The sequence below is a fragment of the Paenibacillus kyungheensis genome (genome assembly GCF_028606985.1).
Lineage (GTDB): Bacteria > Bacillota > Bacilli > Paenibacillales > Paenibacillaceae > Saccharibacillus > Saccharibacillus kyungheensis.
The window spans coordinates 1,931,100-1,988,770 of sequence record NZ_CP117416.1; the positions used below are offsets into that span (position 1 = coordinate 1,931,100).

Annotated in this window: 58 protein-coding genes (1 of these 58 only partly in view); 54 read left to right on the plus strand and 4 right to left on the minus strand. The window is 38.7% G+C overall.

Features of this window, described 5'->3' with window-relative positions:
• The first annotated feature begins 37 nt into the window (after positions 1 to 37).
• The 18 genes from smc (at position 38) to PQ456_RS08640 (ending at position 18,236) form a co-directional block, all read left to right on the plus strand.
• A complete protein-coding gene (gene smc, locus PQ456_RS08555) occupies positions 38 to 3,607 on the plus strand; it encodes a chromosome segregation protein SMC (RefSeq protein ID WP_273615742.1) in 3,570 nt (1,189 codons plus the stop codon).
• A 150-nt stretch (positions 3,608 to 3,757) separates the two neighbouring features.
• Positions 3,758 to 4,765, plus strand: coding sequence for a signal recognition particle-docking protein FtsY (ftsY, locus tag PQ456_RS08560; protein ID WP_273615743.1), 1,008 nt, complete (start codon positions 3,758 to 3,760; stop codon positions 4,763 to 4,765).
• A 225-nt stretch (positions 4,766 to 4,990) separates the two neighbouring features.
• The gene (gene trhA, locus PQ456_RS08565; RefSeq protein ID WP_273615744.1) at positions 4,991 to 5,641 is read left to right on the plus strand and encodes a PAQR family membrane homeostasis protein TrhA; all 651 of its coding nucleotides are present in this window, start codon (positions 4,991 to 4,993) and stop codon (positions 5,639 to 5,641) included.
• Between the two features lie 178 nt (positions 5,642 to 5,819).
• A complete protein-coding gene (locus PQ456_RS08570; RefSeq protein ID WP_273615745.1) occupies positions 5,820 to 6,176 on the plus strand; it encodes a putative DNA-binding protein in 357 nt (118 codons plus the stop codon).
• A gap of 84 nt (positions 6,177 to 6,260) precedes the next feature.
• Positions 6,261 to 7,643 (plus strand): signal recognition particle protein, encoded by a 1,383-nt coding sequence (ffh, locus tag PQ456_RS08575; RefSeq protein WP_273615746.1) that lies wholly within the window; start codon positions 6,261 to 6,263, stop codon positions 7,641 to 7,643.
• Positions 7,644 to 7,698: 55 nt separating this feature from the next.
• Entirely contained in the window at positions 7,699 to 7,971 is a 273-nt protein-coding gene (rpsP, locus tag PQ456_RS08580; RefSeq protein WP_273615747.1) for a 30S ribosomal protein S16, read from the plus strand.
• 22 nt (positions 7,972 to 7,993) lie between these two features.
• Positions 7,994 to 8,224 (plus strand): KH domain-containing protein, encoded by a 231-nt coding sequence (locus PQ456_RS08585; protein WP_069327413.1) that lies wholly within the window; start codon positions 7,994 to 7,996, stop codon positions 8,222 to 8,224.
• 110 nt (positions 8,225 to 8,334) lie between these two features.
• On the plus strand, positions 8,335 to 8,856 hold the full coding sequence (gene rimM, locus PQ456_RS08590; RefSeq protein ID WP_204824604.1) for a ribosome maturation factor RimM: 522 nt from the start codon (positions 8,335 to 8,337) through the stop codon (positions 8,854 to 8,856).
• Entirely contained in the window at positions 8,856 to 9,587 is a 732-nt protein-coding gene (gene trmD / locus PQ456_RS08595; RefSeq protein ID WP_273616282.1) for a tRNA (guanosine(37)-N1)-methyltransferase TrmD, read from the plus strand. The genes rimM and trmD overlap by 1 nt, the downstream gene beginning before the upstream one ends.
• Before the next feature lie 184 nt (positions 9,588 to 9,771).
• The gene (locus tag PQ456_RS08600) at positions 9,772 to 10,143 is read left to right on the plus strand and encodes a hypothetical protein (protein ID WP_273615748.1); all 372 of its coding nucleotides are present in this window, start codon (positions 9,772 to 9,774) and stop codon (positions 10,141 to 10,143) included.
• A 197-nt stretch (positions 10,144 to 10,340) separates the two neighbouring features.
• Positions 10,341 to 10,685: a 50S ribosomal protein L19 gene (gene rplS / locus PQ456_RS08605; protein ID WP_069327410.1), complete on the plus strand. Its 345-nt coding sequence runs from the start codon at positions 10,341 to 10,343 to the stop codon at positions 10,683 to 10,685.
• A 306-nt stretch (positions 10,686 to 10,991) separates the two neighbouring features.
• Positions 10,992 to 11,663: a signal peptidase I gene (lepB, locus tag PQ456_RS08610; protein WP_204824601.1), complete on the plus strand. Its 672-nt coding sequence runs from the start codon at positions 10,992 to 10,994 to the stop codon at positions 11,661 to 11,663.
• A 52-nt stretch (positions 11,664 to 11,715) separates the two neighbouring features.
• Positions 11,716 to 12,576 carry a ribosome biogenesis GTPase YlqF gene (ylqF, locus tag PQ456_RS08615; RefSeq protein WP_204824600.1) on the plus strand — a complete coding sequence of 287 codons (861 nt, stop codon included), beginning with the start codon at positions 11,716 to 11,718 and terminating at the stop codon, positions 12,574 to 12,576.
• A 17-nt stretch (positions 12,577 to 12,593) separates the two neighbouring features.
• Positions 12,594 to 13,214, plus strand: a complete 621-nt coding sequence (locus PQ456_RS08620; protein WP_273615749.1) for a ribonuclease HII — start codon at positions 12,594 to 12,596, stop codon at positions 13,212 to 13,214.
• Positions 13,215 to 13,536: 322 nt separating this feature from the next.
• Positions 13,537 to 15,681 (plus strand): hypothetical protein, encoded by a 2,145-nt coding sequence (locus PQ456_RS08625; protein WP_273615750.1) that lies wholly within the window; start codon positions 13,537 to 13,539, stop codon positions 15,679 to 15,681.
• Positions 15,678 to 15,983, plus strand: a complete 306-nt coding sequence (locus PQ456_RS08630) for an EscU/YscU/HrcU family type III secretion system export apparatus switch protein (protein WP_273615751.1) — start codon at positions 15,678 to 15,680, stop codon at positions 15,981 to 15,983. Before PQ456_RS08625 ends, PQ456_RS08630 begins: the two co-directional genes overlap by 4 nt.
• Positions 15,980 to 16,348, plus strand: a complete 369-nt coding sequence (locus tag PQ456_RS08635) for a YraN family protein (RefSeq protein WP_273615753.1) — start codon at positions 15,980 to 15,982, stop codon at positions 16,346 to 16,348. The genes PQ456_RS08630 and PQ456_RS08635 overlap by 4 nt, the downstream gene beginning before the upstream one ends.
• A 124-nt stretch (positions 16,349 to 16,472) precedes the next feature.
• The gene (locus tag PQ456_RS08640; protein ID WP_273615754.1) at positions 16,473 to 18,236 is read left to right on the plus strand and encodes a YifB family Mg chelatase-like AAA ATPase; all 1,764 of its coding nucleotides are present in this window, start codon (positions 16,473 to 16,475) and stop codon (positions 18,234 to 18,236) included.
• Positions 18,237 to 18,335: 99 nt separating this feature from the next.
• Here PQ456_RS08640 and PQ456_RS08645 read toward each other — a convergent pair whose 3' ends face one another.
• Entirely contained in the window at positions 18,336 to 19,916 is a 1,581-nt protein-coding gene (locus PQ456_RS08645) for an FAD-dependent monooxygenase (RefSeq protein WP_273615755.1), read from the minus strand.
• 119 nt (positions 19,917 to 20,035) lie between these two features.
• On the opposite strand from PQ456_RS08645, the gene PQ456_RS08650 reads away from it, so the two are divergent.
• Positions 20,036 to 20,665, plus strand: coding sequence for a TetR/AcrR family transcriptional regulator (locus PQ456_RS08650; protein WP_273615756.1), 630 nt, complete (start codon positions 20,036 to 20,038; stop codon positions 20,663 to 20,665).
• 421 nt (positions 20,666 to 21,086) lie between these two features.
• Positions 21,087 to 22,160, plus strand: a complete 1,074-nt coding sequence (locus PQ456_RS08655; RefSeq protein ID WP_273615757.1) for a glycosyl hydrolase family 18 protein — start codon at positions 21,087 to 21,089, stop codon at positions 22,158 to 22,160.
• Between the two features lie 85 nt (positions 22,161 to 22,245).
• On the opposite strand, the gene PQ456_RS08660 is transcribed toward PQ456_RS08655, so the two are convergent.
• Entirely contained in the window at positions 22,246 to 23,493 is a 1,248-nt protein-coding gene (locus PQ456_RS08660; RefSeq protein WP_273615758.1) for a replication initiation protein, read from the minus strand.
• A gap of 736 nt (positions 23,494 to 24,229) precedes the next feature.
• On the opposite strand from PQ456_RS08660, the gene PQ456_RS08665 reads away from it, so the two are divergent.
• Positions 24,230 to 24,904 carry a sulfite oxidase-like oxidoreductase gene (locus PQ456_RS08665; protein ID WP_273615759.1) on the plus strand — a complete coding sequence of 225 codons (675 nt, stop codon included), beginning with the start codon at positions 24,230 to 24,232 and terminating at the stop codon, positions 24,902 to 24,904.
• A 19-nt stretch (positions 24,905 to 24,923) separates the two neighbouring features.
• Positions 24,924 to 25,079: a hypothetical protein gene (locus PQ456_RS08670; RefSeq protein ID WP_273615760.1), complete on the plus strand. Its 156-nt coding sequence runs from the start codon at positions 24,924 to 24,926 to the stop codon at positions 25,077 to 25,079.
• A gap of 174 nt (positions 25,080 to 25,253) precedes the next feature.
• Here the strand turns inward: PQ456_RS08670 and PQ456_RS08675 are convergent, their stop codons facing one another.
• Both PQ456_RS08675 and PQ456_RS08680 read right to left on the minus strand, forming a co-directional pair.
• Positions 25,254 to 25,892, minus strand: coding sequence for a hypothetical protein (locus PQ456_RS08675; protein WP_273615761.1), 639 nt, complete (start codon positions 25,890 to 25,892; stop codon positions 25,254 to 25,256).
• Positions 25,893 to 26,278: 386 nt separating this feature from the next.
• On the minus strand, positions 26,279 to 26,707 hold the full coding sequence (locus PQ456_RS08680; protein WP_204824589.1) for an organic hydroperoxide resistance protein: 429 nt from the start codon (positions 26,705 to 26,707) through the stop codon (positions 26,279 to 26,281).
• A 231-nt stretch (positions 26,708 to 26,938) separates the two neighbouring features.
• Between PQ456_RS08680 and PQ456_RS08685 the strand changes: the two genes are divergently transcribed.
• From PQ456_RS08685 to flhA, 32 genes are all read left to right on the plus strand, one after another.
• The gene (locus PQ456_RS08685) at positions 26,939 to 27,421 is read left to right on the plus strand and encodes a MarR family winged helix-turn-helix transcriptional regulator (RefSeq protein WP_273615762.1); all 483 of its coding nucleotides are present in this window, start codon (positions 26,939 to 26,941) and stop codon (positions 27,419 to 27,421) included.
• A gap of 277 nt (positions 27,422 to 27,698) precedes the next feature.
• Positions 27,699 to 28,856 carry an ADP-forming succinate--CoA ligase subunit beta gene (sucC, locus tag PQ456_RS08690; RefSeq protein ID WP_273615763.1) on the plus strand — a complete coding sequence of 386 codons (1,158 nt, stop codon included), beginning with the start codon at positions 27,699 to 27,701 and terminating at the stop codon, positions 28,854 to 28,856.
• A 42-nt stretch (positions 28,857 to 28,898) separates the two neighbouring features.
• Positions 28,899 to 29,828, plus strand: coding sequence for a succinate--CoA ligase subunit alpha (gene sucD / locus PQ456_RS08695; protein WP_273615764.1), 930 nt, complete (start codon positions 28,899 to 28,901; stop codon positions 29,826 to 29,828).
• A 275-nt stretch (positions 29,829 to 30,103) separates the two neighbouring features.
• Entirely contained in the window at positions 30,104 to 31,243 is a 1,140-nt protein-coding gene (gene dprA, locus PQ456_RS08700; RefSeq protein WP_273615765.1) for a DNA-processing protein DprA, read from the plus strand.
• A 37-nt stretch (positions 31,244 to 31,280) separates the two neighbouring features.
• Positions 31,281 to 33,386, plus strand: coding sequence for a type I DNA topoisomerase (topA, locus tag PQ456_RS08705; protein WP_273615766.1), 2,106 nt, complete (start codon positions 31,281 to 31,283; stop codon positions 33,384 to 33,386).
• A gap of 176 nt (positions 33,387 to 33,562) precedes the next feature.
• The gene (gene trmFO, locus PQ456_RS08710) at positions 33,563 to 34,894 is read left to right on the plus strand and encodes an FADH(2)-oxidizing methylenetetrahydrofolate--tRNA-(uracil(54)-C(5))-methyltransferase TrmFO (protein ID WP_204824584.1); all 1,332 of its coding nucleotides are present in this window, start codon (positions 33,563 to 33,565) and stop codon (positions 34,892 to 34,894) included.
• A gap of 35 nt (positions 34,895 to 34,929) precedes the next feature.
• Positions 34,930 to 35,472 (plus strand): ATP-dependent protease subunit HslV, encoded by a 543-nt coding sequence (gene hslV, locus PQ456_RS08715; RefSeq protein WP_204824583.1) that lies wholly within the window; start codon positions 34,930 to 34,932, stop codon positions 35,470 to 35,472.
• Between the two features lie 128 nt (positions 35,473 to 35,600).
• The gene (gene hslU, locus PQ456_RS08720; RefSeq protein ID WP_273615767.1) at positions 35,601 to 37,001 is read left to right on the plus strand and encodes an ATP-dependent protease ATPase subunit HslU; all 1,401 of its coding nucleotides are present in this window, start codon (positions 35,601 to 35,603) and stop codon (positions 36,999 to 37,001) included.
• A gap of 838 nt (positions 37,002 to 37,839) precedes the next feature.
• Positions 37,840 to 38,250 (plus strand): flagellar basal body rod protein FlgB, encoded by a 411-nt coding sequence (flgB, locus tag PQ456_RS08725; RefSeq protein WP_273615768.1) that lies wholly within the window; start codon positions 37,840 to 37,842, stop codon positions 38,248 to 38,250.
• A gap of 3 nt (positions 38,251 to 38,253) precedes the next feature.
• Positions 38,254 to 38,706: a flagellar basal body rod protein FlgC gene (gene flgC / locus PQ456_RS08730; RefSeq protein ID WP_069327388.1), complete on the plus strand. Its 453-nt coding sequence runs from the start codon at positions 38,254 to 38,256 to the stop codon at positions 38,704 to 38,706.
• Positions 38,707 to 38,736: 30 nt separating this feature from the next.
• Positions 38,737 to 39,045, plus strand: a complete 309-nt coding sequence (gene fliE, locus PQ456_RS08735; protein ID WP_069327387.1) for a flagellar hook-basal body complex protein FliE — start codon at positions 38,737 to 38,739, stop codon at positions 39,043 to 39,045.
• Between the two features lie 45 nt (positions 39,046 to 39,090).
• Entirely contained in the window at positions 39,091 to 40,686 is a 1,596-nt protein-coding gene (gene fliF / locus PQ456_RS08740; RefSeq protein ID WP_273615769.1) for a flagellar basal-body MS-ring/collar protein FliF, read from the plus strand.
• Positions 40,687 to 40,697: 11 nt separating this feature from the next.
• Positions 40,698 to 41,714, plus strand: a complete 1,017-nt coding sequence (fliG, locus tag PQ456_RS08745; RefSeq protein ID WP_069327385.1) for a flagellar motor switch protein FliG — start codon at positions 40,698 to 40,700, stop codon at positions 41,712 to 41,714.
• Complete coding sequence (locus tag PQ456_RS08750; RefSeq protein ID WP_273615770.1) at positions 41,707 to 42,564, plus strand: FliH/SctL family protein; 858 nt, start codon at positions 41,707 to 41,709, stop codon at positions 42,562 to 42,564. Before fliG ends, PQ456_RS08750 begins: the two co-directional genes overlap by 8 nt.
• Entirely contained in the window at positions 42,551 to 43,870 is a 1,320-nt protein-coding gene (fliI, locus tag PQ456_RS08755) for a flagellar protein export ATPase FliI (protein WP_273615771.1), read from the plus strand. Before PQ456_RS08750 ends, fliI begins: the two co-directional genes overlap by 14 nt.
• A 6-nt stretch (positions 43,871 to 43,876) precedes the next feature.
• Complete coding sequence (fliJ, locus tag PQ456_RS08760; protein WP_273615772.1) at positions 43,877 to 44,320, plus strand: flagellar export protein FliJ; 444 nt, start codon at positions 43,877 to 43,879, stop codon at positions 44,318 to 44,320.
• A 69-nt stretch (positions 44,321 to 44,389) separates the two neighbouring features.
• Positions 44,390 to 45,319: a magnesium transporter MgtE N-terminal domain-containing protein gene (locus PQ456_RS08765; RefSeq protein ID WP_273615773.1), complete on the plus strand. Its 930-nt coding sequence runs from the start codon at positions 44,390 to 44,392 to the stop codon at positions 45,317 to 45,319.
• Positions 45,320 to 45,419: 100 nt separating this feature from the next.
• Positions 45,420 to 46,877: a flagellar hook-length control protein FliK gene (locus PQ456_RS08770; RefSeq protein WP_273615774.1), complete on the plus strand. Its 1,458-nt coding sequence runs from the start codon at positions 45,420 to 45,422 to the stop codon at positions 46,875 to 46,877.
• A 20-nt stretch (positions 46,878 to 46,897) separates the two neighbouring features.
• Positions 46,898 to 47,629 (plus strand): flagellar hook capping FlgD N-terminal domain-containing protein, encoded by a 732-nt coding sequence (locus PQ456_RS08775; protein WP_069327379.1) that lies wholly within the window; start codon positions 46,898 to 46,900, stop codon positions 47,627 to 47,629.
• Complete coding sequence (locus PQ456_RS08780) at positions 47,626 to 48,006, plus strand: TIGR02530 family flagellar biosynthesis protein (RefSeq protein WP_069327378.1); 381 nt, start codon at positions 47,626 to 47,628, stop codon at positions 48,004 to 48,006. Before PQ456_RS08775 ends, PQ456_RS08780 begins: the two co-directional genes overlap by 4 nt.
• A 93-nt stretch (positions 48,007 to 48,099) precedes the next feature.
• The gene (gene flgG / locus PQ456_RS08785) at positions 48,100 to 48,915 is read left to right on the plus strand and encodes a flagellar basal body rod protein FlgG (RefSeq protein WP_273615775.1); all 816 of its coding nucleotides are present in this window, start codon (positions 48,100 to 48,102) and stop codon (positions 48,913 to 48,915) included.
• A gap of 79 nt (positions 48,916 to 48,994) precedes the next feature.
• Positions 48,995 to 49,219 carry a flagellar FlbD family protein gene (locus PQ456_RS08790; RefSeq protein WP_273615776.1) on the plus strand — a complete coding sequence of 75 codons (225 nt, stop codon included), beginning with the start codon at positions 48,995 to 48,997 and terminating at the stop codon, positions 49,217 to 49,219.
• Positions 49,216 to 49,698, plus strand: coding sequence for a flagellar basal body-associated FliL family protein (locus PQ456_RS08795; RefSeq protein ID WP_204824569.1), 483 nt, complete (start codon positions 49,216 to 49,218; stop codon positions 49,696 to 49,698). The genes PQ456_RS08790 and PQ456_RS08795 overlap by 4 nt, the downstream gene beginning before the upstream one ends.
• Before the next feature lie 53 nt (positions 49,699 to 49,751).
• Positions 49,752 to 50,750 (plus strand): flagellar motor switch protein FliM, encoded by a 999-nt coding sequence (gene fliM, locus PQ456_RS08800; protein WP_273615777.1) that lies wholly within the window; start codon positions 49,752 to 49,754, stop codon positions 50,748 to 50,750.
• Positions 50,740 to 52,029 carry a flagellar motor switch phosphatase FliY gene (gene fliY, locus PQ456_RS08805; protein ID WP_273615778.1) on the plus strand — a complete coding sequence of 430 codons (1,290 nt, stop codon included), beginning with the start codon at positions 50,740 to 50,742 and terminating at the stop codon, positions 52,027 to 52,029. The genes fliM and fliY overlap by 11 nt, the downstream gene beginning before the upstream one ends.
• 27 nt (positions 52,030 to 52,056) lie before the next feature.
• Positions 52,057 to 52,422 carry a response regulator gene (locus PQ456_RS08810; protein ID WP_069327372.1) on the plus strand — a complete coding sequence of 122 codons (366 nt, stop codon included), beginning with the start codon at positions 52,057 to 52,059 and terminating at the stop codon, positions 52,420 to 52,422.
• Positions 52,423 to 52,434: 12 nt separating this feature from the next.
• Complete coding sequence (locus tag PQ456_RS08815; RefSeq protein ID WP_273615779.1) at positions 52,435 to 52,965, plus strand: flagellar biosynthetic protein FliO; 531 nt, start codon at positions 52,435 to 52,437, stop codon at positions 52,963 to 52,965.
• Positions 52,962 to 53,729, plus strand: a complete 768-nt coding sequence (gene fliP, locus PQ456_RS08820; RefSeq protein WP_204824565.1) for a flagellar type III secretion system pore protein FliP — start codon at positions 52,962 to 52,964, stop codon at positions 53,727 to 53,729. The genes PQ456_RS08815 and fliP overlap by 4 nt, the downstream gene beginning before the upstream one ends.
• Before the next feature lie 37 nt (positions 53,730 to 53,766).
• The gene (gene fliQ / locus PQ456_RS08825; protein ID WP_069327369.1) at positions 53,767 to 54,036 is read left to right on the plus strand and encodes a flagellar biosynthesis protein FliQ; all 270 of its coding nucleotides are present in this window, start codon (positions 53,767 to 53,769) and stop codon (positions 54,034 to 54,036) included.
• Positions 54,037 to 54,047: 11 nt separating this feature from the next.
• A complete protein-coding gene (gene fliR / locus PQ456_RS08830; RefSeq protein ID WP_273615780.1) occupies positions 54,048 to 54,839 on the plus strand; it encodes a flagellar biosynthetic protein FliR in 792 nt (263 codons plus the stop codon).
• A gap of 25 nt (positions 54,840 to 54,864) precedes the next feature.
• Positions 54,865 to 55,953, plus strand: a complete 1,089-nt coding sequence (gene flhB / locus PQ456_RS08835) for a flagellar biosynthesis protein FlhB (RefSeq protein ID WP_273615781.1) — start codon at positions 54,865 to 54,867, stop codon at positions 55,951 to 55,953.
• A 27-nt stretch (positions 55,954 to 55,980) separates the two neighbouring features.
• Positions 55,981 to 57,671: the 5' portion of a flagellar biosynthesis protein FlhA gene (gene flhA / locus PQ456_RS08840; protein WP_273615782.1), read on the plus strand. It continues 343 nt past the right edge of the window; the window shows 1,691 of its 2,034 coding nt (coding positions 1-1,691); its start codon is at positions 55,981 to 55,983; its stop codon lies off the right edge, out of view.

A 57,671-nucleotide genomic window follows, 5' to 3' on the forward strand; every position in this document is an offset into this window, starting at 1 on the left:
ATTATGCTACAATAGCAGTAGAGGTGAACAACGAACTATGTTCCTGAAAAGAATAGAATTAGCAGGATTTAAATCTTTTGCTGATAAGACAGAAATGGAATTTGTAAAAGGCATTACCGCCGTTGTCGGACCAAACGGTAGCGGTAAAAGTAACATATCTGACGGAATCCGCTGGGTGCTTGGTGAGCAAAGTGCCAAGTCTCTTCGTGGTGGCAAAATGGAAGATATCATTTTTGCAGGTAGCGATAGTCGAAAAGCAGTCAGCTATTCAGAAGTATCGCTGACACTCGACAATGAAGATCAGACATTACCACTTGATTTCGGTGAAGTCACGATTACGCGTCGTGTACATCGTAGTGGAGATAGCGAATATTTGATTAACAAACAATCGTGTCGTCTCAAAGACATCACCGAGTTATTTATGGATACAGGAATCGGAAAAGAAGCGTATTCGATTATCGGGCAAGGACGGATCGAAGAAATACTAAGTACTCGTTCTGAAGATCGACGGGGTATTTTTGAAGAAGCATCTGGTATTGTAAAATACAAATCTCGTAAAAAAGACGCTGTTCGCAAATTAGATGATACCGAGCAAAATTTATTACGTATTTATGATCTTGTGCATGAGCTTGAAGATCAAATAGAACCGCTCAAAGAACAATCGACCAAAGCGATTCATTTTAAAGAACTGAAAGAAGAACTTAAACATAAAGAAATCTCTCTCTATGTTCATGGGATTGAACGGATTCATACAGCTTGGAGTACAGCAAGTGCCAAAATGGCTGAACTGGAAAAAGTACAACAACGACTAGCTAGTGTCGTATCCGGTCATGATGAGAAGCTTGAAAATGAACGTGGTGCTCTACGTGAAGCGGAAGAAGCCGTAGAAACATTACAAGGACTGTTGTTGCAATATAGCGAGCAGACAGAGAAGTCTGAAGGTCTGGGCGAATTACTCAAAGAACGCCGCCTTAATTTAGAGCAAAATCAAAAGCAATTAGGTGTAGCGTTAGAGCGTAGTGAAGAACGTACCAGTCAGCGCACAGATGAAAGTCAACAGCTACAGACCAAATTTGCCACATTGACCAAGCAGTTACATGAACTACAACAAATGATTGCTCAAGAAGAAAATAGTTTGTTGCAGATTAATGGTGGTATTGGACAGCATCAAGAAGAAAGTTTAAAAGGTGAACTTTTAGAATTGATGAATACAATGGCACAAGCTCGTAATGAAATTCGGTATGCTGATCAACAGACAGAGAATACTCAGCGGCGGATGGTACGAGCTGAAAGTGAATCGGGTAAATGGCAGACCGAGAAAAAACGGCTTGAAGATAGCAAAGCCGCTTCTGCGGTACAAACCGATAAGTTGGCTAAAGAAATCGCTAAAGTACGTGTTGATTATATTCAACATAGTGAGCAATTGCATAAATTGCAAAAGTCTGGCGAAGAAATGCAGACAGCTATTCGCAAATGGGAACAGCGCCGTGAAGCGTTGATATCTCGCCGTGATACGATGCAGGAAATGCAAGAAGATTTTGAAGGCTTTATGCTAGGAGTCAAAGAAGTACTCAAAGCTTCACGCAATTCTCAGCTTCAAGGTGTACACGGAGCTGTTGCTGAACTTATTACAGTTCCTGAAAAATTAGAACTGGCTATGGAGACAGCACTAGGCGCTTCCGTACAGCATGTCGTTATGGAAAATGAAGAAGTATCGCGTAAAGCGATCGCTTTTTTGAAGCAACGTCAATTAGGCCGAGCTACATTTTTGCCACTAGATGTTATTCGTCCACGTAAAATGCAAGACAATGACAAACGACTTGCTGAAAATGCAGAAGGTTTTGTCGGTATTGGTGCTGAGCTTGTAGGTTATGATGAGCGTTATGCAGCGATCGTAGGCAGTCTGATCGGTAGTGTAGTTATAGCAGAGACGTTAGAACAAGCCAACCGTATAGCAGGGAAATTAGGTTACCGTTACCGGATCGTTACACTTGAAGGTGATGTGGTGAACGCGGGTGGATCGATGACCGGTGGTAGTCAACACAAAAAGAACAACAATCTACTAGGACGCAAGCGTCAACTTGATCAACTAGAGCATGAGATTGTTGAAAGTGAATCTCAAGTCAAACGTCTACAAAAAGAAATTATCGATGTGCAAAAACGATTGCAAGATCATGAAAATCGTCTGGATCAATTGCGAGCAGATGGTGATCGCAAACGTACAGAAGAACAGCAAGTTGCAGGTGAACTCAAACAAATCGAACATGAGTTACGTCATGTGAATGAACAATATGAATTATACGGGCAAGAGAAAAGCAGTTATACCGAAGAGTTAGCCACTATTGCCAAAGCTCGTAAAGAAGCAGAACAGAAACTGATTGAATTGCAAAAGCAAGAGCAGGCGATTCAAGACGGTATTCAAAATGCAGAAAAAATGCGTAAATCAAATGAGTCTGCTAAAGAGCAACTGCAAGAAAAAGTGACTGATCTCAAAATTCGTGAAGGTAAGCTCAGTCAGGAAATATTTTCGCTGGAAGAGCAGTTGTCTCGTTCACAGGAAGAATCGCAAGATTATGGTCAGGAGTTACAGAGCAATCGTGACCAACTGGCTGTGATTGTCAAAGATTTGGAAAAAAATGAACGAGAACAAAAGCGTCAGCGTGAAGAATTGGAACGTCTACGCCGTAAACGTACAGAGACCAGCGAACAACTAGAGTTAAAACGTGCAGAACGTGCGCGATTACAACAAAAGTTAGAGTTGGAAGAAAACGAAACGCGGGAACAACGAAATGAACTCAAAGTCGTTGAAGATGAACTTCGCAAAATAGAGATTCAAGTCAATCGTCTAGATGTAGAGTTGGAAAATATTCTAGCTAAATTACGCGAAGATTATGAACTCACTTACGAAATGGCAAAAAGAGATTATGAATTACCCGAAGATATCGAGTTCGCTGAAAAAGAGGTACGTCATCTCAAATCTAGAATTACCAACTTGGGTGAAGTCAATCTAGGAGCGATCGAAGAATATCAACGCGTCAATGAACGCTATGAATTTTTAACACTTCAACAAAATGATCTGGTTGAAGCCAAAACAACGCTGTATCAAGTTATTCGCGAAATGGATGAAGAAATGTCCAAACGTTTCAAAGTTACATTCGATGCGATTCGTGGTCAGTTTGGAACGGTCTTCAGTAAATTGTTCGGAGGCGGTCGTGCTGATCTTGTATTGATTGATCCTGATCGTATGCTAGAAACAGGGATTGATATTGTGGCACAACCACCGGGTAAAAAATTGCAAAATCTACAATTACTTTCTGGTGGCGAACGGGCTTTAACTGCGATGGCATTATTATTTGCAATTTTACAAGTCAAACCTGTACCGTTCTGCGTACTGGATGAAGTAGAAGCAGCACTTGATGAAGCGAATGTCGTGCGGTTTGCACAGTATTTAAGAGAGTTTTCAGGACTTACCCAGTTTATCGTAGTCACTCATCGTAAAGGCACGATGGAAGAAGCTGACGTGCTCTATGGAGTCACCATGGAAGAAGGCGGCGTATCGAAGTTAGTCTCGGTCAAATTAGATGATGAAGAAGCAGATATTGCGTAATAATCATTCTTTTTGAACGACAGCATATTCGTATACAGCGATAACGATTGAAGTAACATCAATACCGTTAAGATATCTAACGGGATGTATAGGATCGTTAGATATCTTGATATTAAGCACTTTACACTATAGATCATCTGGAGGAATCTCATGAGCTTTTTTAAAAAGTTAAAAGACAGTATTTCTACAAAAACAGAAACAGTAACCAAACAGTTCCGTGATGGTCTGGAAAAAACGCGTAAAGGGTTTGTCGAAAAAGTATCTGACCTTGTGATTCGTCGCAAAAAAATCGATGAAGAATTTTATGAAGAATTAGAAGAGATCCTAATTGGAGCAGATGTGGGCGTCAACACAGTGATGGAACTGATTGATGATCTTCGTGATGAAGTGCGTATTCGTAGAATCGAAAATGCTGCTGAACTACAACCTGTATTATCTGAGAAATTAACAGGTTTACTTCGTGGAAACGAAAATACAGGCTTAAACATGCAACCAAGTGGAATTACAGTCATTCTATTTGTTGGTGTGAATGGTGTTGGTAAAACAACAACAATTGGTAAAATGGCACACCGTTTCAAACAAGAAGGCAAAAAAGTACTACTGGCAGCAGGAGATACATTCCGTGCCGGTGCTATCGAGCAATTAGAAGTATGGGGTCAACGTGCAGGGGTAGAAGTCATTAAGCAACAATCAGGTTCTGATCCGGCAGCCGTAATGTACGATGCTGTACGTGCAGCTAAGCAACGTGGAGCAGATGTATTGTTATGTGATACCGCAGGACGTTTACAAAATAAAAGTAATCTAATGGATGAGTTGAATAAAATTTTCCGAGTTATTCAACGTGAAATTCCAGACGCTCCGCATGAAGTACTGATGGTATTGGATGCTACAACAGGTCAGAATGCATTAAGTCAGGCTAAATTGTTCGGTGAGAAAAGTGGCGTGACTGGTCTGGTATTGACCAAGTTAGATGGAACAGCTAAAGGCGGAATTGTTGTTGCGATTCGTCAAGAATTAGATTTACCTGTGAAATTTGTAGGTTTGGGTGAGAAGATCGATGATCTACAACCATTTGATAGTGAGCAATTTGTACATGCTCTATTTGCTGGTTTGATTCAAGAAGAGGAAGAGACAGAACAAGCCGACTCTAAAGAGTAAGTAAGAATAGCAAAACTAGCATCTGAATTAGCAACTACGTTATACTAGAAGTATAAGATATATCATTTCAGACAGTAGCCGTCGAACATTATAATAAGAGATAACGTTCGCTGGCTACTGTTTTTTTATATCTAATAGACACCAATTCGTTTGGTATACATAACCTTTACGCATCAAGTAGATATAGTAGATTTGGGATATTGGTTAGGAGAAAGGAAGTGAATTATGGCTGATACACATACTTATAGCCGTAAAGAAGAAGTAGCTAATGCTGTAACTCATGGTATAGGAGCTGCTCTTAGTATTGCTGCCCTTGTTATTTTGATTGTATTTGCTACATTAAAAGGTAGCCCGTGGCATGTAGTCAGTTTTACGATTTATGGAGTTAGTATGTTGTTGTTATATATTAGCTCAACATTGGTTCATGGATTTAGAGATGGCAAAGCCAAAGATTTGTTTGAAATTTTTGATCATTCAGCGATTTATCTATTTATTGCAGGCACATATACACCTTTAATGCTTATTGTTGTTAAAGGAGTTCTAGGTTGGAGTATTTTTGGAATCGTATGGGGTATAGCTATTTTGGGCTGTGCGTTTAAAGCGTATTTCGTCAAACGGTTTTTATTTATGTCGACGATTTTTTATATTTTAATGGGCTGGTTAATCGTTGTCGCTTGGGAACCGTTAACGACCAATATGGCAAGTGGTGGTATTATTTTACTCGCTATTGGCGGACTGATGTATACACTTGGAACGATCTTTTATGTATGGCGCGGATTTCCTTTTCATCATGCGGTCTGGCATCTATTCGTACTCGCAGGAAGCATTTTGCATTTCTTTATGATTTTATTTTATGTGTTGCCGATTCATCTATAAGAATAAAATCGACCTAAAAAGTTCATATTTTGGTCTTAAAATATCAATATTTTGGGTCCATTTATAAAAGTAATAAGATGTTAAGTAATTATGCTTGACATCTTATTTTATTTTTTGCTATGATATAGAACGTTGATGAGGTGTAAAGTGTTTTTCCTTGACGGAGGGAGTGCCCCAGATGAGTCAAGAGAATCGGCTCGATAAAACGACCCGTGTTAATTCATTATTTGATTTCTATGAGCTTCTGCTTACAGACAAACAGCAGATGTTCCTTAAATACTATTTTCATGATGATTACTCTCTTGGAGAGATTGCCGCAGAGTTCAGTATTAGTCGACAAGCGGTGTACGAACACATCAAACGTGCCGAGCAAGTATTAGAGATGTATGAAGAAAAGCTTGGTTTGATGGAAAAGCATTATCGTCGTTTACGCGATCTAGAAGAACTTAAAAACACATTATCTACAAGCGGGATAGCTCATGATCAACAATCGCATATGATGGATATCGTAGAGCGCTTGGAAGGTAACGATTAATTCATATATACTTATACATGTAACGATATTCGATATAGATACACACGTAGTACATTTAGGTGAAATAAACGGAGGTGAAGACACATGGCATTTGAAAGCTTAACAACACGACTGCAAAACGTATTTAGCAAACTTCGCGGTAAAGGTAAAGTATCTGAAGAAGATGTAAACGAAGCAATGCGCGAAGTACGGTTAGCGTTGCTTGAAGCAGACGTTAATTTCAAAGTCGTTAAAGAATTCATTTCCAAAGTAAAAGAAAAAGCGGTCGGTACAGATGTGATGGAAAGCTTCACACCTGGCATGGTTATTATCGACATTGTTAATAAAGAATTGACCGAGTTGATGGGTGGAACACAGTCCAAACTTGCCAAAGCAGCCAAACCACCAACAGTGATTATGATGGTTGGTTTGCAAGGTGCTGGTAAAACAACCACATCCGGTAAACTAGCTAAAATGCTTCAAAAACAAAATCATCGTCCACTACTGGTTGCAGGCGATATTTATCGTCCGGCAGCGATCAAGCAGTTGCAAGTACTGGGAGAGCAAATCAATGCGCCTGTATTTACAATGGGAGATCAGACAAGTCCAGTTGAAATTGCTCGTCAAGCATTGCAAGAAGCCAAAACGAACAATAATGATTACGTGATTATTGATACAGCAGGTCGCTTGCATATTGATGAAGAATTAATGGATGAATTGCGTCAGATTCATGAATTAACGAATCCAGACGAAGTGCTGTTAGTTGTAGATGCGATGACAGGTCAGGATGCAGTTAATGTAGCCGAGAACTTTAACAGTCAATTGCAATTAACAGGTGTAGTATTGACCAAGCTTGATGGAGATACTCGTGGTGGTGCAGCATTGTCTGTCAAAGCCGTAACAGGTTGCCCGATTAAATTCACAACACTTGGTGAAAAGCTAGACGCTATGGAAGCTTTCCATCCAGAACGTATGGCTTCACGTATTCTAGGTATGGGTGATATGCTATCACTGATCGAAAAAGCTCAAATGAATATCGATGAAGACAAGGCAAAAGAAATGGAACGTAAAATGCGTAATGCCGAGTTCACATTTGAAGATTTCTTAGAGCAAATGGATCAAGTGAAAAAGCTTGGACCGCTTGATCAGATTATGGACATGATTCCTGGTATGGGAAAAATGAAAAACCAAAATCTACAAGTAGATGATAAGCAAGTAGGACGTATCGAAGCAATTGTTCAGTCGATGACTGTTCAGGAGAAACAACATCCAGAAGTGATTAATCATAGTCGTCGTAAGCGGATTGCTACAGGGAGCGGAACGTCTGTTGCAGAAGTAAACCGTCTGATCAAGCAGTTCGATGAGATGCGCCGTATGATGAAGCAGTTCTCGGATATGATGGATCCTAAGGGCGGCGGCAAAAACAATAAAATGATGAAACAAATGCAAAAAATGGGTGGTAAAGGAATGAAATTTCCTTTCCGTTAAGCCCAGGAAATGCAATGTATATACTATTGAACTAATTTGAAGGAGGTGAATTTTCGTGGCAGTACGTATTCGTCTAAAACGCATCGGTGCTCATAAAGCGCCTTTCTATCGTATCGTGGTTTCCGATTCTCGGTCCCCTCGTGATGGCCGTTTCATCGAAGAAATCGGTACTTATAATCCAATTGCAGAACCTTCTGTAACTAAGATTGATGAGGAAAAAGCTCTTCAATGGCTTCAACAAGGAGCACAAGCTTCTGATACCGTTCGCAACTTGCTTAGCAAAGCGGGCGTTATGAAAAAGTTTCATGAGCTTAAACAGCAAAAATAATTGCTGATTCGGAGGAGAATCTATGGAACAATTAGTAATGGTTATTGCTAAAGCTCTCGTGGATCATCCCGATGATGTAAAAGTGAACGTTGTGGAAAAAGAGAACTTGATCGTATACGAACTTAGCGTCCATCCGGACGATGCCGGTAAAGTCATCGGCAAGCAAGGACGTATCGCCAAGGCTCTCCGCACGGTCGTTACATCAGCAGCAGTCAAGACTAATAAACGGGTGACCGTTGATATAATGTCTTAAAAATATACGAAAGAGGGTTAGGATGATGTCCTAGCCCTTTTTCGTACATTTTCAATCAAATTTAAGGTAATATAGCATCAATGATAGATTATTTGTTAGAGGAGAATAACATGACTGAACAATTTTTAACGGTAGGTAAAGTAGCTAATACACATGGCATCCGTGGAGAACTCAAAATCTATCCAAATACCGATTTTGCTGAAATTCGCTTTGCAGAAGGTAAAAAGCTATGGATGATCAATGAAGAAAATGGCAGTAAATTAGAAGTTCAAATTGTAAGCTCTCGTTTGCAAAAAAATATGTATGTGGTTCGTTTTAAAGGATTCAGCAATATTAACGAAGTAGAGAAATATAAAGGCTGGACATTGAAAGTATCTAAAGATGATACGATCGAGCTAGAAGAAGACGAATTTTATTTCCACGAGATTCTAGATTGTGAAGTATTTACTGAAGAAGGAACCAAAATTGGTAAAATCGTCGATATTTTAAAACCGGGTGCTAATGATGTATGGGTTGTCCGTCCAGATAAAGGCGAAGAAGTATTGATTCCTTACATCCATGATGTTGTGCTTGATATTAATGTAGAAGAGAAAAAAGTACTGATCCATGTGATGGAAGGTCTTTTGGAATGATGAAGATCGATGTGCTGACGTTATTTCCAGAAATGTTTACCGGTGTTTTTGGTTCTAGCATTCTGGGTAAAGCAGCAGCTAAAGGCATTGTAGAATTGAATGCTATTAATTTCCGCACGTATTCTAAAAGCAAACATGGCACTGTAGACGATACACCTTATGGTGGAGGCGGAGGCATGGTACTCAAGCCAGAGCCTATTTTTGACGCTGTAGAAGATTTAGCACCTGCGTCTACTTCTACATCTCCACGTATTATTTTGATGTGTCCACAGGGAGAGCCATTTACGCAGCACAAAGCTGAAGAACTTGCTCAAGAAGAACATTTGATTTTTATCTGTGGTCATTATGAAGGTTACGATGAGCGCATTAGAGAGCATCTGGTGACCGATGAGATATCAATCGGTGATTATGTACTTACCGGTGGAGAAATACCCGCTATGGCGGCTGTAGACAGTATTGTGCGCCTTTTACCTGGGGTATTAGGAAATGCTAACAGTGCAGTGACCGATTCATTCAGTACAGGGCTGTTAGAATATCCACATTACACGCGTCCTGTAGAATATAGAGGAATGAAAGTACCTGATATTTTATTATCCGGCCATCATGCCAATGTCGAGAAGTGGCGACGTGAACAATCGTTACTGCGTACATTAGAACGTCGTCCAGAATTGTTAGAACAGGCTGATTTGACAACCAAAGAGCGCGAGTGGCTCAAAAATCAGCGTAACTAAATATCTATTAGAATTTCGCTGTAGGAAGATCGTCATCGATCCCTTATAGGGAAATTCTTTTTTATGTATGCCCTATATACATAGGTGTGACAATAAATAAGCTCAAGTTATGATTTAGAGCATAAGACTGAGCCTACAGTAAGAGCGCTCATAACAAGGTAACAAAGATAGGAGTTCAGACATCATGAATGAATTGCAGCAGGAGTATTCACAATGGTTAGATCGGTTAAGCAGTGACTTGCGCAGTCAAGGATATGCTTCGGTGTTAAATAAAGAGTTTGTAGAGCGTGATGCTACGATCGTACTGAATCATTTATTACCGGAATTTACACATCTGATCTATATCGAAGTCGAATCATACAAAAAATATTTTATTGCTGATTATAGCGGTCGCAATACAGTAGTAAAATTAATTGATCGTAGTATTGATCACCAAAAAACAGCCAGACTTCGCACATTAGAAAATAGTCGCTTAACCGATCATCATCTATTTGAGCAAGAAATTAATCGCTTGAAAAGTCTGCAATCTTTATTAGAACATAGCGACTTTGAGTAAGCGGCAATGACGAGGCATACTTATAGCTGATCTCAAATCATCAACTATTTTATAATTTTTTTGAAAAAGTATTGTTATTCTATGATGTTCTATGATAGTATTAGACTGTTGTGTGAATCTGATGGTCCTCTACGATCAATGATGAGGAATTATTCCCTGAGACGTATGAACATCTGTGTGGAAGGAGGAAGTTATTAATGAATATCATTCAAGAAATTACTCAAGATCAACTTCGTAAAGATATCCCTAATTTCCGTGCAGGAGACACTTTGAAAGTGCATGTTAAGGTAATTGAGGGTACTCGCGAACGTGTTCAGTTGTTCGAAGGAGTTGTAATCAAACGCCAAGGTGGCGGCATCGGTGAAACTTTTACAGTACGTAAAATTTCTTACGGTGTAGGTGTGGAAAGAACTTTCCCAGTAAATTCACCTAAAATCGATAAACTAGAAGTAGCTCGTCGTGGTAAAGTTCGCCGTGCGAAATTGTACTATCTTCGTGAGCTTCGCGGTAAAGCAGCTAGAATTAAAGAATTGCGTCGTTAATCCTTTCGGATACGCGATTGAGAAGGGCTTGGTGAAACAAGCCCTTTTCGTTATTTTTAAGCTGTTATTTATGATAATGTTTAACATCCGATTCCGCCGGACAGCCTTTATACACGGCTGTAGACGGGATTTTTTGTATTTCTTGACGAATAGAATCCTTCAAAATTTGGTTTTTATAAAATTGTGTGTAAAATAGATAGAGTGAAATCGTATAGGTACTTGGTATACACTACATAAGGCTTAGCCGGATATGGTAGTCAGTACATATACAAAGCGCCAATTCAACCAGGAAAGAAGGCATGACCTATGGAGCAAGACACAAAACCATCTAACAATGAAGTACATGCAGCAAATACGACAGAAGTACAAGAACCTGTCAACACAGGAACTCCAGATTCAGGAACGATTCAACCTGAAAAGAAAAAGAAAAGTGAAACGAAAGAGTGGATCAAAGCGATCGTGGTTGCTTTGTTGCTCGTTGTCGTTATCCGCTGGTTCTTGTTTGAACCGTTTATTGTAGACGGCCCATCCATGCAACCGAATTTTCATACAGGTGAACGTGTGATCGTGAACAAAATTCTGTATGATATCCGTACCCCGCAACCTGGAGAAGTGGTTGTACTGAAAGTACCTTCTCAAAATCGTGACTTTATCAAACGTGTAATTGCTGTTGCTGGAGATACCGTCAAAGTAGAAGGCGACAAAGTAACCGTTAATGGTAAAGAAATCAGTGAGCCTTATATCCAAGCTGCATTAGATAAGGCACATGCACAAGGTAGCGATTATAATATCAATAATTTCCCAACAGAGAACTTCCCTGATGGAACAGTACCAGCAGGTCATGTATTTGTTATGGGAGATAATCGCTCCAACAGTCAAGACAGTCGTATGATCGGTTATATACCGCTTGGAGATATTATTGGACGTGCAGATGTTATTTTCTGGCCGTTTAGTGATGCGAAGTGGGTTGAACAATAAAGCTGCCTAACATATATGGACAGCTAATTTAAAGAAGTAAGGGGGAAAACCGATGGCTATTCAATGGTTTCCCGGACATATGACAAGAGCACGTCGCCAGATCGAATCGAAGCTTAAATTGATCGATATGGTTATTGAACTCGTGGATGCACGTCTGCCACTCTCCAGTCGTAATCCGATGATTGATGAGATTTTGCAGGGCAAACCGAGAATGATTATTTTGAACAAATCCGATTTGGCTGATCCTAAAGTAACTGCTGAATGGGTTGAATATTTTAAGCAAGAAGGACATGCTGTTCTTCCTTTAGACTCAGCAAGCGGACAAGGTATCAAAGAAATTGCTGAACGCTCTAAGGTATTGCTCAAAGACAAGCGCGACAAACGTGCAGCTAAAGGGATGAATCAACGTCCTATGCGCGGATTAATTGTAGGTATTCCGAATGTGGGTAAATCGACACTAATCAATCGCCTTGCTGGAAAAAGTATTGCTTTGACAGGTGATCGTCCAGGTGTAACCAAAGGACAACAGTGGATCAAAGTAGGAACAGAAATGGAATTGCTAGATACACCAGGTATTCTATGGCCTAAATTTGAAGATCAAATTATCGGTTATAAGCTGGCTGTAACAGGCGCTATTCGTGAAGAAATTCTAAATGTAGAAGATGTTGCTTACTTCGGTATGAAATACATCTGTCAGCATTATTGGGACAATATCGCTGAACGTTTTGAATTATCTGAACAACCACAAGATTTTGAAAATCCGAATGAAATCGTAGAAATTATGGAAGAAATCGGACGCAAACGTGGTTGCTTAATGAGCGGTGGACGTATTGATTTAGAAAAAGCATCCAAAGTCATATTACGTGAATTGCGTGCAGGTAAAATGGGACGAATCTCCATGGAGACTCCTTAAGTATTGGAGGAATCATCATGTCAGAATTGTTAAAGTATGAACGTGAATGTCTACTGGAAGGTTACCATTATATTGCTGGTGTAGATGAAGTGGGTCGAGGATGTCTGTTTGGTGATGTGATCGCTGCTGCGGTGATTATGCCAGAAGGTGTAATCATTGAAGGCGTGAACGACTCCAAAAAGCTATCTGAGAAAAAGCGTGAGCAACTCTATGATCAGATTATGGAGCAAGCACTCGCTGTAGGTGTAGGCTATGTTGATGCAGCAACGATTGATGAGATCAATATTAAGCAAGCCGCTCGATTAGCAATGAAGATCGCTTTGCAACAATTAAGCGTATCTCCTGATTATATTTTAGTCGATGCTGAGAAGGTTGATCTGGATATTCCGCAACGTTCTATTATCAAAGGAGATGCGAATAGTCATAGTATTGCAGCAGCTTCCATTATCGCTAAAGTCACTCGTGATCGTCTGTGTGTAGGTGAATGGGAAGAGCAATATCCTGGCTACGGGATCGCCGGACATAAAGGATATGCGACCAAAGTTCATCGTGCTCAGATTATCGCGCAGGGCATCACACCATTACATCGCAAAAGCTTTTTAGGTAATTTGTTACTGGAGCAACCGACTTTATTTTAAGCATAAAAGTATTGAATTATAGTATAGAATGATTTATCATGCATCTATATTACTTTATGTGAAGATAGAAATAGACATGCTAAGGGAAGAACCCGCATCTTACTATAAAGAGCGGGTTCTTTTTTTGTACAGATAGGTGCTCATGATCCATGCCTTTTTAACCGATAAATAAGATAATTAAGCAGACGAATGTTAAATCAAAATATACATAAGCATAGACTATAAATTGTCTGTATTACTATGAATTTATTTATAGTCTACTTGTTATCTATACCCCAATGTAGGCAACGCTCAAGTAGAAACAATGATAGGAGGGATTACTATGAATATTGGATCACTATTCCGTGGACTTATAGGAGATAGCAAACCAGGTGAAGCACGACAAATGGAATTAAAAGAAGGACAAGTTGTCCGCGGAGTGGTGACAAGCGTATCTGAAGATGGACAAGAAGCTGTTGTCCAAATTCAAGGAGTCAAAGTAAGAGCCAAATTAGAGACTCCTTTACAACAAGGCGCAACCACTTTACTACAAGTACAGCCTCCTGATCAAGATGGAATGCCTGTGCTCAAACCTGTAGCAGGAAATCCAGCGAATCCTTTACCTAATGCATCTATGGGAGAAGTATTAGATTCGTTTAATTTACCAGATACCAAAGAAAATCGTGAAATGATTACTCAAATGAGAGCATCCGGTATCACACTTAATGCAGATAACGTCAAAAATATACAAGCTACTCTTTCTCAAAAGCCAGCCGGTGTACCTGTAGGAGAATGGGTGCAATCTGCGGCGGTAGCTATTCAACGAGGTCTACCTGTTACAGCACAAAGCGTGAGCGGGCTACAACAAGCGATATTCGGACCTCCGCTTCATGATCTATTAAGTAATCTGGATAATCTTGTTCGTGCTACAGTGACACAAGTACAAGACAATGCAGCCAATGTAAATACAGGCACAAATGCCAATCAAGACCCAGAGACTGTATCTACAAACACATCTGGAAATAACCCGGCAGTTAACGGAAATACCAATCCAGCACAAAGCAATAACACAACATCTGCTTTACTGGGAAAATTACAGACTGTGCTTGATCAATTAGGAAGTATAGTGGCTCAATCTGGAGATCAGGCTACAGATGCAACTGGTGGTAAATTAACTTCACCAGCTGTACCGAATCCTACTGTGCCTCAAGCACCAACAGCATCAGCGACGGTACCAACAGTCAATACTCAAGCACAACAAGCAGATGATATCACTCCATCTGCTTCGACAACGGTTAGCCCATCGTTATCTGCAACAACAGATGATGCCGAACCTGTTACAGCGAACTCTACAAATACAGCATCAACAGTCAATCCCAAAGTTCAAACCACAGAACCCTGGTTAGGTCGTGTGCTGAAATTATTAGGAGCAGAGCATGAACAACAGATGGTACGTGCAAGTGTTAATAACTCTTCACCTGAAGCAGTAGCTACACGCACTGAGCAGACACCAGCATCTCTAAGTGCTAATGGGCTAACGCAAGCACAGGCATCTCTAGATCCGGCAACGTCTCGTAATGGAAATCCAGCTCTTGCGCCTAATGTACTGAATAGTACATTAAATACTGGAGTAGAAGAGCAATTACCTGCACCTGCGTCTCGTGTTGCGAATGCTGCGAATCCGAATGCACTGCAACAAACAGCAGCTAATGAGTTACTAATAGATCCAGAAGTAGAATTAAACAATCCAGCAACTAGCAAACAAGCCACTACCAATGCACAGACAGTAGTGAACGGGCAAAATGTACCAACAGATGATCTTTTACCGAATGCTGCTCTGTTGAAAAATGCTAATAGTCTAGAAGCCACCAATCCGTCTCATATCGCTCAACAGATGGCTTCTCATACAGATGATGCGGTTAGTAAAGCTCAAGATACTTTAAAAGGGCTTTTGCTTCAATTAACTGCCGCAGATGATGTGCCACCTGCACTGAAAGATGCTGCACAACAATTGGTTCAGCAATTAACCGGTCAGCAATTATTATTAAATACTGATCGTACAGCACCCTTTGCACAAGTAACGATGTTTGTCCCGTTTAGAGGACCAGACGGACAAGAAACGGCTTCCGTACAGATTCAGTCTCGTCGTGGCCCTAAAGGAGAACTAGACGCTTCTAACTGCCGTCTATGGTTCGATCTCGATATGCATTCATTAGGACCAACACTTGTCGATGTGCATGTAGTAGACAAAATTGTGACTCTTAAAGTGCATAATGATCTAGAACAGCTTGCTCCGCTTGTCGAAAGTAAACGCGAAGAGATGGCTACTGCTATGGGAGCGCTCGGATACCAATTGCTATCGCTCAAAGTAGATACGATGCCAGTTCGATCAGATACAGTGAACGACAACAGTCTTGGCATGTCAGATAGCGATCTTTTACAACGGTATGCACCGCCTGATTACAAAGGGGTGGATATGAAAATATGAATAAACCCAAAGACGATATGGTCATGAGAGCCAAAAGAGCAGTTGCGCTCAAATACGATCCGAATCAGAATACAGCTCCAGTAGTAGTCGCCAAAGGAAAAGGGCGTATCGCTGAAAGTATTCTTGAAAAAGCTCAAGAGGCAGGTATTGCTGTTCAACAAGATGCTGCTTTGGTAGAAGTACTGTCTAAGCTTGATCTCGATCAACAGATCCCGAGTGAACTGTTTGAACTGGTTGCCGAAATTCTTAGCTTTATTTATCGTGCAGATAAGAATTTGAGTCGAGGCGGTCGTGGTCGGTGAAAACAGATGATCGCAAATATAAAGGACGTATCGCTGAAGATACAGCAGCTTACTATTTAGAACAGCAAGGTTATCAGATCGGCTATCGCAATTGGAGCTGTCGCAGTGGTGAATTAGATATTATTGCTTACCATAAGGGCACGATTGTGATTGTTGAGGTACGCAGTCGTACAAGTGATCTATTTGGTACACCTGCTGAATCGGTAGATTGGCGTAAGCAAAAACAAATTCGTGAAACAGCTGAAGTCTATGCTCATCAGAATCAGCAGTCTCATTTTCCTTTTCGATATGATGTTATAACGATTCAGATGAATTATTCATATCAGGTCGTAGAACTAGAGCATATTGTAGCTGCTTTTGTCTAATGGATGTCAAAATAAAATCTATTGAAAATAGAGGAAGCACCCTTTTTCAGTAAACCATCATGTATATCCGCACTGTGATCAGGAGCGAGATTTAGAAGGTTTTGAAGAAAGGGTGTTTTTTGGTATGTATGGTAAATTATTTAGCGCTTGTTTACAGGGAATCAATGGAGTAATGGTTGAAGTAGAGACCGATTTGTCAAATGGTCTACCGATGGTAGCTATTATCGGGTTGCCAGATTCAGCTATTCGAGAATCAATCGAAAGAGTACGTTCAGCTATCAAAAATTGTGGGTTTACTTTTCCTAATCAACGAGTAACAATCAATCTAGCACCAGCTGATTTGCGTAAAGAAGGATCGGCTTTTGATCTTGCAATTGCTATGGGGATTTTGACCACAAGTGATCAGATTATATTACCTGATGCAGAGCAAATGTTACTGATCGGAGAATTAGCATTAGATGGTACATTGCGACCTGTGCCGGGTGTATTATCAATGGTAGATACAGCTCGTCAACATGGTTTGAAATCGGTATTGGTTCCTCAAGAAAATGCAGCAGAAGCAGTATTGGTTGAAGGAATCAATGTATATGCAATTCATCATTTAAATGATTTATTTGCGGATGCACCACATCAGCCTACTATCTCAAAAGACCAATCCGCCCAGCAGGATCATATCGAATCATTTCGAATGTCTTTGCCAGGTCAACCGGAGATTGTAGTCAAACAAATCCAGACCAACTCGTCTTCAAATGATCCTATAAATACATCTCAATCTGTTAAAGATATATCAGGTATAACTAAAAAGAAATCCGATCCACGTAAAGTGGTAGTGCTTCCGCCATTACTTGTGCAAAGATCAAAAAAGCAATATATCAACCATTCTGTTTCAACGATGCAAGAAGATTATGGAGATGTATTTGGGCAACAACATGTGAAGCGAGCATTGATGATTGCTGCTGCGGGAATGCATAATATTTTGTTACTGGGACCGCCGGGTACAGGGAAGACGATGCTCATTAAACGTCTACCTACGATTTTACCGGTATTAACTGACTCGGAAGCATTGGAAGTGACTAAGATTTTTAGTGTATCAGGACGATTCAAAGACTCTAACGCTGGCTTGATCTCTGTACGTCCTTTTCGTGCGCCTCATCACAGTACAACAGTCACAGGGTTGATTGGAGGAGGAAGTATACCCAAGCCAGGAGAAGTGAGCCTAGCGCATCAAGGCATTTTATTTTTAGATGAATTGCCAGAATTTCCGAGATCGGTATTAGAAGTATTGCGACAACCATTAGAAGATCATCAAGTGACAATCAGCCGTGCACGAGCGGTGTTTTCATTTCCAGCTAATTTCTTATTAGCAGGTTCAATGAATCCATGTCCTTGTGGATATCTTGGAAGTACCCATGCGGCTCATCCTTGTACTTGTAGCCATAGTCAAATTGCTCGTTATCGCTCCAAAATATCAGGTCCTTTGTTAGATCGGATAGATCTGCAAATAGAAGTGCCTCGACCTACCGAGCAAGACTGGCAACGGGCAAAAGCTGGAACAGAAGATATCGGTTACGATTCGGCTAGTATGCGCACAATCGTAGAGAAAGCGCATCAGATTCAATTGAAACGATATCAGCATTTGGATATTCATTGGAATAGTGAATTGTCGGGTAAATGGTTACGAGAGTATACATTCTTATCAGATGCAGGTAATCAATTACTAGAAACAGCATTTGAACAATTAGGTATGAGTATGCGAGCTAGAGATCGCATTTTGAAATTGGCAAGAACGATTGCTGATCTGGAAAATATGGAGCAGATTGAAGCGGTTCATATTGCAGAAGCGATTCAATATCGGCAATTGGATCTTAGTCAGCCAGTGAATGGATAAGTAGTGTTATGTATCAATAGAAGATAGATTAAAGAGTGACAAGAAGGAATGACTAATGTGATTCCTTCTTGTCTTTTTTGTTCATTTGCATCATATATTCTATTTTACTGGAGTATGTGAGCAATAGATGGAATTTAAATATTGCAAAATAGACGATGATTCTTCTATAGAAGTACGTAGTGCAATATAGCCATCTGGACGGATTAATAGGAGTTCTTCACTTAATATATTGTAAATTCGATAAGCATTTCCTGCGTGATCAATGATATGATCTGTTCTCTTTGTATCAGATGGAAGTATACAATATAGTCGAAGCTGATCATGAATAAGATTTTCTAATACAGAAGAGTCAGTATGATTTACAAAAGCCAAAACTGTCCAATGTGTACCACGGAGCAGATCAAAAATATTTCCAGAGAATTCTTTGTTTTGCAGAATATCAGCATTAGGAGCACGATCTCCAGGTAATAAAAGAAGAGTATCTTTTCCAGTAAATGAACGAGTAAGAGAACTGGAGCGATAGGAAATAGGAAGCCCGCTTGTCAGATCATCGGATACTGTACTTAAAGATTGCGACAAGGATCTACTTTCAGTCACCGTTGCAGTAATTGCTTTGATTTTCTTAGAACTATCTTGAAGAACAGCTTGAGCAATAGGACGGCGTTCTTCATCATAAGTATGCAGTAAAGTAGCATCTGCTCCTTGAAGGACAGCGGCTAGCTTCCATCCAAGATTGTAAGCATCTTGTATACCTGTATTCATACCCTGACCTCCTGCTGGAGAATGAACATGTGCTGCATCACCAGCAAGGAATACTCTGTTGTTATGATAACATTCCACCATCCGCACATTAACTCGGTAAATAGACAACCATGATGCATGAGTGATCTTAACAAGACCGGCACCAGCACGCTGATCCAACATAGCTTGATACATTTCTAATGATGGCTCTGCGGGGTTTTGAATTTCTGTTGGAATAGTAGCTTGTAGTTGCCAAATATTTGATTTGGGTAGTGGAGTTAGTCCTAACATTCCTTCTGAAGATGTCCAAATATGAATATGATCATGATCCAGACCTTCTAATTGGATATCTCCAAGATACCACCGCTCATCATCATATGTTTCCCCAACCAGTGGCAATTGAATAAACTTACGAATATTACTTTTACCACCATCCGCACCGACTACATAACGAGCATGAATTTGCTCTTCTCCTTGTGGTGTCTTGACCGTTACTGTTACTCCATTCAAATCTTGAATAAGTTGTACCGCTTCTACGCCTAACTCGACTTGACCACCAAGAACAGCATAGCGATCACGTAATGCTTTTTCTACATCAAATTGAGCAATCCAGACTGGATTAAGGTAAGGTGTCTCAAACTTACTACTGACAGCCACAGTAATAGAAGGTCTATCTATACTTTTACCATCTGGAGTATGATAACGAACAGGCAAATCTACAACACCTGTGTCCAGAATGTAATCAATCGCTTCCAAATCATCAACGACTTCAAGTGAACGAGGTTGAATAGCTTTGGAGCGTGATGCTACGTTATAGACGGGATTTTTATCAATGATACGATGGTTAATGTGTCGACGTGCAAGATCACAAGCGAGTGTAAGTCCTGTAGGCCCAGCTCCAACAATAAGCACATCAACAGAAGAAAATAGAGTGTCCATGTATAAAATCCTCCTTGGAATATAGTAGATTATAAATTATACTACACCGTGCAGTGTAATTAGTAAAGTGGAATATGAATCAAATTTTGATAATATACTTAATAAGGGGGAATATGAGAATGGATACTATAGAAAATAAAAAGATTCGTAAAGGTTCTTTAGATAAACGAGTTAAAATTATTGAGGCAGCAAGGGAACTTTTTTTATCTGAAGGATTTAATCAATCGAGTGTTGATGCTGTTGCTAATAGAGCAGGAGTCTCTAAGCGCACAGTGTATGATTATTATGGAGATAAACAACACTTATTACTTGCTGTTATGGAAGAAACGAGTGTAACTGTTCTGAATATGATTGAACAAGGGATTTCAGATCACCTTTTGGAATTTGATGATTTAGAGCAAGCTCTTATTTTATTTTGTGAACAAATTGTTGCCTCTGCAAATGGTTCATCTGATTACAAAGCTTTGATTCGCCTAGCTATGGTAGAGGTTGCTAATTTGCCAGAATCTTTTTATGAAAATATGGATCAAGCAACAGAGGAAAGTATTATCAAAAGATTTATAGAGTTTGGAAAAAATAAATTACTGGATATACCTGATCCTCGTATGGCTGTAAAGCACTTTGTTGCTTTAACTATTCTTCTTGTATTTAATCAGCCGAAACCTGAAGCTTTGGATCAAGAACAAGTGAAGCATATTATTACTGAAGGTGTACGCGTTTTTCTTCGTGCTTATGCGCCTACTATATAATCAAAAAGAGAAGTGGCTATAATAGCTACTTCTCTTTTCTAAGATGACGTCATCTCTAACATACATCAAATGTGTAATCACTAAAGTATTTTTTGCTCAACTATTGCCTAACGTAATCACCTGACATTAACGGTGGATCACTCTACTATGATAATTAATTTCGATGCCTTTATCAGCTAGACGTGGTAATATTGCTTGAACTTCTATATGTATTGTTTTTGACTCATATCTACAATATATCGATTTAACTTTTCAGCAACTGTTGCATAAAATTTTTGCTGTAACTGGGAGTTTTGCTCTTTTCCAATGTGATAGCTTAATTATATATATGACATATGTATTTATGGAATATAATGGTACTATATGATAAACATAAAAGATATGCTCTGTAAGACATAATCGTTAGTAGAGAGGAACACATATGACTAGAAAAAGTACGTTTATTGTAGTGATGGTAGTTGGTATATTTATGATTTGTACAGCGATTGGATGGGCATCTGGTAGTAAAGGCAAATCAATAGCACAGACAAAGCCACTTGTACTTGGTTATTATACTGATGCATCGCCAGCAGCATTTAATAAATATCACAATTATATGAATCAAATGTCTACAGATACATTAAACACAGATGGATCTGGCAATCTGATCGGGAGCGTTCCTAAGCAAGCTGTTCAACAAGCGAATAAGTGGAAGATCGATACATTTGCGCTTGTTTCTAACTACGGGGAAACAGATTGGGATCCAGAAGCTGCACATGACGTAATAACAGACCCTATAGCCAAGAAAAAGCTAATTGCAGGACTTTTACAAACTGTTCAACAAAATCAATATCGAGGGGTTAATCTAGACTTTGAATCTCTGGTGTCAGCAGACCGTCAAGCACTTAGCACCTTTGTACGAGATACAGCCAAAGTCATGAAAGCTAATGGATTTCAAACGATGGTATCTGTACCCGCCAAACAGAAAGATGATCCTAAAGATGGCTGGTCTGGAGCCTATGATTATAAAGCGATCGGAAGCGCAGTAGATTGGTTACAAGTGATGACCTATGATGAACATGGCGTATGGAGTGAGCCTGGTTCTTCTGCCGGCAAAGAGTGGATACAATCTTCACTCGCTTTTGCTGTAAAGCAAGTACCTTCCAATAAAGTATTAATGGGATTACCAGCATACGGTAATGATTGGAATGTTACACAGACTACACAAGAACATGATGATCAAAATGTGATGCTCAGTTGGAAAGACACTCCAGCTTTACTGGCAAAATATCATCTTACGGGTAAACGAGATAACGTTTCTGGTTCTATGATCGCACGCTATACAGATAGTCAAGGCGATCAACATGAGGTGTGGTATGAAGATGCAACAAGTATTGAGCAAAAAGCAAAACTTTCTCAGCAATACAATCTTGCCGGGGTATCTATGTATGCGATAGGTATGGAAGATCAACAGTTCTGGCAGGCAGTACAAAAAGGAGTCAGCGCAACAAAATAAATAATTATTGTATTAGTAGTAGCTGGCAGAAGAAATGTAGGATTTTCCAGTATAAACACAGTGAAATGTAAAAAAAAGAACTACTCTATAGAGTGGTTCTTTTTTCATGTTCAGTTACTTCTGATATAAATACGTCAAACGTATAATGATAAAAGTATTTTTTGTTCAAATATTGCCTAAAGTAACCACCTGACATTAATTGTGGATCACGAACATCTGCAGTAATGATTTCGATATCTTTGTCAGCCACACTTTGTAACATCGCTTGAACTTCTATCTCTAACTGTTCTTGACTCATATCCACAATATACTGATTTAACTTTTCAGCCACTGTGGAATAATATTGTTGTTGTAACTGGGACTTTTGTTCTTTTTCCAATTTGAGAGCTTGTTGTCGATCCAGTTCGATATCTAGTTCTGTTTTCTTTTTACGATAGTCATTTTTTAGAGCAGCGACAGTATAAGCTGGAATATCATGTACACGGCCACTTAGTACATCTATTTTGACCACATCTAGAATCTCTGTAATATATTCTTTTTCATACGATTTTAGAATAGTCTGAATCGTGACTGTAGTTAATCCAAATTCTTTTTTTAAACGATCGCTTAACCGATTGGCTGTATGAGGTTGTACAGCAGCTAATGCTTCGGTAGGAGGAAGAATGGTGACTGTTTGCTTGGCTTTGGTTTTGATCGTAAATACGATTTCATCTACTTTACGACCACTTTTACGTTCTACATAATTGAATTCGATATCGGTACTTTTATTGATTTCTTGCTGTGCTTTGGTAATTACACGCTTTTTAAAATCAGAGTACACTGGATACTGATCTTCAATACCAAGTAATTCTTTTAAACGTTGGACTTTAAGAGTTCGTTGCCCTAACTTTTCGTATTGTTTCAACAGTTCATAAATCCGCATCGAATAAGCACTTTTCAATTTTAAAATATCGTTTAACCGAAAAGAAGTGAATTTTTCTTTCAACTGAAGCAGATAAGGTTTTAACTTGGGTGAAAATTCTACTTCGATAATACCTTCATTAGGAAAGTATTCAGCAGACGCTAACCAGTTTACTTGTAAGTTTTCATTTATGTAAAAAGGGTGCGACATTAGATTAAGCGTATATTCTTTCACTTGGGCATAAATATTTTTGTTTTTAACACCAGCTAATTTGGCGAATTCACTAATCTTAAAACGATATCGTTGAAACTCCTGATCATCAGGCGAAATAATACTAATAAGTACATAAATAATACGTAACTCTACTACACTCATTTTTAAAGGCATTTCAATAAGATCATTAGACTTTGTAACTAAATTATTTTTCTTCATATGTTATAACCTCCAAGACGTTCCTTCATTATAATAGATTATCTGGTATAAAAGTAGCTTAATCAGCACAATGATTTCCTTTGAGTTGTTTATCTTATTTTACATACCTTGTTTTTATTGTTTTAAAATATTTACTTGTTTAGCACCTAGTAAATGTGTTGGTACTCATAGCTTTGCAGTCATAATATAAGACAAAAATAGGGTGAAAGATGGACAATTATAGGGTCAACTATAGACCAAAAGAGGGCAATTCCGAGACAGATTTAGGGTGACACTATAGACAAATGTAGGGTAGAATGCGACAAAAATAGGACAAAGTATAGACAATAGTAGGGCATACTATGGACAGAAATAGGGTCTGAATCAACGATCAATATGATCCAATAAAAGCTGAGTGTAAAACGAAATGCGACAAAAATAGGGTCATAAATAAGCAAATAATGCTTTTCTACGGACAAAAATAGGGTGATGATACAAAAATCAAAATATTGACCCTATTTTTGTCCATAGTAAAGTTAAAATGAGCTTGTTTTGCTGAAAATATACCGAATACAAGCGATTTTAAAGTAAATGACCCTATATTTGTCCGATTTCAATTCATGATCAAAATCGATCCTGTATATAAAGCATTTGTACAAAGTATTTGTTAGTACACATATCAGTAACTGTTGCTATAAATGGGTAATGATTAATGTTAAAATATAGAATATACATGAAATAGATGGGAGAGTTGATGATGCAAAATAAAGCAGATCGTCTAAAAGGCGCTAGAGTTCCTCAAACGCCTGAATTAGGGCAAGATATGCAACATCGTTTACCTCCAGGGCAGACACTTACTGAAAGCTTCCCGATTTTGCATGAAGGTAGTGTACCTGAGTATGATATGAATCTATGGAATCTACGTATTTTTGGAGAAGTAGAAGAAGAGCAGTTTTTTACATTTGAAGATTTGCAAAAGCTACCTGTTACGCGTACTGTGAGCGATATTCATTGTGTAACTCGCTGGTCTAAGTTTGATACCGTATGGGAAGGTGTTAAGTTTTCAGATTTGATGAACGTACTAAAAGTGAAATCTGAAGCCAAATATGTAATGATCCATGCTGATCCTGATTATGAGACCAATGTAGCATTGAAAGATTTGATGGATGAAGATGTATTGTTAGCTTGGAATTACGATGATAAGCCCATTACAGCCAAACATGGTGGACCACTTCGTATGATTGTGCCGAAATTTTATTTTTGGAAAAGTGCGAAATGGATACGGGGCATTGAATTTATGAAAGAAGATCGACGAGGATTCTGGGAAAATCATGGCTTTCACAATGTGGCTGATCCTTTTCAAGAACAACGTTTTTCTTCAGATGAATATGAAATGCCAGAAGATGAATGGAAGTATTGTGAAGCGGACTAATCATTAGGAGCTGATAAATATGAATGGATTAGGCTTTATTATCGTAACAGTAGTTTCTGCGGTAGCTGGTGTACTGTATTATGCAGGAATTGGCAAACGTATCGCTGAAGAAGAAAAAAAAGCAGGGCGAGATCTTACGTATGAGATCAATCCTTTTACAGGTGGACGAGAGTAAATATTCTGTTAGTTGATCGTAGCAACACTGAGTACAGCTAGAATACTTAAAATAATGAATACAAAAAAGAACCGTTCCCTAAGGACGGTTCTTTTTATTCGTTGATCGAATGTGAGCCTAGAAAAGTAGATACTTGATGTACATAAATACTACTTCAAAGGGGATAAACTACAATTACAAGCTATCTACAGCTTTTTGCAATTTAGCATCTAACATACCTTTTTCTTTGCTACCTTGGTTTAAAGAAGGTTCAAACCAATATACCACTACAGCATTACCTTTAATATATGTTGATTTGTTCAACAAGTCATAAGGAGTTTTGCTTGTTTGAGTTTTCAAATCTTCTAGACCTTTTTTAGCATCGTCAGCAGACTTGAAGCTATAAATTGAAACCGTTTCTTGTTTATTTAAATCTTTATCAGTAACAAAACGAGTGGCTTTCACATCATTCAATACCCAACTGTTTTGTTCATCTGGAGCAGAAATCAAATCGATTTTTTGTGCTTTGATTGCACTAGCTACTTTATCAACAGAAATATCAGATTTAGCACTATCTGTAGTCGCATCCGTTGTCGCTTTGTCTGTGCTTTCTGTTGCTTCGTCTGTCGCAGTTGCGTCTTCGCTTGTGCTGTTGTCGTTGTCAGTTACAGCTGTACTTTCTCCTGTTGTTGTAGAGGAGTCTGTCGCTGTAGATTCATTCGTTGTTGTTGGTGTTGTAGTGCTAGCTGGTGTTTGAGTGCTGTTATTAGAACAGCCGGCGGTCGCAGCTACAACGGTTAGTGCAAGTAGAAAAGTACTGATTTTGAGTTTCATAAAATGGACCTCCTGTTTGTTAAGTTCATCTTTACGTTGATGAATCTTTTGAATATGAATAACGAAATAACGTTTTTCACTATAACATACATACACATAACAGTCGATTTTGACACGAACCTTACATTTTGTAACAAATGTCAATCCATTATAAGAATGATGGTATTCCTGTCATATCAAGGGTTTGAAGGATTTGTAACGAAATTGTTCTTTCTGAAAATAAATCATAATAAAAACAAAATTGTTTTATGTACAGACAAAAAAGAAGCAGTTAGGGGACTGCTTCTTTCGTTAAATCGATATCAAAATGATCTTCTAAACTCTATATAAGGGGGTAGAGTTAGAAAGGGTTTATAGGGATAGTGTACAAGTTGGACAATCTAAAATTAGATAACGTTTAATTCAACAGCGATGTTTCCACGTGTTGCACGAGAGTAAGGACATACATTGTGAGCTTCTTCTACCAGTTTAGTAGCTACTTCACGATCTACACCTTTAACCAAAACATCCATTTTTACAGCTAGCGCAAATCCGCCATCTTCAGCTTTACCAAACATTACAGTAGCGTTTACTTCTGTACCTTCGTGTTTGATTTTTTGCATACGAGCAACCATATTTAGAGCACTATCAAAACAAGCAGAATAACCTGCTGCAAATAATTGTTCAGGGTTAGTACCAGCACCGCCAGCGCCACCCATTTCTTTTGGTGTTGCAATATCTAAACGAAGTTCAGGACTAGAAGATTCAATATAACCTGCACGTCCGCCGACTGCTTTTACTGTAGTTTCATACATTTTTTGTTGAATTGTTAACATGAATAACTCCACCTTTTCGAACGATTTATTTTACAAAATTAAATTTAACACAATTAATATGAAAAGTAAAATATTTTTCGCTATATTTATGTAAATCAGTAGATTTTATGATATAATCATACGTATAAAGTAGATTTCGCACACTCTTGTTCGTCACTAATTTTGTCGTTTTGGGTAAATATTAGATAAGAATATTTATATTTCATATTAATTATAGGTAGGTGATATAGCATGACTACAGAATCAAATGAGTATCCACACCCGCAGTTAAAGCTTGAAAATCAACTTTGTTTTGCTATTTATGCTTCTTCTCGTGAGATGACTAAAATGTATCAGCCATTGCTAGATCGTTTGGGAGTAACTTATTCTCAATATTTAGTGATGATTGTTTTATGGGAGAAACAAGAATGTACAGTTAAAGAATTAGGAAATGCATTGTATTTGGATTCAGGTACATTGACTCCATTACTTAAACGTCTGGAAGCAGCAGGCTTAATTATTCGTAAGCGTTCTACAGAAGATGAGCGTAAAGTGCATATTACATTGACTGAAGCTGGTCAAAATTTGCAAGAAGAAGCAGTTAACATTCCGAATGATGTTTTAACCGGAACATGTATGAATACGAAGAAGCTAGAAGAATTATTAGGTGAATTTAAACAGCTACTTCATAACATTCACCAAACGAATGTCGAAATGGCGAATAACAAGTCTTAATAGATACAAAATACGTGTATCTTGTGCAATAGAATAAAGCTTTAAAATCAGCCCTTTTATCGAAATTTGGTAAAAGGGTGTTTATTTTTTTACTTTGATAGCGTATACATGATATATTAAGTAAGAGCTAGCTTACTCAAGATAACTTCCAGTAAATGGAGTAAATTGGCGAAATTTTTAAGGAAAGCGTTTTAAAAACATGTTACAATATTGAAGGTTATTGATTTGCCGGGTGATGTTGCCGGAATGCATTCATGTTGATAGGAGGATTTATTGAATGAATATCCATGAATATCAGGGAAAACAAGTACTTAAACAGTACGGAGTAGTAGTACCGGAAGGTAAAGTTGCTTTCACGGTAGAAGAAGCTGTAGAAGCAGCTCAGTCACTGGGCAGCCCAGTGTGTGTTGTCAAAGCTCAAATTCACGCTGGTGGCCGAGGTAAAGCTGGCGGAGTTAAAGTAGCTAAAAGTCTAGATGAAGTACGTACGTATGCTCAAGAAATTTTGGGTAAAGTGCTTGTAACGCATCAGACAGGACCTGAAGGAAAAGAAGTAAAACGACTTCTAATCGAAGAAGGCTGTGATATTCAAAAAGAATATTACATAGGCGTTGTTATCGATCGTGCTACAGGTAGAGTCGTCATGATGGCTTCTGAAGAAGGCGGCACTGAGATTGAAGAAGTCGCTGAAAAAACACCTGAAAAGATTTTCCGTGAAACTGTAGATCCAGCTATTGGTCTACAAATGTTCCAAGCTCGCAAACTAGCATATGCAATCAATATTCCTACTAAGCAAGTGAACAAAGCAGCTAAGTTTATGACTGCCTTGTATACTGCTTTTATCGAAAAAGATTGCTCAATTGCAGAAATCAATCCGCTGGTTGTAACAGGCGATGGTGAAGTAATTGCTTTGGATGCGAAATTGAACTTTGATTCTAATGCGATCTTTAGACATCCTGATATTCTTGAACTTCGTGATCTGGATGAAGAAGATGCAAAAGAAATTGAAGCTTCTAAATACGATCTAAGTTATATCGCTCTTGATGGTAACATCGGTTGTATGGTCAACGGTGCAGGTTTAGCGATGGCTACAATGGATATTATCAAATATTATGGCGGCGAACCGGCTAACTTCCTTGACGTAGGGGGCGGTGCAACAACGGAGAAAGTAACAGAAGCTTTCAAAATTATTTTGTCCGATAGTAGTGTAAAAGGTATTTTCATTAATATATTTGGTGGTATTATGCGTTGCGATGTTATTGCTAACGGGGTAGTTGAAGCTGCCAAACAAATCGGTCTGGATCGTCCTTTAGTTGTAAGACTTGAAGGTACGAACGTAGATTTAGGTAAACAAATTCTCGCTGAATCAGGGCTAAACATCGTTGCCGCGGATTCTATGGCGGACGGAGCACAGAAGATCGTAGCTCTCGTATAAAATCCAGGACCTAAATTAAGTGATAGGAGCTGTGTCTAAACAATGAGTATTTTGGTAGATAAGCATACAAAAGTCATCACTCAGGGTATCACCGGGGCAACAGGACTCTTTCATACTAAGGGTGCGCTAGATTACGGTACTCAAATGGTAGGCGGCGTAACACCTGGTAAAGGTGGAACTGATGTTGAGATTACACTCGAAGATGGCAAAACTGTAAAATTGCCAGTCTTTAATACAGTTGTAGAAGCTAAACAAAAAACTGGTGCTACAGCAAGTGTTATCTATGTACCTCCTGCATTTGCAGCTGATTCTATTCTTGAAGCAATCGATGCTGAACTAGATCTGGTTATCTGTATTACAGAAGGTATTCCAGTATTGGATATGGTCAAAGTATCCCGTTATCTAGAAGGCAAAAAAACAGTTCTTATCGGACCTAACTGCCCGGGTGTGATTACACCAGGTGAGTGTAAAATTGGTATTATGCCAGGTTACATTCACAAGCCAGGTTATGTAGGTGTTGTATCACGTAGTGGTACATTAACGTATGAAGCTGTTCATCAATTGTCTACTCGTGGAATTGGTCAATCGTCTGCAGTAGGTATCGGTGGAGATCCAGTAAAAGGTTCAGAATTTATTGATATTCTGAAATTATTTAACGAAGATCCTAATACACGTGCTGTTATCATGATCGGTGAGATCGGTGGTACAGCAGAAGAAGAAGCTGCAGAGTGGATTGAAGCGAATATGACGAAGCCTGTTGTAGGCTTTATCGGCGGCGCAACAGCTCCTCCAGGCAAACGTATGGGACATGCAGGCGCAATCATTTCCGGTGGTAAAGGTACTGCTGCTGAAAAAATTGCTAAATTAGAATCTTGCGGTATTAAAGTAGCACCTACTCCTTCTGAAATGGGTTCAACACTTGTTGAAGTTTTAGAAGAAAAAGGTCTTTTAAGTGAGTGTACTACGCACTAAAAAGGACTTTAATCTATCGGTATAGACTTTTAATGGCCTGTTCTTTATAATGGGTGTAATTAGATAGTGACAGACGTATAAGGTAAGCAACCTTTGTATTCTCTTGAGGAGACAAAGGTTGCTTTTTTTGCGTTCTTTTTCGTTTATTTTGAAAAAAGAGATCGAAATAATGGAAGAAAATACCTAAAAATGAAGTAAACGCTTGCAAAATAGTTAGGTTTACGATTAAATGGAGAAGGATGATTTGTTCCTGCTCCTGAAAAGGAGATTATATTATGAATGAGAAATTAGTATGGCTTGGACTATGTGAAGCTTCTGGAATAGGTTGGAAAAGAATGAGCGATATATTACAGAACCATGTAGATCTGCGCGAACTGCCGGAATGGGATGCCGGAAGCTGGCGTGGATTAGGCATGCCTGAAAAAGTTGCTCAATCTTTACCACAGCAGTTACAACCGGAATATCTGATGTCCAAAATGAAGAAGTATAAAGATCAAGGGATTCATATTATTACTATGCTAGATGAAGAGTATCCTACTTTAATGAAGGAAACTTTTCAACCACCCTGGATCTTATATGCTAAAGGAAGATTAGAATTATTATCGAGCTTCTGTATAGGCATGGTTGGAACAAGGGTTCCGACAGCTTATGGTCGTAAAGTTGGTGAGTTACTTGCTGGTGAAATGGCAGAACGTGGTGTTACGATAGTAAGCGGGATGGCTCGAGGAATAGATAGTGTCTGTCACGATGCAGCGCTTAGAGTAAATGGATCAACGATCGCAGTACTAGGTACAGCTATTGATATGATTTATCCAGCGGAAAATCGTTCACTGTATCATCGAATAGCAGATCAAGGATTGATTTTGTCCGAGTATCCAATAGGAACCAAATCTTCGCCAGGTCTATTTCCACAGCGTAATCGAATTATATCGGGGCTTTCCTATGGCTCTGTTGTTGTCGAAGCAGATGCTAGAAGTGGATCGTTAATTACAGCCGATTTTGCGATGGAACAGAATCGTGATGTATTTGCTGTACCGGGTCCGATCACTTCTCCCAAAAGTCAGGGTACACTTTCTTTACTCAAACAAGGAGCCATTCTAGTTACATGTACAGAAGATATAATGAAGGAATATGATTCAAGTTTAATTAAACGGTGTGATAATCCGTACGAAATGAAAGAAAATTCCAGCGAAATTAGTGACTCCAATGCTTCAATTTCACCCTTTTCTCAAAAATTCGATTTGACAACAGACGAAAAAACGATATACCTTATATTGGAGCAGGGTGATGCAACAATCGATGAACTTCATGTTCAATCGAATTTTGATTTTGGACTTTTGCATACGGTTCTGTTATCTTTAATCATAAAAAAACAGATCAGTCAACGCTCTGGCGCGTTATATACCTTAATATAAATCATATAAAAGATAAAATGAAAGGGGGACGAACCTAATGGCAGATACACTTGTTATTGTAGAATCACCAGCGAAAGCGAAAACAATCGGTAAGTACCTGGGCAGTAAGTATATTGTGAAAGCATCCATGGGACACGTTCGAGATTTGCCGAAAAGCCAAATCGGTGTTGATGTAGAGCATAATTTTGATCCTAGATATATCACTATTCGTGGCAAAGGCTCTATCCTCAAAGAATTAAAAGATGCCCGTAAAAAAGTAAAAAAAGTCTATCTCGCAGCCGATCCGGATCGCGAAGGTGAAGCAATTGCTTGGCACTTAGCCCATGCGCTTGATGTTGGCGAATCCGAAATGTGTAGAGTTGTTTTTAACGAAATCACCAAACAAGCAGTCAAAGATGCTTTCAAAACACCACGCCAAATTAATATGGATCTTGTTAACGCACAACAAGCGCGTCGTATATTAGATCGCTTGGTGGGTTATAAAATCAGTCCATTGTTATGGAAAAAAGTAAAAAAAGGTTTGTCCGCAGGTCGTGTACAATCTGTAGCTGTTAAAATTATTATTGATCGTGAAAATGAAATCTCTGATTTCGTAGCTGAAGAGTACTGGAGTATTACAGCGAAGTTAACGATCAATGATACTACGTTCGAAGCCAAGTTCAACAAATTGAACGGTGAGAAAAAAGACCTTCATAATGAAGAAGAAGTTAAAGAAATTTTGGCGGCTATTGGAGATTCTTCTTTTGAAGTCACCAATGTAAAAGAGCGTGAGCGTTTGCGTCATCCTTCAGCTCCATTTACTACATCTTCTTTACAACAAGAAGCCGCTCGTAAATTGAATTTCCGTGCAGCAAAAACAATGTCTGTAGCTCAGCAGTTGTATGAAGGTATTGATCTAGGCAAAGAAGGTACTGTTGGTCTTATTACTTACATGCGTACAGATTCTACTCGTATCGCTGCATCAGCACAAGAAGAAGTGAAAGAGTTTATTTTAGAAAAATACGGTAAAGAGTTTGTTCCTGATGAACCACGCCAATATTCTAAAAAAGCTGCTAATTCTCAAGATGCGCATGAAGCGATCCGTCCTACGTCTGCTGTACGTGATCCAGATTCTCTCAAACCATTAATGAGTCGTGATCAATTCCGTCTTTATAAATTGATTTGGGAACGGTTTGCGGCAAGTCAAATGTCTTCCGCAGTATTGGATACATTATCTGTTGATATTGCAGCAGGTCCTACTACTTTTCGTGCGGTAGGTTCCAAAGTACGTTTTCAAGGATTTATGAAATTATATGTTGAAGGCAATGATGATGGTAAAGAAGAAGGCGACAAATTTTTACCACCACTTGCTCAAGGCGATCAACTTCAAAAAGAAGAGATTGAACCCAAACAGCATTTCACTCAACCGCCGCCACGCTATACAGAGGCACGTCTAGTAAAAACGTTAGAAGAGTTAGGGATAGGACGACCAAGTACGTATGCACCTACACTCGAAACGATTCAAAAACGTGGTTATGTCGCGATTGAAGAAAAGAAATTTATGCCGACAGAACTGGGCGAATTGGTTATTCAGCAGATGGAAGAATTTTTCCCTGAAATATTAAATGCTGAATTTACAGCGAATATGGAACAGAACTTGGACCATGTGGAAGATGGGGAAGAAGACTGGGTTCACGTATTAAGTGAATTTTACGAATCTTTTGAAAAACGCTTAGAATTTGCTGAAGAAGAAATGAAAGAAATTGAGATCGAAGACGAAGTGTCTGACGAGCTGTGTGACAAATGTGGATTACCAATGGTTTATAAATTAGGACGCTTTGGTAAATTCCTGGCATGTTCTGGTTTCCCAGATTGTCGTAACACCAAACCGATTATTAAAGATATCGGAGTTACTTGTCCAACATGTAAAGAAGGACATGTCGTTGAACGCCGTAGTAAAAAGGGTCGGGTATTTTACGGTTGCGATCGTTATCCTGATTGTGATTTTGTATCATGGGATCGTCCATCACCTAAACCTTGTCCAGTCTGTGAATCAATGATGGTCGAAAAACGTAACAAACAAGGTGTGAAGTTGCAATGTACTCATTGTGATCATACCGAAATGGTGGAAGAACCAGAAGATGAGGCATTAGAGGTGGATTAACGTTTCCTTTCTACAAAATAGGATTTTGAGACTTTTTCACGTATAATACGTATCATTAAATACAGTGTGGATCTTTTGGATCCACGTTACCTATCATAACTTGTATCTTGTTTATTCAAACAGGGTGCAAGTTATAACTATTTAGATTAAGTGCATTATGCAGGAGGTTTTTTATTGTGTCAGATATTCAAAAAGTAACGGTTATTGGAGCAGGTCTTGCAGGTAGTGAAGCAGCCTGGCAAATCGCAAGTCAAGGTGTACCTGTTACCTTATACGAAATGCGTCCTGTGGTAAAAACACCAGCGCATCATACAAATCAATTTGCAGAGTTGGTATGTAGTAACTCTTTACGTTCCAATACGTTAGCGAATGCAGTAGGCGTAATGAAAGAAGAAATGCGTATGCTGAATTCGTTAGTTCTTGGAGCAGCAGATCGTCATGCCGTTCCAGCCGGTGGAGCACTTGCTGTAGATCGTGATGGATTCTCTGGTGAGATTACGTCTACACTACACAACCATCCCTTGGTGACTGTAGTTAATGAAGAATTACAACAAATTCCTACAGACGGTATTGTAGTTATTGCGACAGGCCCTTTAACATCACCTGCATTGTCGCAACAAATTCAATCACTTTTGGGTGAAGAATATTTCTATTTCTATGATGCAGCAGCTCCTATTGTAGAAAAAGATTCAATTGATATGAATAAAGTTTATTTAGCTTCGCGTTATGATAAAGGTGAAGCCGCTTACCTGAACTGCCCGATGAACGAAGAAGAGTTCAATGCGTTTTATGAAGCACTAATCGAAGCAGAAACGGCTCAATTAAAAGATTTTGAAAAAGAAATCTATTTTGAAGGTTGTATGCCTATCGAAGTGATGATGAAGCGTGGTAGACAAACAGCTTTATTTGGACCGATGAAACCAGTAGGTTTGGTTAATCCTCATACAGGTGAATTGCCTTATGCGGTTGTTCAATTGCGTCAAGATAATGCAGCAGGTACTCTTTATAATCTAGTCGGGTTCCAAACGCATTTGAAATGGGGCGAGCAACGTCGTGTATTTTCTATGATTCCTGGTCTTGAAAATGCAGAGTACGTTCGTTTTGGTGTGATGCATCGTAATACGTTTATCAATTCTCCTAAGCTGTTAGAAGATACATATCAGCTTAAAAATGATCATCGTATTTTCTTTGCCGGACAGATGACAGGTGTAGAAGGATATGTAGAATCTGCCGCATCTGGTTTGATTGCTGGTATGAATGCTGCACGTCTAGCTAAAGGGCAAGAATTGCTTCATTTACCTTTGGAGAGTACACTAGGAAGTATGGCTCACTATATTACACATGCTGATCCAGATCATTTCCAACCGATGAATGCCAATTTTGGTCTATTACCTAAACCAGAAAAACGTATTCGTAATAAAAAAGAAAAAAATGAAATGCTGGCAAATCAGGCTTTAGAAAGTATTAAAACTTTTTTTGAGCTAGAGCAAACAGAAGTTACACAATAATTCACGTTTGATTATGTAGAGGAGGGGAAGTATAAATGGATCTCTCATTTCACGCTACAACGATATGTGCTGTTCGTCACAATGGTAAAGCAGCTATAGCTGGTGATGGTCAAGTCACATTCGGACAAAATGTTATTATGAAGCAACATGCTAAAAAAATACGTCGCCTCTATCGTGGACAAGTATTAGCTGGATTTGCTGGTTCGGTAGCTGATGCGATTACGTTATTTGAAAAGTTTGAAGCAAAGCTTGAAGAGCATCATGGTAATTTGCAACGTGCTGCAGTAGAGCTTGCTAAAGAATGGCGTTCTGATCGTGTACTTCGCAAATTAGAAGCTTTATTGATTGTTATGGATCAAAGCGGAATTTTGTTAATCTCTGGTGGCGGAGAAATTATCGAACCGGATGACGATGTTATTGCGATCGGTTCTGGAGGTAATTTTGCTTTGTCTGCTGCACGTGCACTTAAACGTCATGGTAAAGATTTAGAAGCAAAAGACATTGTCGAAGCTTCACTGCATATCGCTGCGGAAATTTGTGTATATACGAATGATAATATTATTGTAGAAGAATTGTAAGATGGACCGGTGCTACTGCGTACTTTAGTAACAGGTGCGATAAGCACCGGTTTTTATATAATCGTTATACTGTTTAATCACTATAGTTACTATCAGTTCACTACTTTTATCGATATGGAGGTAAGATCATGACAACCACTGCTTTGACCCCTAGAGAAATAGTTACCGAATTGGATAAGTATATTGTTGGACAAAAAAATGCCAAGAAATCGGTTGCAGTTGCACTTCGTAATCGTTATCGCCGTAGTCTTTTGCCTGAAAATATGCAGGATGAGATTGTACCAAAAAATATTTTGATGATCGGGCCAACAGGTGTAGGTAAAACAGAGATTGCCCGTAGGCTCGCGAAGCTCGTTCATGCTCCGTTTATCAAAGTAGAAGCAACGAAGTTTACTGAAGTAGGTTATGTTGGGCGAGATGTAGAATCTATGGTGCGTGATCTTGTAGAAACAGCTATTCGTATGGTCAAATTGGAACGTACTGAAAAAGTAAAAGATCAAGCAGAAGAAATGGCAAATGAACGTATTGTCGAAATTTTAGTGCCTTCTGGCTTTAAAAACAAATCACAACGTAATCCGCTTGAAATGCTATTTGGTAATCAAAATCAAACGGAAGAACCTCAGACTAATTTTGAGCAAGATGGTTCGATTCAAGATAAAAGACGCAGAGTGCGTTTTGATCTATTAGCAGGCAAATTAGAAAATGATGTGATTGAAGTAGAAGTAGAAGATTCTATGCCTTCTTTGATGGATATGTTTGCAGGTCAGGGCAACGATCAAATGGGGATGAATATGCAAGAAATGTTAGGTAGCTTTTTACCTAAAAAAACAAAAAAACGTAAACTTCCGATTAAAGATGCTCGCAAAATATTAACACAGCAAGAAGCGAACAAATTGATGGATATGGACGATGTGAATCAAGAGTCACTACGTCGCGCAGAACAAACAGGTATTATTTTTATCGATGAGATAGATAAAGTAACCAGTTCTGGACGTGGTACAGGCCCTGATGTTTCTAGAGAAGGGGTACAACGTGATATCCTTCCGATTGTAGAAGGTTCTACGATTATGACGAAGTATGGCCCGGTCAAAACAGATTATATTTTATTTATAGCAGCCGGTGCTTTCCATACGTCTAAGCCTTCTGATCTGATTCCAGAATTGCAAGGTCGCTTCCCAATTCGGGTAGAACTGGATAGTTTGACATTAGAGGACTTTGTAAATATTTTGACAGAGCCTGAAAATGCATTAACAAAACAATATGTCTATCTTTTACGTTCGGAAAATATAGAATTGGAATTTTCTAATGAAGCTATTCGAGAAATCGCTTCGATCGCAGCGGCAGTTAATCAGAACACTGAGAATATCGGTGCACGTCGTTTGCATACGATTTTAGAAAAACTGTTAGAAGATTTATCTTTTGAAGCGCCAGAATTGACGTTAGAGAAAATGATTATTACACCTCAATATGTACAAGAAAAATTACGTGAGATTGCTCAAAACAGAGATTTAAGTCAATATATTTTGTGATGAGCTACGTCTCTAGCACCTGTACTAGTCGATAAAGACCGAAATTGAATAGGAAATCATCTTTTTAGGAAAAAGGTGGGGTACTGTTTCTCAAAGTTCCCCGCCTTTTTCCTATATTTTCGTAGTCGCGAAAGAGGTATGATGAGTACAGAAAGAAAAACGTTGTACAAGTTCTTGTTAGATGATCCGATATAGTAAACAACACGTATATATTATACTAGCCATTTTACAATGAATAAGGTATGATTGATTCATTTTCGCAAACATGCAAATTATTTCTCCTCAGCATGTACTATTCTATAAAAAAGCAAATTTGTCTAAAAATAAATGATTATACGCAAGAAAATTCACAAAATCTTTAAAAATTATTTATCAGTAAGTAATATGCACTAGGCTATATGTCGTGAAAATATAAGTTATGATCATCTATTAACTTATTTGGTTAATTTTTATCATGATACGATGAATGATAAAAGACCTAAAATATTTAAAATTAATATTAGACTTTAAAAGTTAAGTTAGTTAAATTCGTGCATAATCGACAATTATTACATGGTTTTATTGTTCTCAAATGGTATTTTCTTCATGTAATTTGGAAGAATATTTTTAAAACAAGACAAAAAGACTCAGTTTTTGTCAAAAGATAGGGCTTTATTCTCATTGTGTTATGACCAATTCTCTAGGAAACTTATGTTATAAGATTTTAGGAAGAATGACGCACAAAGAGCTATAAACTGAGAATGAGTTTTGTGATGATTTTGTCGAAAAAAAAAGAATTATGATAAAAATATGGAATTTACTTTCCAGAACAGCATGGATATTGAAAGGAGTGATGTCAATGAACCTTTTAAATGATGTTGGATTTAAAAGATTAGAAGGAGCAATGGGTGCTGCTACACTTCGACAACAAGTAATTTCAAACAATATAGCAAATGCAGATACCCCTTATTTTAAAAGATCAGATGTTTCTTTTGAAAATATGCTTCAAAGCCAAATGGATGATTCTCAAATGCCATTTAGTGGTAAAGTTGAAGATAAAAGACATTTCCAAATTGGTAATACTAACTCTGTTCCGCAAGCAATGGTCACTAGTAATCAAAGTACAGTCATGAACAACAACTTAAACAATGTTGACATGGATGTAGAAATGAGTAACCTTGCTGAAAACCAACTTCGTTACAATGCTTACATCGAACAAATTAACCATCAGATTAAAATGATGCGAACCGCTATTCAAGGAGGAAGCTAATCCATGAGAATTAGTAGCAGTTTTGATATTAGTGCTTCTGCGTTAACAGCACAACGACTTCGAATGGATGTTGTCTCCTCCAATATTGCGAATGCAGAGACAACAAGAGCACAAGTCGTTAATGGTGAAGCTGTTCCTTACCGTCGTAAAGAAGTTGTGTTATCGACAAACAAACCATCTTTCGCAGATACACTTGATTCCGCAATGAATGGAAGCCGCAACGGGATTAACGGTGTTAAAGCTTCAGCCATTCAAGAAGATCCAGAACCTTTCAAACTTGTATATAATCCGACACATCCAGACGCAGACAAAGATGGCTATGTAAAAATGCCTAACGTCGATAATTTAAAAGAAATGGTGGACATGATATCGGCTTCGCGTTCATATGAAGCTAACGTAACTGCACTTAATGCTTCCAAAGCAATGATTACCAAAGCTTTACAAATTGGTAAATAAACGATCAAAAATGGAAAGGTGGGGTAAATAATGATAGAGAACACAATGTTCAATGCTGCATCCCCTTTGAAGATGACGACGGGAATGACGACACAAGCCAAAGCAACACCTGGTGAAGCAATGGAACAATTTGGTTCTTACTTAGAAGATGCTATGAATCAAGTTGGACAACAGGAGAAAACAGTTCACCAGATGAACGATAAGTTCTTGCTAGGACAAGTAGATGTGGATCAAGTAATGGTCGCCTCTGAGAAATCACTACTTAGTCTACAAATGGTTTCTCAAGTTCGTAACAAAGCGCTTGAAGCTTATCAGGAAATCATGCGTACTCAATTGTAAGTAGCTGTATATGTTCCATAGCATAGTTTCGAGTGGGGTGACATTGTGAATGAAAGAGTTGCCCAGTATAGAGATAAACTTGTCCAATACTGGAAGAATTTTAATAAAAACCAAAAAATATTACTGATCTCAACGCTGGCATTTATTATTATTGCTATTGTTGTACTAACTATTCAATTTTCTAAAGTCCAATATGAAGTAGCATTCCAAAACTTAGATGCTACAGATTCCGCTGCGATTATGGAATACTTAGATGGACAAGGTATTCCTTACCAGTTAAGTAGTGATGGTACAAGCATTTCTGTAGCAAGTGAAAGTGCTGCTAGAGCCAAAGTCGCTGTAGGATCACAAGGATTAATGCAAAACGGAACGATCGGATTTAGCGAATTTAATGCAAGCTCTTCTGCTATTGGTATGACAGATAATGAATTTAACGTGAAATATAATAACGCTTTGAATGGTGAAGTATCGCAATTGCTCAAACAGATGAACGGAGTAAGCAATGCGAAAGTGTTGGTGAATTTACCAGAAGAAAGTCTTTTTGCTAGTACAGAAGACGAAGATACAGGAACAGCATCAGTAGTTATGCAGTTCAAACCAGGATTTCGTGTAACGCAAGAAGCCGTTGATGGTTATTACAATTTAGTAAGTACTGCTGTTCCACATTTACCGATTGCGAATATTACAATCACGAATGGAACAGATGGTAGTGAACTGGTATCTACGGTTAAAGGTGGCGGGCCTTCTGGGTTGGCTGGAGCAGTACAAGAAAACATGGCTTTACAGAAAAAATATGAAGCAGATGTTGAAAATAATGTAAGACAGTTTTTGGGAAGATTGCTAGGACCTGAACGTGTAAATGTACTGGTTGCTTCGAACTTGAATTTTGATCAAAAAAATTCTAAAGAAGATCGTGTAGAGCCTGTAGATGTCGAGAATATGAAAGGTATCGAAATCAGTGCACAGCAGATCCAAGAAAGTAGTACAGGTACTTCTACTCCAGATAGTGGTGTTGCTGGAACAGGAGGTACAGATACTCCAACGTATCCAGGTGGTTCATCATCAGGTAGTAACGAATCCGAAAAATCTCAAAGTACAATCAATTATGATGTAAATAAAATTCATAATGAAATTGTATCTAGTCCTTATTTTGTAAAAGATTTAACAATTAATGTAGCTATTGATCCAGTAGCAGGTCAAACGGTTACGCAACAATCTGATTTGAATAAACAAGTTCAAACCATGCTTGAAAGTATTGTTAGAACTTCGTTATCAGAAAATGGTGTGACCTATGCAGAAAATGATCCTGCTTTAGCTTCTAAAGTAAATGTGTTCTCACAAGCATTCGCCACAGATACAACAGATCAAGGATTTTTTGCTAATAATATGACTTGGATTATTGCAGCAATCGCAGCACTTGTTATCGCGGCTGTTGTGTTTATAATCTTACGTCGTCGCAAACAGCAACAAACAGGAGACTATGAAGAAGATATGCTGTTACCAGTAGTAACTGAGCTTCCTTCGATTAGTTTGGATAACTTGACGAATGATAGTCAGGTACGTAAGCAACTTGAATCACTTGCCAAAAAGAAACCAGATGAATTTGTTAACTTATTACGTACATGGCTTGCTGATGAATAAGAGGTGAATCGATGGCAAAGGGAAGTACTCAGGCGCTTAACGGAAGACAAAAAGCAGCCATATTATTAATCTCACTCGGACCGGAAGTATCGGCTCAAATATTTAAACATCTACGTGATGAAGAAATAGAACAATTAACACTTGAAATTGCTAATGTACGTAAAGTAGAAAGTGCTGAGAAAGATTCAGTCGTTTCTGAATTTCATCAGATTTGCTTAGCTCAAGAATATATTTCTCAAGGCGGTATTAATTACGCTAAAGAAATTTTGGAAAAAGCATTAGGTGAAAACAAAGCTCTTGAAGTGATTAACAGACTAACAGCTACATTACAAGTAAGACCGTTCGATTTTGCTCGTAAAGCTGATCCTAGTCAGATTTTGAATTTTATTCAAAATGAAAATCCACAAACCATTGCTTTGGTACTTTCTTATCTACAATTTGAACAAGCGGCTGCTATTCTTTCTTCGCTACCTCAGGAAAAACAAGCTGAAGTAGCGAGAAGAGTGGCGATGATGGATAGTACATCACCGGAAGTTATCTCGCAAATTGAACGTGTATTGGAGCAGAAATTATCAGCTACGGTTACACAGGATTATACAAATGCAGGTGGTATCGAATCGATTGTTCAAATCTTGAATGGTGTTGACCGAGGAACAGAAAGAACGATCCTTGATTCACTAGAAATTCAAGATCCTGAACTTGCTGAAGAAATCAAAAAACGGATGTTTGTTTTCGAAGATATTGTCAATATCGACGATCGTTCAATTCAACGGATTGTACGGGATGTCGAGAATGCCGATCTTCAATTGGCACTCAAAGTGGCAAGCGAAGATGTACGCGAATCGGTATTCAAAAATATGTCCAAACGTATGGCTGAAACATTCAAAGAAGAAATGGAATTTATGGGGCCTGTCCGCTTGAAAGATGTAGAAGAAGCACAGACTCGTATAGTTGGAATTATTAGAAGACTTGAAGAGTCAGGTGAAATTATCATAGCACGCGGTGGAGGAGATGATATCATTGTCTAATTTGATCAAATCATCCCAATATATTCCGGTAGAAGTGCTTAAAAAGCTCGATTTCAGCCGTGATTATTACAAGCAATCTGATGGAGCTACTCAAGACACTTATACGGTTTCTCATCCACATGCTTATGATCAACCTCATGTGGATGAACATACCGTTCGTTTAAAAGAAGAAATGCTGACGGATGCCAAAGAATTTGCAGAACGTCAAGTACGTGAAGCAGCAGAAGAAGCAGAACGTATCCTCCAAAATGCTCAAGAAACGATAGCAGCTTGGTGGGAAGAACGTCGCCAGCAAGATGAACATTTGATTGAAGCGATCAAAGTACAAGCTTTTCAAGAAGGCTTTGAAGAAGGTCGAGAACGTGTAGAAGCAGAAATGCAAATTCATATGAGTGAAGTTATGCAAGAAGCACAAACAGTTCTTGGTCAAGCTTATGAAGCAAAAGAACAAATTATTCAAGAAGCAGAACCTTTTTTAGTTAATCTAAGTTGCGGTATAGCTGAAAAAGTAATCAATAAAAAGCTTGAAGAACAACAAGATTATGTAATTGATCTCATCAAAAGAACACTAGCTCGTAAACGCGAACAAGGTGTTATCACATTATGTATTAGTCCTAGTCAATTTGATTTTGTACATGCTGCTAGAGAAGAGTTAACACTGTCAATCGATTCTCAAGCAGAACTTCAAATCTTACCGGATTCGACGGTAACCGATCGCGGATGTGTCATTCGGTCAGCATTTGGTAGTGTAGATGCTCGTATTGATACTCAACTAAGCGAAATTAAAAAAGAATTGGTTCGCTTAGCGCTTCATGACGAAGAGCGGGGGAATAGTAATGCAGGATCTTAATTCTTCAAGGTATTTAGAATATCTCAAACAACTTGATCCAGTTCGTATTAATGGCAAGGTCACTCAAGTAATTGGATTAATGGTTGAGTCTGAAGGGCCGGACGCAAGTATTGGTGATGTGTGTTACATCTATCCAACCAAAGGTATTGCTCCTTTAAGAGCAGAAGTTGTTGGCTTTCGAGATAATAAAGTGCTATTGATGCCACTCGGTGAATTACAATCGATTGGCCCTGGATGCGATGTTGTAGGTACAGGTAAACCACTTACTGTTCAAGTAGGTTCAGAACTACTAGGTAAAGTGCTAGATGGATTGGGTCAACCTTTAGATGGTTCATTGATTCCAGCTAGAATGACTCATTATTCTACATTCAATACACCACCTAATCCACTTTCAAGACCAAGGGTTCAAGATCCTATCAGTATAGGAGTAAGAGCAATAGACGGTCTGCTTACAATAGGCAAAGGTCAACGTGTAGGTATCTTCGCTGGTTCTGGTGTTGGTAAAAGTACGTTAATGGGAATGATTGCTCGTAATACAGAAGCAGATGTGAATGTCATTGCACTTATTGGAGAACGTGGACGCGAAGTACGCGATTTTATCGAACGCGATCTTGGTCCAGAAGGTCTACAACGTTCTGTAGTTATCGTAGCTACATCTGATCAACCTGCACTCATTCGTATCAAAGGTGCTTTGATTGCTACAACGATAGCTGAATATTTCAGAGATCGTGGAATGAATGTGATGTTCATGATGGACTCTGTCACTCGTTATGCTATGGCTCAACGTGAAGTAGGGTTAGCAGTTGGTGAACCACCAGCAATGAGAGGATATACTCCATCTGTATTTGCAGGCTTACCTAAATTGCTAGAACGAGCAGGTACAGGGCCTACAGGCTCTATCACAGCTTTCTATACGGTGTTGGTAGATGGTGATGATATGAACGAACCGATCGCCGATGCAGTCAGAGGTATCTTAGACGGCCATATTGTACTAAACCGTTCTATTGCGAATAAAGGACAGTTCCCAGCTATTGATGTCTTGGCAAGTATTAGCCGGGTTATGAAAGACATTGTAGAAGAAGAACAGACAGATGCAGCAGATAACATGAAACGATTAATGTCTGTTTTTAAAGAATCCGAAGATTTGATTAATATTGGTGCTTATCAAAAAGGATCAAGTCCTGATATTGATGAAGCCATTGAACGTATACAGGATATATGGAGATTTACCAAACAAAAAGTACATGAAAAAACGACACTATCTGGAGCACAAGAACAGATGATTGCCGAATTTGCGAGGAGCTGATAAATTATGAAATTCCAGTATACTTTTCAAAAAGTTGTTGATATTAAATCAAGTGCAAAAAACCAGGCAGAATGGCTCCTATCTTCAGCACTGGGAGAATTACAAGCACAGGAACAAACATTAGATCAACTGCTGGAAGATCAGGGTCGCACGTTGGAAATGATTAATCAGGCAATTGAAAATAGAGCACCTATTTCTGAATTGCAAGATTTACAGCGTTACGTCGTTTATCTAGACCAATGCATATCGCGCAAAATTGTTGATATTCGTGAAGCTCAAGTAGAAGTAGAACACAAAAAACTTCATTTGACTGAAAAAATGGTAGATGAAAAAGTATGGCTACAAGCTAAAGACAAAGCAAAGACTAAATTCAATCATGAATATATGGTTCGTGAACAAAACGATCTTGATGAAATGGCTACAGTACGGTATGTAATGAACTCCAAGTAATATATACACCAAACTATACCTGAATGACGCTAATAAGAAATAAGCATGTTGTGATCAAGGAGGTTTACCGTGGCGAAGAAAAGTCCAGAAATGGAAGTAGAAAAGGAATCAGGCGGAATGGGAAGATTCCTTTTTATTGCGACTCCAATTCTGTTTACCCTTGTATTAGTTGGCGTAATTGTTATGTTATTTAACGTAGATTTACGTAATAGTATGTTTAGTACACTAGACAAAATTCCTATAGTGAAAAATTGGGTGCCTTCTGCCGATAAAGATAGTAGTGCTACTGCAAGTACTACTCAATCAGAAAGTGATAGTGCTACAGTAGATAAATTAAAAAAAGAACTTGCTGCTTCCAAAGCAACTCAAGAAGAACAAGCAAAAGAAATTGAGACTCTTAAAAAGAATGCTACAACAAATACGAACGGAACATCGACAACACCGGCAACGACTGGAACCACACCAGCAACTACAGGCACGACAACGGGAACAACAGCTACAGGTACTACGAGTACAGGCACATCAACACTTAATGATTATCAAAAACAAGTTAAAAATGTTGCGAAAATATACTCTAATATGAGTTCTTCCAAAGCAGCAGCAATTTTGCAAAATATGACTACACCTCAACAAGTAGAAATATTAAATGCAATGAATGCGACAGACCAAGCAGGAATTTTGCAAAAAATGGATGCCAAAGTTGCTTCAGTGACTTCGCTAGCTTTGCAAAATGCTACAACAACAGTAGCTCCTACACCAGCTTCATCTACTACGAGTTCTAAATTAGATGATCAAGCATTGGCTCAAACATTTACAAGTATGCCAGCAGCTAGTGCAGCAGATTTATTATTGCAAACAGCTAAAGGTAGCCAGGCGAAAGTATTGAAAGTGTTAAACACAATGGATGACACTACAAGAGCAGGAATTCTTTCTGCGATGTCTACCAAAGATCCAGCAGCAACAGTGAAAATTATTAATCAGCTTATGGCAGGTAATTAATAATGATAAGAACAGTCGGAAGCATTTCCTATTGTATGGCTATAGGGCACAGTTGGGAAGTCTGTCTTATTAACCTTTTCCTTAAAGGAGGTGATAATAAATGAGTATGATACTTCAAAACTTATTAGGCAATGCAGGCGCAACGACGGCAACCAAAGCATCAGGTACGAATGCAGCTTCGGCTCCAGGATTTAATCAAGCTCTTGTGCAAGTAATGGGGACAAACGGTACACCAGCTAATCCATTAGCTCAAACAGCTTCTGGAATTATGGGTACAGCTGCTTCTTTATTAGAAACACTACAGGCGATGATTTCTGGTGGTCAGCAATCTACTGATGTTACAGGTGAGGGTACAGATGGAGAACAAGTTGAAAAAGTAGGTAAACTTCTAGATGACTTGTTAGACAAACTGCAAGATATGGACCAAGCGATTACAACGGATCCTGCTCTTGTTCAATCATTACAAGGTTGGTTAACACAAGTTCAACAAGTTTTATCTGGTTCTTCAGAACAGACTTCTTCTACAGAAGGAACAGAAGCACAAAATGTAACAGATGCTAACGTTTTGAATACAGGTCAGGAAGCGATGAACAATCTAGCGAAAAACCCGGAAACACTTCGCTTTGCAGTTGCAGATGCTGTGACACAAATTGTAGATACTTTACAAGCTGTTAAAAATGGTACACAAGCTGCTAATCCTGAACTTGAACAATTGCTAACAGGATTACAAACAATGTTGCAAAAAGCGAGTACTCAAACACCTGATGCAGTAACAACTTCTGTAAATAATCAAGGAGCTATTATCACAGCACCTAAAGATGAAGCCAAAGCTAATACAGCGGCACAGATCACAGTAGTGGATGAAACGAAAAAAGCTGCTGAACAAGGTGCAGTACAAAGCATTGTTCAAAATGCTGCGAAAGATGCAAGTGGAGATCAAGCTGCAACATCTGATCAATCAGACGAGCAACCTGAACCAGTAGTGATGACTGTAGGACAATTTGCAATGCGTGCTGAAGCTGCTCCAACCGCTAAAGTTGTAGTGCCAACTACTACAGTGAACATTCAGAACTTTCCAGATGAAATGAGTAAATTTATCGTTAACAAATTAGACGTTCAACAAGTTAAAGGAATGTCTGAAGCGACTATCTCTTTAAACCCGGAAAACTTGGGTCAAGTAGATGTCAAAATTACGATACAAAATGGTCAAGTGTTGGCTCAGTTTATTACTGAAAAGCATATGGCTAAAGATATGTTAGATCAGCAAATGTCTCAATTACGTTCAGCACTTCAATCTCAAGGGCTTCAAGTTGAAAAGCTAGAAGTTACACAAAGTTCTTCATTACAATCACAGATGTATAACGGCGGACAAGGATTTGGTTCTAGTGCAGGTCAACAACAATCCGGAAGACGTTCTAACGGAAGAGAAGAACAAAATGACGATGCAATCCTTGCTGTTGAGTTAAATGGTGAATTGAAAGAATGGCGCGAAGAAACAAAAGCAGCTACAGCATCAAGCACTATGAATTACGGTAGTACGTATGTAGCGAAAGCATAAACGAACGGAGGTGAATATAATTGGCAGATGCAATATCAACATCCAACATGTGGCCTAATTATTCAACAGGCAATGTACAAAAAGCAGCATCGACAAGTAAAAGTGAACTAGGTAAAGATCAATTTCTAACTATCTTAGTCGCTCAATTGAAAAACCAAGATCCAATGTCTCCTATGGAAAACACAGAATTTATCGGACAGATGGCTCAGTTCTCCTCACTAGAACAATTGATTAATATCGGTAAAAAAATTGATTCTGTAGGTTCATCTGTAGATAATTCACTCGGAGCTTCTTCACAATTGATCGGTAAAAAAATCACGTGGCCTGAAGAAAAAACCGATAGTGCAACAGGTGAAAAAACAACAACGTATCAATCCGGAGTTGTAGGATCAATCGTTCTCAAAGCTGGCGTGCAATATGCGCAGGTAGGAGAAAATGCGGTTCCGCTTAGTATCATTGCTATGGTAGAAGCAGCAAATGCAACGACTACACCAACCAAAACAGATACAACAACGCCTACACCAGCGACAACAACACCATCAGGCGTAACTGAGACACCAACAGCACCTGTAGAAACAACAACACCAGCTACAACAACTGAACCAGCAGCAACAACGCCTACTACAACTACCGAAGAAACAGCTACTCCATCTTCAGGAGAACAAGCAAGTACGCCTACAGAAGCAACACCGACAACACCAGAACCTGTAACGGATACAACAACACCGGCTAGTGAAGAAGGTTCATCATGAGTGGTCCTATCCAAGTAGGTCAGTTATATCCGACTAATCTCAATTCAGGTCTACTGGGACGTACTAAAAATGTAAACAACGAAAATTCAACATCTGACTTTCAAAATATTTTAGATAACAAATTACTAAAGTTCAGCAATCATGCTTCTAAACGATTAGAGCAGCGAGGAATAGAACTTAGTGCAGATCAGTTAAAAAGTGTAAATCAAGCAATAGATAAAGCCGCTGCCAAAGGTGCTAAAGAGTCACTGATACTCATGCAGAATAGCGTTGCTTTAATAGTGAATGTACCCAATCGGACCGTTGTTACCGCCATGGATGGCAAATCAATGAAAGACAACGTTTTTACTCAAATTGACAGTGCCGTAATTATTTGATTGCTGACTGGACCATCACTGGAAAGTCAGGAGACTGCCGACCGACTGAAGCAGTCTCAACCCACTAATTGAACATCCATAGGAGGAAACACAATGTTAAGATCTTTATATTCAGGAATTTCAGGTATGAAAGGCTTTCAAACAAAATTAGATGTTATTGGTAACAATATTGCCAATGTAAATACAGTAGGTTTCAAACAATCTCGCGTTATGTTCCAGGATATTTTGAGCCAAACAGTCAAAGGAACTTCGGCTCCTACAGATACAGCGGGTGGTGTAAATGCTCAACAAATCGGGTTGGGTTCATCTGTATCTTCTATCGATACTCTTCATTTAGCAGGTAGTGCACAGACAACAAACAACCCTACAGACTTACGTCTAGATGGTGATGGATTCTTCGCTGTTAAATTATCTGAAGATCAAGAAACTCCTTATTTAACGCGCGCAGGGGACTTTCACGTCGATGCTAACCGTAACCTTGTAACTTCTGATGGTGCTTATGTAGTAGATAGTGATGGCGCTCCTGTAGTCGTTGGAGAAGAAGCAACTTCATTCACTATTCAGCAAAATGGTCAATTATTGTATACATTGGCTGATGGTACAACAGCTACTGGGCAGACTTTGGGAGTTGCTAAAGTGACTAACCCTGAAGGTTTGGAAAAAATTGGAGGTAGCTTGTATCGTGTAACACCAAATGCGATCACTGATGGTGCAATCGAATTGACTACAGCTAATAATGCTGAAACAGGTACAGGTTCAATCGTAGCAGGTCAGCTTGAAATGTCTAACGTTGATTTGACAAGTGAATTTACAGAAATGATCGTAGCTCAACGTGGTTTCCAAGCGAACTCTCGTATTATTACAACGTCTGACTCTATTCTTGAAGAAATCGTTAACTTGAAACGATAATTAATTAAAGGTTCGAGAAGGATAGTGCTATCCTTCTCATCCTTTTGCTGTATAAGGACATTTTTTGAGGAGGGGCAAAATGATCCCTGTAACAAGATTGAATGGCTCACCGATGTGGCTTAACTCTCTATTGATCGAGATGATCGAAGAGACACCGGATACGTATGTCACATTAACTACAGGTAAGCGAATTATCGTTTTAGAAAAAGCAGATCAATTAAACAAGCTCATCCACAAATATAATAAAAGTATAGGTACACTGACAGGAACTATTAAAGTGCAGCATATGGAGGAATTATCATGAAGAAGTTACTACCTTGGATCGTTAGCGGGGTATTAGCAGTAGGATTAATCGGTGTGGTCGCATATTTCTTGATGGGGAATATGTTTGGAGAAAAAGAGCCAGTAAGTGCAGCGGCTGCTGCCGCAGCTGAAAAAGAAGCATTATCTAAAATGACTGCTTCTGAAATTGCTGATGTTTCTTCGACAATAGACGATATTAAAACGAACTTGGGTGATCCTTCATATGTAGTCAATATGAGTTTCTCATTCCAACTTCAAGATGCCAAAACAAAAGAAGCTTTTGAATTAATTAAAGACTTGAAAGTGAAGCCATTAATTATCAAAACACTTGCTGATACGAACCCAGATGCTTTGAACGGAGCAAAAGGAAAAGATGCTCTTAATGATAAGTTGCTTAAATTGATCAACAGTTCTCTTCCAGAAGACGGAGGTAAAGTCGTAGATATTGAGATTACTAATTTTATTGTGAGTGCGATTTAATCTTGGAATAAGATAGTTCTCATTATAAATAAACTAGCAAGGGGGGTGAGATTATGGTAGATGTATTATCCCAAAATGAGATAGATGCTCTTCTAGCAGCACTTTCTTCCGGTGAGATGGATGCAGAAGAACTAAAAAAAGAAGATACACAGAAAAAGGTTAGAGCATATGATTTTAAACGGGCTGTCCGTTTTTCGAAAGATCATATTCGAAGTTTGACAAGGATTCACGAAAACTTTGCCAGATATCTGACCACCTATTTTTCTGCTCAACTTCGTACTTTTGTTCAAATTAGCGTTGTACAGGTAGAACAGCTTCCTTACGATGAATTTATTCGTTCTATTCCTAAAATGACGATACTTAATATTTTTGAAGCTGAACCACTTGAAGGTAGAATGGTTATGGAAGTTCATCCTAATATTGCTTATGCGATGTTAGATCGCTTACTTGGTGGTGTAGGAAACGCTCCTTCAAAAATAAATGCGTTGACAGAAATTGAGACGACTATTATCGAAAGAGTGTTCAGCCGTACATTTGATAGTTTGCAAGAAGCGTGGAAAACCGTTATTGATCTTTCACCAAGAATGGAAGCACTAGAGACCAATCCTCAATTTATGCAGATTGTCTCACCCAATGAAACGATAGCCTTGATCTCACTAAGCACCAAAATCGGTGATACTACAGGAATGATCAACTTATGTATTCCTCACGTAGTCATTGAACCAATTATGACCAAACTATCTGCGCATCACTGGTTCGTTTCTCAGAAAAAAGAGCCTGCTCCTGAAGAGGTAGAAGCTCTACAACATCGTGTGAATCGTGCTACATTGCCTGTTATTGCTGAATTAGGAGAATCTAACTTATCTATTCAGGAGTTTATCGGGTTATCGATAGGCGATGTGATTTCTTTAAACAAACCGGTACATGATGCTTTATCGATCAAAATTGGTAACAAAGTTAAATTTATTGGTAGTCCGGGAACTGTAAAAGACCGGGTAGCTATACAGATTGATGAAATTGTGAGTGAAGGAGTGGAAGATTTTGACGAGTAAGGATTATTTGTCACAAGAAGAAATCGACGCTTTGCTAAAACAGTCTGCAAGCGATGATGATACTTCTTCGTCATCGTCTGTCAAAACGGTAGACGACTTTTTGACTCCTATGGAGCAGGATGCTCTTGGTGAGATTGGTAATATTACTTTTGGTAGTGCAGCGACAGCTTTATCTACACTACTTGGACAAAAAGTAGATATTACAACTCCTCAAGTAGGAATTATCACACGTCCTGAGTTTGAAAATGAATTTCCAAAACCACATGTTGCTGTTCATGTTGAATATGTAGATGGATTTCAAGGTATCAATTCATTAGTAATTCAAACAAGAGATGCACAGGTAATCGCTGATCTGATGTTAGGCGGCGAAGGAGATCCGAAAGACGAAGAATTAAATGAGATTCATATTAGTGCTGTTCAAGAAGCGATGAATCAGATGATGGGTTCTTCCGCAACTTCAATGTCTACTATTTTTAACCGCTTTGTTAATATTTCACCACCGGGAATTGATATCCTTGATGTAAGCAATGATCAAGGTGTAACCATGCTTCCTAATGATGAGACATTAATCAAAATCTCATTCCGACTTTTGATTGGTGATTTGATTGATTCTACAATCATGCAATTGTTGACAGTCAAATTTGCTAAATATATGGTAGATATATTAATTAATGGAGGTGTTGAAGAAACTGTAGCCGAACCAGAAGTTCCAGTCGCACCACCAGCACCTACGGCTGCCGTACCACCTCAACAGGCTCCACAGCAACCCGTTGCACCGCCTGCTATGCCACAACCTGGTATGCAACCGGATTATGGCCAACAGCCTCCATACGGAGCGCCTGAACAACCATATCCACCATACCCGCCGTATCCGCAGTATCCACCAGGGTACGCGATGCCGCCACAGCCTTATCCACCACAGGCTCCACAGCATTACGGTGGTATGGCTGGACGAGAGGTTAATGTTCAACCAGTTCAATTTGCAAACTTCCAATCACCATCAGTAACAAACATGGATGAAAATAATTTGAACTTATTGATGGACATACCGCTCAAAGTAACCGTAGAATTAGGTAGAACCCAAAAGCAGATTAAAGATATCCTCGAATTGTCTCAGGGCGCAATTATTGAACTAGACAAATTGGCAGGTGAACCAGTAGACATCCTTGTAAATAACAAACTGATCGCCAAAGGCGAAGTTGTTGTTATTGATGAAAACTTTGGTGTTCGTGTTACGGATATCATCAGCCAATGGGACCGCATTCAAAAAATACAATAATGATCATTTAGGGAGGATTTTAAATCAATGGCAAACCGAATTCTTATCGTGGACGATGCAGCTTTTATGAGAATGATGATTCGAGACATTTTGAGTAAAAACGGATATGAAGTAGTGGGGGAAGCACAAGATGGCTCACAAGCTATCGAGAAATTTAAAGAATTGCGTCCTGATTTAATTACTATGGATATCACAATGCCTGAAATGGATGGTATCGCTGCTCTTAAAGAAATTAAAAAGCTAGATGCAGCTGCAAAAGTAATTATGTGTTCTGCGATGGGGCAACAAGCAATGGTTATTGATGCTATTCAAGCAGGAGCTAAAGATTTTATTGTTAAACCCTTCCAGGCTGACCGCGTTATCGAAGCTATTAGCAAAACGCTTGGCGTGTAGGAGATTATTCCCATGTCAGGTGAAACAGCCACAATGGGAGGAACAGGCGATTATTTCCTAAGCATAGTCTGGGTTATAATCGTCTTGGCTGTAATTATAGCGCTCATTATTTTATTGCTTAAATTTCTTGGTCGCAAAAGTCAAACCTGGTTATCACGTCGTGCAATACGCACAATCGGCGGGGTAGCAATGGGACCAAATAAATCATTACAAGTTATTGAAATTGGTAGCAGTATATATTTAGTTGGCGTTGGAGATGATATTACGTTAGTAGATAAAATCTCTGATCCAGAAGAAGCTATGCTGATTATCAATTCATTTCAGACAGAAGCGGTGGAGCAGAAAAATATTCTTTCTCCACTGATCTCCAAAATCAGTGAAAGATTTCGTCCAAAATCGGATGTACAAGAAGAGGAGTTAGGCGAAACAGAAGCTTTTCAAGAAGTATTTGAAAGCAAGCTACGTCAAATTCCAAATCGCAAACAGAAGATGGAAGAGCTGATGAAGGAGGAAAACTCTACAGATCGGTCGAGGGATTCATGAAAAAAAAGCTGATTATAACGCTCGTACTGCTTTTTATCGTTAGTCTGACATCTGTAAGTTCAGCATTTGCCACTGCCGATCCGATACCTAATATTGATATTCAGATCGGCAATGATAGTGGCTCAGGAGATGCAGCACCAGCAACTAGCTCGTTATCTATCCTGTTGCTGCTTACCATTATCAGTGTTGCGCCAGCATTTTTGGTCTTAATGACCAGTTTTACACGTATTGTTATCGTGCTCAGCTTTGTCCGGACGTCGCTCGGGACTAACCAGATGCCTCCTAACCAGGTATTGGTGGGGCTGGCTTTATTTTTAACTATTTTTATAATGTCGCCGGTATTATCAACAATGAATCAAACAGCACTTCAACCTTATTTAAAAGGTAGCATCACACAGACAGAAGCTTTGAAAGCTGCTGAAATACCGATTAAAGAATTTATGTTCAAACATACACGTGAGAAAGATTTACTTCTTTTCCTCAATTACACTGGTGCAGAAAAACCTAGCAATATTCAAGATATTCCGCTTACGGTTATGGTGCCTTCTTACGCAATCAGTGAATTGAAAACAGCTTTTCAAATGGGCTTTATGATTTTCATACCGTTTCTAGTTATTGATATTGTAGTAGCCAGTGTACTGATGGCTATGGGTATGATGATGCTACCGCCGATTATGATCTCATTACCGTTTAAAATTTTACTGTTCGTTCTCGTAGACGGATGGTATTTGGTCGTTAAGTCCCTCTTACTCAGCTTCAATTAGCGAAGTTAGAGATGTTCCTAATTAAGGGAGGTTAATCATGAGTTCGGAGTTTATCATCGGTATGGCGGGACAGGCAGTGTATACAGTACTCAAAGTCAGCGCACCGATGCTTGTACTTGGACTTGTAGTCGGTCTATTAGTAAGTATTTTTCAGGCGACTACGCAAATTCAGGAGCAAACGCTTGCCTTTGTACCTAAAATCGTGGCTGTTATGCTTGCACTTCTGCTATTCGGTCCATGGATACTGAGTGTTTTAGTAGATTACACGTATAATATTCTCGACAATTTATACAAATATGTCGGTTAGGCTGATTGCTTATGGAGATGTTACAGCAAAGTTTTCCTGTTTTTTTGCTTGTTTTTTGTCGAATGATTGCTTTTTTTGTAGTTTCACCCGTCTTTTCATCAAAAGGGGTTCCAAATACGTTTAAAGTAGGCATTGCATTTTTTATCTCGCTTCTGATTTATCTGATCAAAAGCACAACGGTAACGGTATCCGAAAGCCCTGAAATTTATATTCTGCTCGTGATGAGAGAAGTTATGATTGGCTTGATGCTTGGATATGTAGCATATTTAATGTTTACTGTTATACAAATGGCTGGTGCGTTTATTGATATTCAAACAGGTTTTGGTATCGCTAGCGTACTTGATCCATTAACAGGTGCTTCTTCACCTCTATTCGGTAATCTGAAATATATGATTGCAATGCTTTTATTTTTGAGCATGAATGGTCATCATTATTTAATTCAGTCGGTACTTTATAGTTATGACTGGATTCCAATTGATTCTGAAATTATGAGTAAGATGATGGACGGCTCGATGAGTGAGTTTTTGATACGAACATTTAGCAATTCGTTTTTAATTGCTTTTCAAATGGCTGCTCCGATTGTAGTAGCAATGTTTTTAACAGACGTAGGACTTGGATTTCTTGCACGTAGTGCACCGCAATTTAACATTTTTGTTATCGGTGTACCTGTAAAGATTATTCTTGGGCTCTTTATGTTAATGCTGTTAACTCCAAGCTTTGGATATCTGTTTGAACATTTGTTTGGTCAATTATTTCAAGCAATGCAATCGTTCTTAAAAGTAGTAGGTAACAGACCACAATAAACTTCGTTTGGAAGGAGGTTGTGAATTGGCATTCAGATTACGGATCAATCTGCAATTATTTTCTGGAGAAAAAACAGAAGAAGCAACATCTCAGAAAAAGCAAGAAACTCGTAAAAAAGGTCAAGTTGCCAAAAGTATGGATATACCTGGTTCTGCTGTATTGCTAGGTGGATTATTTTCTTTGATGATGTTTAGCAGTTTTTTTATGAAACGAATTGAATGGCTATTCACAGATTCTTTTCTACATCGTTTATCTACAGATGTTACCGTTGCTAATATTATGCAGATGCTAGGTCAATATGCGATACAAATTATGTTATTAGTATCACCGGTATTTGGTGTAGTCGTGGTACTTGCTCTGGTTGCCAACTATGCACAGGTTGGATTTTTGTTAGTTGGAGAACCTATACAGCCTAAATTCAGCAAGCTTGATCCTATTAAAGGGTTTAAAAATATTGCTTCTATGCGCTCGGTTGTTGAGTTTTTAAAATCAATATTAAAACTTTCAGTAATAGGATATTTAGTCTATCAGACGTTATCCGGCGCTTCTCATGAATTATCCAAAACAGCATTTATGTCTGTAGAAGCGATTCTTCATTACACAGCTGGATTAACAATGAACTTGGGAATCAAAGTAGGGGTGGCTTTACTGATACTTGCTATTTTTGATTATATGTATCAAAGATATGAGCACAATAAAGGTATACGGATGTCCAAACAAGATATTAAAGATGAATATAAAAAAGTGGAAGGGGATCCGTTGATAAAAGGGAAAATTCGCGAAAGACAACGCCGAATGGCGATGCAGCGAATGATGCAGGACGTTCCCAATGCTGACGTTATTATCACTAACCCGACTCACTTTGCAGTAGCTTTAAAATATGACAATGGTCAGATGGCTGCACCGCAAGTGATCGCAAAAGGACAAGATTACGTCGCCCTGCGAATAAGAGAACTAGCTAAACAACATGGAGTTGTCGTGATGGAGAACAAACCGCTTGCAAGAGCGTTGTTTGCTCGATCAGAAATTGGAGATTCTATTCCTGGAGATCTGTTTCAAGCGGTAGCAGAAGTTCTTGCTTATGTGTACAAGATGAAAGGCAAAACAAAGTAAACCAGGGGATCGGAGGGCTGGATAGCATTGAAAACTAAAGATTTGGTTGTGCTTGCGGGTGTCATAGGAATTGTTATGATGATGATTCTTCCGATCCCGACATGGCTACTCGATATATTGCTAATTATAAATATTTCCCTGGCAATGATTATTCTTCTAATTGCAATGAATACGAAAGAAGCATTAGAATTTTCTATTTTCCCAGCTATGTTGCTAATCACTACATTATTCCGGCTGGCTTTGAATATATCTACAACAAAATTGATTTTGGGACAAGGGGATGCGGGTTCAGTTGTTGCTACATTTGGTAGCTGGATCGCTGGTGGACAAATCGCTATTGGATTTGTAGTTTTCCTTATTCTTGTGGTTGTACAATTTATCGTTATTACCAAAGGTTCGGAACGGGTAGCAGAAGTTGGAGCCCGTTTTACACTCGATGCTATGCCTGGTAAGCAGATGAGTATTGATGCTGATTTGAACGCAGGTCTTATCAATGAACATCAAGCGAGAGAACGTCGTAGCAAAATCGAACGTGAAGCCGATTTCTACGGAGCTATGGATGGTGCGAGTAAATTTGTTAAAGGGGATGCTATTGCGAGTATTATCATCCTCTTAATTAATCTAATTGGTGGATTTATTATCGGGATGACTGTTCACGGAATGGCATTCGCTGATGCACTTTCAACGTATTCTGTTTTAACAATTGGTGATGGTCTCGTGAGCCAGATTCCAGCATTGCTTATTTCCACAGCTGCTGGTCTGATTGTAACCCGTGCTTCTTCTGAGGGTAACTTAGCAGATGATATCACTTCACAACTATTCTCATATCCCAAATTGTTATATATCGTAGCAGGCGTAATTACACTGTTAGGTATTTTTACACCGATTCACTTTATTACAACATTCCCTCTAGCTATTCTGTTAGTATTTGCTGCTCGGAAGATGCAGTCGAATCTGGATCAAAAAGTGGTCGAAGCAGAACAGCAACAAGAAGAACAGCAGATTGAAGAAGTACGTAGTCCAGAAAGTGTTATCAATTTATTGCAGATTGATCCAATCGAATTTGAATTTGGATATGGTTTGATTCCTCTTGCAGATACGCAACAGGGCGGAGATTTATTAGACCGTATTATTATGATTCGTCGTCAATGTGCGCTAGAACTAGGTCTTGTGGTACCTGTTATCCGTATTCGGGATAATATTCAATTAAAACCGAACGAATATGTCATCAAAATTAAAGGAAATGTTGTAGGTGGTGGTGAATTACTACTAAATCACTATCTCGCTATGAGTCCTGGGTTTGATGATGATTCGATTACGGGTATAGAGACTTTAGAACCAGCTTTTGGATTGCCTGCATTATGGATAGATGAATTAACAAAAGAACGCGCTGAGTTATCAGGGTATACCGTTGTTGATCCACCTTCTGTAGTAGCTACGCATTTAACAGAATTAATCAAAAAACATTGTCACGAATTACTGGGTCGTCAAGAAACAAGAGCGCTTATCGACAACTTACGTGAGAACTATCCTGTACTTGTAGATGACTTGATTCCTTCTGTGTTAGCAGTAGGGGATGTGCAAAAAGTATTCGTTAAATTGCTAAGAGAAAAAATTTCTATTCGGGATATGGTTACAATATTCGAGACACTTGCCGATTATGGAACATATACCAAAGATCCAGATGTATTAACTGAATATGTACGTCAAGCTCTATC

What these genes read in the sequence shown, in the direction of transcription:
- flgG (WP_273615775.1), top strand. Translation starts at nt 48,100, where the DNA reads ATGTTAAGATCTTTATATTCAGGAATTTCAGGTATGAAAGGCTTTCAA.
- flgC (WP_069327388.1), top strand. Translation starts at nt 38,254, where the DNA reads ATGAGAATTAGTAGCAGTTTTGATATTAGTGCTTCTGCGTTAACAGCA.
- flgB (WP_273615768.1), top strand. Translation starts at nt 37,840, where the DNA reads ATGAACCTTTTAAATGATGTTGGATTTAAAAGATTAGAAGGAGCAATG.
- PQ456_RS08655 (WP_273615757.1), top strand. Translation starts at nt 21,087, where the DNA reads ATGACTAGAAAAAGTACGTTTATTGTAGTGATGGTAGTTGGTATATTT.
- PQ456_RS08770 (WP_273615774.1), top strand. Translation starts at nt 45,420, where the DNA reads ATGAGTATGATACTTCAAAACTTATTAGGCAATGCAGGCGCAACGACG.
- sucC (WP_273615763.1), top strand. Translation starts at nt 27,699, where the DNA reads ATGAATATCCATGAATATCAGGGAAAACAAGTACTTAAACAGTACGGA.
- hslU (WP_273615767.1), top strand. Translation starts at nt 35,601, where the DNA reads ATGACAACCACTGCTTTGACCCCTAGAGAAATAGTTACCGAATTGGAT.
- PQ456_RS08585 (WP_069327413.1), top strand. Translation starts at nt 7,994, where the DNA reads ATGGAACAATTAGTAATGGTTATTGCTAAAGCTCTCGTGGATCATCCC.
- PQ456_RS08790 (WP_273615776.1), top strand. Translation starts at nt 48,995, where the DNA reads ATGATCCCTGTAACAAGATTGAATGGCTCACCGATGTGGCTTAACTCT.
- PQ456_RS08620 (WP_273615749.1), top strand. Translation starts at nt 12,594, where the DNA reads ATGTCAGAATTGTTAAAGTATGAACGTGAATGTCTACTGGAAGGTTAC.
- fliE (WP_069327387.1), top strand. Translation starts at nt 38,737, where the DNA reads ATGATAGAGAACACAATGTTCAATGCTGCATCCCCTTTGAAGATGACG.
- rimM (WP_204824604.1), top strand. Translation starts at nt 8,335, where the DNA reads ATGACTGAACAATTTTTAACGGTAGGTAAAGTAGCTAATACACATGGC.
- fliQ (WP_069327369.1), top strand. Translation starts at nt 53,767, where the DNA reads ATGAGTTCGGAGTTTATCATCGGTATGGCGGGACAGGCAGTGTATACA.
- PQ456_RS08645 (WP_273615755.1), bottom strand. Translation starts at nt 19,916, where the DNA reads ATGGACACTCTATTTTCTTCTGTTGATGTGCTTATTGTTGGAGCTGGG.
- fliR (WP_273615780.1), top strand. Translation starts at nt 54,048, where the DNA reads ATGGAGATGTTACAGCAAAGTTTTCCTGTTTTTTTGCTTGTTTTTTGT.
- ftsY (WP_273615743.1), top strand. Translation starts at nt 3,758, where the DNA reads ATGAGCTTTTTTAAAAAGTTAAAAGACAGTATTTCTACAAAAACAGAA.
- dprA (WP_273615765.1), top strand. Translation starts at nt 30,104, where the DNA reads ATGAATGAGAAATTAGTATGGCTTGGACTATGTGAAGCTTCTGGAATA.
- trmD (WP_273616282.1), top strand. Translation starts at nt 8,856, where the DNA reads ATGAAGATCGATGTGCTGACGTTATTTCCAGAAATGTTTACCGGTGTT.
- PQ456_RS08780 (WP_069327378.1), top strand. Translation starts at nt 47,626, where the DNA reads ATGAGTGGTCCTATCCAAGTAGGTCAGTTATATCCGACTAATCTCAAT.
- PQ456_RS08675 (WP_273615761.1), bottom strand. Translation starts at nt 25,892, where the DNA reads ATGAAACTCAAAATCAGTACTTTTCTACTTGCACTAACCGTTGTAGCT.
- PQ456_RS08795 (WP_204824569.1), top strand. Translation starts at nt 49,216, where the DNA reads ATGAAGAAGTTACTACCTTGGATCGTTAGCGGGGTATTAGCAGTAGGA.
- PQ456_RS08670 (WP_273615760.1), top strand. Translation starts at nt 24,924, where the DNA reads ATGAATGGATTAGGCTTTATTATCGTAACAGTAGTTTCTGCGGTAGCT.
- rplS (WP_069327410.1), top strand. Translation starts at nt 10,341, where the DNA reads ATGAATATCATTCAAGAAATTACTCAAGATCAACTTCGTAAAGATATC.
- sucD (WP_273615764.1), top strand. Translation starts at nt 28,899, where the DNA reads ATGAGTATTTTGGTAGATAAGCATACAAAAGTCATCACTCAGGGTATC.
- PQ456_RS08625 (WP_273615750.1), top strand. Translation starts at nt 13,537, where the DNA reads ATGAATATTGGATCACTATTCCGTGGACTTATAGGAGATAGCAAACCA.
- PQ456_RS08640 (WP_273615754.1), top strand. Translation starts at nt 16,473, where the DNA reads ATGTATGGTAAATTATTTAGCGCTTGTTTACAGGGAATCAATGGAGTA.
- fliG (WP_069327385.1), top strand. Translation starts at nt 40,698, where the DNA reads ATGGCAAAGGGAAGTACTCAGGCGCTTAACGGAAGACAAAAAGCAGCC.
- hslV (WP_204824583.1), top strand. Translation starts at nt 34,930, where the DNA reads ATGGATCTCTCATTTCACGCTACAACGATATGTGCTGTTCGTCACAAT.
- PQ456_RS08685 (WP_273615762.1), top strand. Translation starts at nt 26,939, where the DNA reads ATGACTACAGAATCAAATGAGTATCCACACCCGCAGTTAAAGCTTGAA.
- smc (WP_273615742.1), top strand. Translation starts at nt 38, where the DNA reads ATGTTCCTGAAAAGAATAGAATTAGCAGGATTTAAATCTTTTGCTGAT.
- topA (WP_273615766.1), top strand. Translation starts at nt 31,281, where the DNA reads ATGGCAGATACACTTGTTATTGTAGAATCACCAGCGAAAGCGAAAACA.
- fliM (WP_273615777.1), top strand. Translation starts at nt 49,752, where the DNA reads ATGGTAGATGTATTATCCCAAAATGAGATAGATGCTCTTCTAGCAGCA.
- ffh (WP_273615746.1), top strand. Translation starts at nt 6,261, where the DNA reads ATGGCATTTGAAAGCTTAACAACACGACTGCAAAACGTATTTAGCAAA.
- lepB (WP_204824601.1), top strand. Translation starts at nt 10,992, where the DNA reads ATGGAGCAAGACACAAAACCATCTAACAATGAAGTACATGCAGCAAAT.
- PQ456_RS08660 (WP_273615758.1), bottom strand. Translation starts at nt 23,493, where the DNA reads ATGAAGAAAAATAATTTAGTTACAAAGTCTAATGATCTTATTGAAATG.
- PQ456_RS08570 (WP_273615745.1), top strand. Translation starts at nt 5,820, where the DNA reads ATGAGTCAAGAGAATCGGCTCGATAAAACGACCCGTGTTAATTCATTA.
- PQ456_RS08815 (WP_273615779.1), top strand. Translation starts at nt 52,435, where the DNA reads ATGTCAGGTGAAACAGCCACAATGGGAGGAACAGGCGATTATTTCCTA.
- PQ456_RS08810 (WP_069327372.1), top strand. Translation starts at nt 52,057, where the DNA reads ATGGCAAACCGAATTCTTATCGTGGACGATGCAGCTTTTATGAGAATG.
- PQ456_RS08680 (WP_204824589.1), bottom strand. Translation starts at nt 26,707, where the DNA reads ATGTTAACAATTCAACAAAAAATGTATGAAACTACAGTAAAAGCAGTC.
- PQ456_RS08630 (WP_273615751.1), top strand. Translation starts at nt 15,678, where the DNA reads ATGAATAAACCCAAAGACGATATGGTCATGAGAGCCAAAAGAGCAGTT.
- trhA (WP_273615744.1), top strand. Translation starts at nt 4,991, where the DNA reads ATGGCTGATACACATACTTATAGCCGTAAAGAAGAAGTAGCTAATGCT.
- fliI (WP_273615771.1), top strand. Translation starts at nt 42,551, where the DNA reads ATGCAGGATCTTAATTCTTCAAGGTATTTAGAATATCTCAAACAACTT.
- ylqF (WP_204824600.1), top strand. Translation starts at nt 11,716, where the DNA reads ATGGCTATTCAATGGTTTCCCGGACATATGACAAGAGCACGTCGCCAG.
- fliJ (WP_273615772.1), top strand. Translation starts at nt 43,877, where the DNA reads ATGAAATTCCAGTATACTTTTCAAAAAGTTGTTGATATTAAATCAAGT.
- PQ456_RS08600 (WP_273615748.1), top strand. Translation starts at nt 9,772, where the DNA reads ATGAATGAATTGCAGCAGGAGTATTCACAATGGTTAGATCGGTTAAGC.
- PQ456_RS08650 (WP_273615756.1), top strand. Translation starts at nt 20,036, where the DNA reads ATGGATACTATAGAAAATAAAAAGATTCGTAAAGGTTCTTTAGATAAA.
- PQ456_RS08665 (WP_273615759.1), top strand. Translation starts at nt 24,230, where the DNA reads ATGCAAAATAAAGCAGATCGTCTAAAAGGCGCTAGAGTTCCTCAAACG.
- fliP (WP_204824565.1), top strand. Translation starts at nt 52,962, where the DNA reads ATGAAAAAAAAGCTGATTATAACGCTCGTACTGCTTTTTATCGTTAGT.